Raw genomic sequence first — 48,372 nt, forward strand, 5'->3', positions numbered from 1 at the left:
GCCCCGGCCTCCACCACGACGGCTACTCCGCTACCGGCAGCCGTGCCCCGTCCCGCAGAAAGAGCGGGATGCGGTCCAGCGGGGCGTCGACCGTCACGGCCCGGCCGCCCTCGTACGTCTCACCCGTCCACGCGTCCGTCCAGACGGCCCCCGCCGGCAGATACGCGGTACGGGCGGTCGCTCCGGCGGTCAGCACCGGCGCGACCAGCAGGTCCGGGCCGAAGAGGTAGGAGTCGTCCACCGACCAGGTGGCCTGGTCGTCGGGGAACTCCAGGAACAGCGGCCGCATCACCGGCAGCCCCTCCTCGTGGGCCGCGCGCATCACGTCCAGCACATACGGCTTCAGGCGCTCACGCAGCCGCAGGTACTTCTCCAGGACGGCTCCGGCCTCCTCGCCGTACGACCACACCTCGTTCGGGCCGCCCGTCATCTCCGGGCCCAGCGGCATGCCCGGGTCGCGGAAGCCGTGCAGCCGCATCAGCGGGGACAGCGCGCCGAACTGGAACCAGCGCACCATCACCTCCCGGTACGCCGGGTCGTCCGGGTCGCCCCCGTGGAAGCCGCCGATGTCGGTGTTCCACCACGGGATGCCCGACAGGGCCGTGTTGAGGCCGGCCGCGATCTGGCGGCGCAGGGTCGGGAAGTCGGTGCCGATGTCACCCGACCACAGCGCGGCGCCGTAGCGCTGACTGCCCGCCCAGGCCGAGCGGTTGAGGGTGACGATCTCCTCCTCGCCGGTCGCGAGCAGGCCCTCGTAGAAGGTGCGGGCGTTCTCGGCCGGGTAGGCGTTGCCGACCTCCAGGCCGGGGCCCGCCCAGTAGCGCAGGTTCTCCTGGAAGCCCGGCTTCAGCTCCGGCTCGCAGGCGTCCAGCCAGAACGCCGTGATGCCGTACGTGTCGAGGTAGTTCTCCTTCACCTTCGACCACACGAACTCCCGGGCGTCCGGGTTGGTGGCGTCGTAGAAGGCCACCTGGACCGTGGACGCCACCTCCTTGTCGGGCCAGTCGGCGTGCGCCATCGGGCCGTACTGGGTGCCGATGAAGTAGCCGCGCTGCTCCATGACCGGGTGGTTCTCGCTCAGCGGCGACACCGAGGGCCAGACGCTCACCACGAGTTTGATGCCGAGCTCGTCCAGCTCGCGCACCATCGCCCCCGGGTCGGGCCACTCCTTCGGGTCGAACTTCCAGTCGCCGAGGTGCGTCCAGTGGAAGAAGTCGCAGACGATCGCGGAGAGGGGCAGACCGCGCCGCTTGTACTCCCTCGCCACCGCCATGAGTTCGTCCTGGGTGCGGTAGCGCAGCTTGCACTGCCAGAAGCCCGCCGCCCACTCCGGCAGCATCGGCGTCCGGCCGGTCACCGCGCTGTAGCGGCTCTGGGCGCCGGACGGGTCGCCCGCCGTGATCCAGTAGTCGATCTGCCGGGCCGAGTCGGCGACCCACCGGGTGCCGTTGTGCGCCAGCTCCACACGGCCGATCGCCGGGTTGTTCCACAGCAGCGTGTAGCCCCGGCTGGAGGTGAGCACCGGGATGCCGACCTCGGCGTTGCGCTGGACCAGGTCCAGCACCAGGCCCTTCTGGTCGAGCCGTCCGTGCTGGTGCTGGCCGAGGCCGAACAGCTTCTCGTCGTCGTAGGCGGCGAAGCGCTGCTCCAGACGGTGGTGGCCGTTGCCCACGGCCGTGTAGAGGCGGGAGCCGGGCCACCAGAAGTGGGCGCGGTCCTCGGCGAGCAGCTCGGCGGAGTCCTCCGTCCGCAGGAAGCGGACCAGGCCCTCGGCGTTCACCTCGACGGTGAGCGCGCCGACGGTCAGCTGTCCCCGGCCGTCCTCGATCTTCACCGTGGAGGGCGTCGCGGGGGCCTCGTCGAGCAGGGCGCCCGGGAGCCCCTCGAGGACCGGGCCGCCCAGCCGGGCACGCACCCGGACCGCGTCCGGACCCCACGGCTCGATCCGTACGGTCTCCTGGCGGCCGCTCCACTCCAGCGCGCCGTCCCGCTCGCGGAACGTGCCGACGGTGGGGGAGGACTGCGCCAGACTCACCTGGGGCTGGGTTTCAGCAGGCTGATTCACGTGGCGGGCTCCTGTGCGGAAGCAGACATGGGGGTGCCCTGGAAGGGGCGCTGTTCAATGGCGGGGAGTGACTACGGCCGGGCCGGCGCCGGCCCCGTGCTCGTCCGTACCGTCAGCTCGGGCGCGATCAGCACGACCTCGTCGCTGCCGTGTCCCTCGAGCTTGGCGACCAGGTGTTCCACAGCGTGCCGGCCCATCTCCTGGGCGGGGATGGCGACCGAGGTGAGCCGCACGGAGGCCTGTGTCGCGACCTGGTCGGGGCAGATCGCGACCACCGACACGTCCTCCGGCACGGCCCGGCCCTGCTGCCGCAGCAGGGCGAGCAGCGGCTCGACCGCCGACTCGTTCTGCACGATGATCCCGGAGGTGTCCGGGCGCTCGTCGAGGATCCGGGCGAGGGTCACGGCCATCGCGTCGTAGCCGCCCTCGCACGGCCGGTGCAGCAGCCGCACACCCAGCTCCCGGGAACGCGACCTGAGCCCGTCGAGGGTGCGTTCGGCGAAGCCCGTGTGCCGCTCGTAGACGGCCGGGGCCTCGCCGATGACGGCGATGTCATGGTGCCCCTGCTTCGCCAGGTGCTCCACACACAGCGCGCCCGTCGCCCTGAAGTCCAGATCGACGCAGGTCAGACCGGAGGTGTCGGCGGGCAGCCCGATGAGCACGGACGGCTGGTCGGTCGCGCGCAGCAACGGCAGCCGTTCGTCGTCGAGCTCGACGTCCATCAGGATCATTCCGTCGGCGAGCCCGCTCCCGGCGACGCGGCGCACCGCGTCGGGGCCCTCCTCACCGGTGAGCAGCAGCACGTCGTACCCGTGTGTGCGGGCCGAGGTCGCCACCGCGATGGCGATCTCCATCATCACGGGCACGTACATGTCCGTGCGCAGCGGGATCATCAGCGCGATGATGTTCGACTTGCTGCTGGCCAGGGCGCGGGCCCCGGCGTTCGGGTGGTACCCGAGCTCGCGGATGCTCCGCTCGACACGCTGCCGGGTGTTGACGGAGATGGACCGCTTGCCGCTGAGGACATAGCTCACCGTGCTCGCCGAGACTCCGGCGTGCTGGGCGACCTCGGCGAGGGTGACCATCCAGCTCTCCAAGCTCTTGTGAAGCGCTTCGACAATGCGCATTGCTGATATGGGTGGGTGAGGGTGGTTCGACAGTAGCTCCAGCAGGGAGTACGTGTCCATAGGTTGTCGAAGCGCTTCGATACCGATTTCCGGGGCGGGTGCGGAGAAGGGGGTCAGTCTCCCGGAAGGCGCTCCGGCGCACCACCGCCCTCAGGTGTGCGGCGGAGCCAGGCCTTCGGCTGAACGGACGCGCGAGGACTGGTGGGAGCGTCCGGTTTCGGGTACCAACGATCCAGTAGCACTGGTCGGTAACGTACAGTCCTCAATTACCCTAGTTGCGGCGAGGTGCCCCTCATGTCCGCTTCCACTCCCTCTTCCCGTCCCGCCGTCACCGAGCGGGAGGCCCGTGAGGTGGCGGAGGCCGCCCGGGAACAGCACTGGCGCAAGCCCAGCTTCGCCAAGGAGCTGTTCCTCGGCCGCTTCCGGCTCGACCTCATCCACCCCCACCCGCTCCCCGGCGACGAGGCGGCCCAGCGCGGCGAGGAGTTCCTCGCCAAGCTCCGCGACTTCGTCGAGACGAAGGTGGACCCGGCCGTCATCGAGCGCGACGCCAGGATCCCCGACGAGGTGATCGACGGCCTGAAGGAGCTCGGCGCCTTCGGCATGAAGATCGACACCAAGTACGGCGGGCTCGGCCTCACCCAGGTGTACTACAACAAGGCCCTCTCCCTGGCCGGCTCCGCCAGCCCCGCGATCGGCGTGCTGCTCTCCGCGCACCAGTCGATCGGCGTGCCGCAGCCCCTGAAGCTGTTCGGCACCCAGGAGCAGCGCGAGCGCTTCCTGCCGCGCTGCGCCCGCACCGACATCAGCGCCTTCCTGCTCACCGAACCCGACGTCGGCTCCGACCCTGCCCGCCTCGCCACCACGGCGATCCCGGACGGCGACGACTATGTCCTCGACGGCGTGAAGCTGTGGACCACCAACGGTGTCGTCGCCGACCTGCTGGTCGTCATGGCCCGGGTGCCGAGGAGCGAGGGCCACCGGGGCGGCATCACCGCCTTCGTCGTGGAGACGAACTCCCCGGGCGTCACCGTGGAGAACCGCAACGCCTTCATGGGCCTGCGCGGCATCGAGAACGGCGTCACCCGCTTCCACCAGGTCCGGGTCCCCGCCGCCAACCGCGTCGGCGAGGAGGGTCAGGGCCTGAAGATCGCCCTGACCACGCTCAACACCGGGCGGCTCTCCCTGCCTGCCTCCTGCGTCGCGGCCGGCAAGTGGTGCCTGAAGATCGCCCGGGAGTGGTCGGCGGTCCGCGAGCAGTGGGGCAAGCCCGTCGCGCACCACGAGGCGGTCGGCTCCAAGATCTCCTTCATCGCGGCCACCACGTTCGCCCTGGAGGCCGTGACGGACCTGGCCTCGCAGATGGCCGACGAGGACCGCAACGACATCCGCATCGAAGGCGCCCTCGCCAAGCTGTACGCCTCCGAGATGGCCTGGACGATGGCCGACGAACTCGTCCAGATCCGCGGCGGACGCGGCTTCGAGACGGCCGAGTCCCTCCGGGCCCGCGGCGAGCGCGGCGTCCCCGCCGAACAGCTCCTGCGCGACCTGCGCATCAACCGCATCTTCGAGGGCTCCACGGAGATCATGCACCTGCTGATCGCCCGCGAGGCCGTGGACGCCCACCTCTCGGTCGCCGGCGACCTCATCGACCCGGAGAAGTCCCTGGGCGACAAGGCGAAGGCGGGCGCGAACGCGGGCGCCTTCTACGCCAAGTGGCTCCCCAAGCTCGTCGCGGGCCCGGGCCAGCTCCCCATGTCCTACGGCGACTTCAAACACGGCGTGGACCTCTCCCAGCACCTGCGCTACGTCGAGCGCACCTCCCGCAAACTCGCCCGTTCCACCTTCTACGCCATGTCCCGCTGGCAGGGCCGGATGGAGTCCAAGCAGGGCTTCCTCGGCCGGATCGTCGACATCGGCGCCGAACTGTTCGCCATGAGCGCGGCCTGCGTACGCGCCGAACTCCTGCGCAGCCAGGGCGACCACGGCCGTGAGGCCTACCAGCTCGCCGACGTCTTCTGCCGCCAGGCCCGCATCCGGATCGAAGAGCTCTTCAACCGCCTGTGGACCAACACCGACGACCTCGACCGCAAGGTCGTCAAGGGCGTCCTCTCCGGCACCTACGAATGGCTGGAGCAGGGCATCGTCGACCCGTCGGGCGACGGCCCCTGGATCGCGGACGCGACCCCGGGAGCCTCCCAGCGGGAGAACCTCCACCGGCCGATCCGGTAAACCCGGCCCTCCCCGGGGGCGCGAGCTGTCGTGGCGCGCGCCCCTGGGAAGGGGATGCGCTGTCCTCACCCACCACCCTTACGGCAACAATGGAGGAATGAGCGACAGTCCAGCCCTCCTCGCCGACCCGCACCTCGTCTACGACCCTGTCGCGGGCGACGGCCCGAAGGACGTGGTGATCCTCGGCTCCACCGGGTCCATCGGCACCCAGGCCATCGACCTCGTGCTGCGCAACCCCGACCGCTTCCGGGTCACCGGCCTGTCCGCCAACGGCGGCCGCGTCGCCCTTCTGGCCGAGCAGGCGTACCGGCTGCGGGTGCCCACGGTCGCGGTCGCGCGCGAGGACGTCGTACCGGCCCTGCGCGAGGCGCTCTCCGCGCAGTACGGCACGGGCGAGCCGCTCCCCGAGATCCTCGCAGGCCCGGACGCGGCCACGCGCCTGGCGGCATCCGACTGCCACACCGTCCTGAACGGCATCACCGGCTCCATCGGCCTCGCCCCGACCCTGGCCGCCCTGGAGGCGGGCCGCACCCTCGCGCTCGCCAACAAGGAGTCGCTCATCGTGGGCGGCCCGCTGGTCAAGGCCCTCGCCAAGCCCGGCCAGATCATCCCGGTCGACTCCGAGCACGCGGCGCTCTTCCAGGCCCTGGCCGCCGGCACCCGCGCCGACGTCCGCAAGCTGGTGGTCACCGCCTCCGGCGGCCCCTTCCGAGGCCGTACGAAGCAGGAGCTGGCGAACGTCACCGTCGAGGACGCCCTCGCCCACCCCACCTGGGCGATGGGCCCGGTCATCACGATCAACTCCGCGACCCTCGTCAACAAGGGCCTGGAGGTCATCGAGGCACACCTCCTCTACGACATTCCCTTCGACCGCATTGAGGTCGTCGTGCATCCGCAGTCGTATGTCCACTCGATGGTTGAGTTCACGGATGGATCGACACTGGCCCAGGCGACCCCGCCCGACATGCGGGGGCCCATCGCCATCGGCATCGGCTGGCCCGAGCGCGTCCCCGACGCCGCCCCCACCTTCGACTGGAGCAAGGCCTCGACCTGGGAGTTCTTCCCGCTCGACAACGAGGCCTTCCCCTCGGTGAACCTCGCCCGGCACGTCGGCGAGCTCGCGGGCACCGCCCCCGCGGTGTTCAATGCGGCCAACGAGGAGTGCGTGGAGGCGTTCCGCCAGGGCGCGCTGCCCTTCAACGGCATCATGGAGACCGTCACCCGGGTCGTCGAGGAGCACGGCACCCCGCGTACGGGAACCTCACTCACCGTGTCGGACGTCCTCGAAGCGGAGACCTGGGCGCGGACCCGGGCCCGGGAACTGGCGGCACAGACGGCGGAGGCCCGTGCATGACGACCCTGATGTTCATCCTCGGCATAGTCCTGTTCGTGGTCGGCCTGCTGTTCTCGATCGCGTGGCACGAGCTGGGGCACCTGTCGACCGCCAAGCTGTTCGGCATCCGCGTGCCGCAGTACATGGTCGGCTTCGGCCCGACCATCTGGTCCCGCAAGAAGGGCGAGACCGAGTACGGGATCAAGGCCATCCCGTTCGGCGGCTACATCCGCATGATCGGCATGTTCCCGCCCGGCCCCGACGGCAGGCTGACGGCACGCTCCACCTCCCCCTGGCGCGGCATGATCGAGGACGCCCGCACCGCCGCCTACGAGGAGCTCGGGCCGGGCGACGAGAACCGCCTGTTCTACACGCGCAAGCCCTGGAAGCGCGTGATCGTGATGTTCGCGGGCCCCTTCATGAACCTGGTCCTCGCGGTGGCGCTGTTCCTCGCCATCCTGATGGGCTTCGGCATCACCCAGCAGACGAACACCGTCAGCTCCGTCTCCCAGTGCGTCATCGCCCAGAGCGAGAACCGCGACAAGTGCGAGAAGGGCGACCCGGCCAGCCCGGCCGCCGCCGCCGGCCTGAAGGCGGGCGACAAGATCGTCTCCTTCAACGGCGTGCGCACCGACGACTGGAACAAGCTCTCCGACCTCATCCGCGCCACCCCCGGCCAGGAAGTGCCGATCGTCGTCGACCGCAAGGGCCAGGACGTCACCCTCCAGGCGAAGATCGCCACCAACCAGGTCGCCAAGAAGGACTCGAGCGGGCAGATCGTCGAGGGCCAGTACGTCCAGGCCGGCTTCCTCGGCTTCAGCGCGGCCACCGGCGTGGTCAAGCAGGACTTCGGCGAGTCCGTGAGCTGGATGGGGGACCGGATCGGCGACGCCGTCGACTCCCTCGCCGCCCTCCCCGGCAAGATCCCGGCGCTGTGGAACGCGGCCTTCGACGGCGCGCCCCGTGAGGCCGACTCCCCGATGGGCGTGGTCGGCGCGGCCCGTGTCGGCGGCGAGATCTTCACGCTGGACATCCCGCCCACCCAGCAACTGGCCATGGCCCTCATGCTGGTCGCCGGCTTCAACCTCTCCCTGTTCCTGTTCAACATGCTCCCGCTGCTGCCGCTCGACGGCGGCCATGTCGCGGGCGCGCTGTGGGAGTCGCTGCGCCGCAACACCGCCAAGGTGCTGCGCCGGCCGGACCCGGGCCCCTTCGACGTGGCGAAGCTCATGCCGGTCGCCTACGTGGTCGCGGGGATCTTCATCTGCTTCACGATCCTCGTCCTGATCGCGGACGTCGTTAACCCGGTGAGAATCTCCTAGTCATACGCGGTTCGAGGCGGCCCGGCATGCTTTGTGCCGGGCCGCCTCCCATTGAGTGGCTGTGCGGGCGGGATGTGCCCGCGCCGAGGCATGTGCCGTAATCTCGAAGCTCGGAGCCCGCTGCTCACGGGACCGGACCTTGATCCACGACTTGGGGTTGCACAGCAGATGACTGCGATTTCTCTCGGCATGCCGTCCGTACCGACCAGGCTCGCCGAGCGCCGGAAGAGCCGCCAGATCCAGGTCGGCACCGTGGCGGTCGGCGGAGACGCCCCCGTCTCGGTGCAGTCGATGACCACGACGCGTACGTCCGACATCGGCTCCACCCTCCAGCAGATCGCCGAGCTGACCGCCTCCGGCTGTCAGATCGTCCGCGTCGCCTGCCCGACCCAGGACGACGCCGACGCCCTGGCGACCATCGCGCGCAAGTCGCAGATCCCGGTCATCGCCGACATCCACTTCCAGCCGAAGTACGTCTTCGCCGCGATCGAGGCCGGCTGCGCCGCCGTCCGCGTGAACCCGGGCAACATCAAGCAGTTCGACGACAAGGTCAAGGAGATCGCGCGGGCCGCCAAGGACCACGGCACCCCGATCCGGATCGGCGTCAACGCGGGCTCGCTGGACCGCCGTCTGCTGCAGAAGTACGGCAAGGCGACCCCCGAGGCGCTGGCCGAGTCCGCCCTGTGGGAGGCCTCCCTCTTCGAGGAGCACGACTTCCGCGACATCAAGATCTCGGTCAAGCACAACGATCCGGTCGTGATGGTCGAGGCGTACCGCCAGCTGGCGGCCCAGTGCGACTACCCGCTGCACCTCGGCGTGACGGAGGCCGGCCCGGCCTTCCAGGGCACGATCAAGTCGGCCGTCGCCTTCGGCGCGCTGCTCTCCCAGGGCATCGGCGACACGATCCGCGTCTCCCTGTCGGCCCCGCCGGTCGAGGAGGTCAAGGTCGGCAACCAGATCCTGGAGTCCCTGAACCTCAAGCAGCGCGGCCTGGAGATCGTCTCCTGCCCGTCCTGCGGCCGCGCCCAGGTCGACGTCTACAAGCTGGCCGAAGAGGTCACGGCAGGCCTGACCGGCATGGAGGTCCCCCTCCGCGTCGCCGTCATGGGCTGCGTCGTCAACGGCCCCGGCGAGGCCCGCGAGGCCGACCTCGGCGTCGCCTCCGGCAACGGCAAGGGCCAGATCTTCGTCAAGGGCGAGGTCATCAAGACCGTCCCCGAGTCCAAGATCGTCGAGACCCTCATCGAAGAGGCGATGAAGATCGCCGAGCAGATGGAGGCGGACGGCGTGACCTCGGGCGAACCGTCGGTGGCGGTAGCGGGCTAACTTTTGACGCCGGTTGGGCCCGCGCCCTGTCCGTTGGGGGCGCGGGGCTGTTGTCGATATGCGGCTCCGCCACGTGGGCGCGACCAGCCACAGACAACCCGCAGCCGCCTGCCGACGAGAAGCCCCGAGCTCCAAGGCGCCCCGCCCAAGCAGCGCAGCTATAGTGCGGAGACCAAACGACCCCAGTGTGTGAGGGCCCCGCACTTGTTGACGCAGACCACCTCACGGGTCCTCGAACCGAGCGACCTGGACGCCGCGCTCGCCGTGCTCGACCGCGAGCCCGTCGCGAACGCCTTCGTGACGTCCAGGGTGCGGATCGCCGGCCTCGACCCCTGGCGGCTCGGCGGCGAGATGTGGGGCTGGTACGAGGACGGCATGCTGACGTCCCTGTGCTACGCGGGCGCCAACCTCGTCCCGATCTGCGCCGGCCCCCGCGCCGTCCGCGCCTTCGCCGACCGCGCCCGCCGGGCCGGCCGCCGCTGCTCCTCCATCGTCGGCCCCGCCGGGTCCACCGCCGACCTGTGGCGGCTGCTGGAACCCCAGTGGGGCCCGGCCCGCGACGTCCGCCGCCGGCAGCCGCTCATGGTCACCGACAGCCTGCCCACCGGCATCGCCCCGGACCCCTACGTCCGCCGCGTCCGCAAGGACGAGATGGAAACGCTCATGCCGGCGTGTGTGGCGATGTTCACCGAGGAGGTCGGGATCTCCCCGCTCGCCGGCGACGGGGGCCTCCTCTACCAGGCGCGGGTCGCCGAACTCGTCGGCTCCGGCCGCGCGTTCGCCCGCTTCGACGCGGACGGCAAGGTCGTCTTCAAGGCGGAGATCGGCGCCGCGACGGACCGCGCCTGTCAGATCCAGGGCGTGTGGGTCGCCCCCGAGTACCGGGGCACGGGCCTGGCCGCCCCCGGCATGGCAGCCGTGCTGCGCTACGCCCTGGCCGACGTCGCCCCGGTGGTCAGCCTCTACGTGAACGACTTCAACACGGCGGCCAGAAGGACGTATCAGCGAGTGGGCTTCCAAGAAGTGGGAGCCTTCATGAGTGTGCTGTTCTGAAGCGCCCCAAAAGGGGCGCGGGGAACTGCGCGACCAGCCACATCCAAGCCGCCACCCGGCAATGAACGGGAACCCCCCTGTAGGCTCCCCGCCATGGACCTGGTGATCGGCCCACTCGACCTCTCCGCCCACGTAGACGAGGCTCTGGCCATCCAAGCCGTGGCCTTCGGCCTAGGCCCGGACGAGGTAGCCGTCCGCCGCCAGATCGTCCTCCGCCACATGACCTACCCGGGCGCCCGCGCCCTCGGCGCGAAAGCAGACGGCAACCTCGTCGGTTTCGTCTACGGCATGCCCAACGACCGCACCCACTGGTGGTCCACCGTCGTGGAGCCCTACCTCAGAGCCAACCACCACGACCACTGGCTCGACGACTCCTTCGTGATCACCGAACTGCACGTCCACCCCGCCCACCAGAGCCGCGGCATCGGACGCACCCTGATCACCACCATCACCGACGGCGCCGCCGAACCCCGCTCGATCCTCTCCGCGATCGACACCGAGAGCCCCGCCCGCGCCCTCTACCGCTCCCTCGGCTACCAGGACCTCGCCCGCCAGGTCCTCTTCCCCAGCGCCCCCAAGCCGTACGCCGTGATGGGCGCCCCGCTCCCGCTGCTGCGCCCCTAACCGATTTCCACCGCCCCGTACCCCCCGGATAACCTCCTGCCATCACCCACACGCAGCAGGAGCAGAGGAACCATGGCGAACGTACCGGTCCAGCGCATGTCCCAGTTGATGGCGAAGACGTTGCGCGACGACCCGGCGGACGCCGAGGTCCTCAGCCACAAGCTCCTCGTCCGCGCCGGGTACGTGCGCCGTACCGCCGCCGGCATCTGGAGCTGGCTGCCGCTCGGCAAGCGGGTCCTGTCCAACGTGGAGCGCATCGTCCGCGAGGAGATGGACGCGATCGGCGCCCAGGAGGTGCTGCTCCCCGCCATCCTGCCGCGTGAGCCGTACGACGCCACCGGCCGCTGGGACGAGTACGGCCCCGAGCTGTTCCGTCTCCAGGACCGCCGGGGCGGCGACTACCTCCTCGGCCCCACCCACGAGGAGATCTTCACCCTGCTGGTGAAGGACCAGGCGTCCTCCTACAAGGACCTGCCGGTGATCCTCTACCAGATCCAGAACAAGTACCGCGACGAGGCCCGCCCCCGCGCCGGCATCCTGCGCGGCCGCGAGTTCCTGATGAAGGACTCCTACTCCTTCGACACCGAGGACGAGGGCCTCGCCCGGTCCTACGCGCTGCACCGCGAGGCCTACCAGAAGATCTTCGCGCGCCTCGGCCTCGACTACCGCATCTGCGCCGCCACCGCCGGCGCCATGGGCGGCTCCAAGTCCGAGGAGTTCCTCGCCCCGGCCGAGGCCGGCGAGGACACCTTCGCCGACTGCCCGAACTGCGACTTCGCCGCCAACACCGAGGCGATCTCGTACGAGTTGAAGCCCGTCGACGCCTCGGACCTCCCGGCCGCCGAGGACATCCCGACCCCCGACACCCCCACCATCGAGACCCTCGCCGCCTCCCTCGGCGTCCCGGCCTCCGCCACGCTGAAGAACCTCCTGGTCAAGGTCGACGGCGAGATCGTCGCCGTCGGCGTCCCCGGAGACCGCGAGGTCGACATGGACAAGGTCGAGGCGCACTTCGCCCCGGCCGCCGTCGAGCTGGTCACCGAGACGGACTTCGCGACCCGCCCCGACCTGGTCCGCGGCTACGTCGGACCGCAGGGCCTGGAGAAGGTCACCTACATCGCCGACCCGCGCGTGGCACCCGGCACGGCCTGGATCACCGGCGCCAACAAGGCCGGCACGCACACGAAGAACGTCGTCGCGGGCCGCGACTTCGAGGTCGGCGAATACGTCGACGTCGTGGTCGTGCAGGAGGGCGACCCCTGCCCGAAGTGCGGCACCGGCCTCGTCCTCGACCGCGCCATCGAGATCGGCCACATCTTCCAGCTGGGCCGCAAGTACACCGACGCCCTCAAGCTCGACGTCCTCGGCCAGAACGGCAAGCCGGTCCGCGTCACCATGGGCTCCTACGGCGTCGGTGTCTCCCGCGCGGTGGCCGCCCTCGCCGAGCAGAGCGCCGACGACAAGGGCCTGTGCTGGCCCCAGGAGGTCGCCCCGGCCGACGTCCACGTGGTCGCCGCCGGCAAGGCACTCCAGACCGAACTGGCCCTCGACATCTCCGGGAAGCTGGCGAAGGCCGGTGTCCGCGTCCTGGTCGACGACCGCGCCGGCGTCTCCCCGGGCGTCAAGTTCACGGACTCCGAGCTGATCGGCGTACCGCAGATCCTGGTGGCCGGCCGGCGCGCGGCCGACGGCGTGGTGGAACTGAAGGACCGCCGCACCGGCGAGCGCGAGGAGCTGACGGTCGAGGAGGCCATCGCCCGGCTCACCGCCTGAGCGACGACCATGCCCTGTGAGCGCCCCGGTCCTTCCGGGCGCTCACAGCCTCCCGGGGCGCTCACAGCCAGCTCGCGAACTCCAGCAGCAGCTCCGCGTCCCGGGGCCGCCCGACCCGCCCCGCCCGTACACCGGACTCCACGGCCCGGAACAGCGTCCACCCGCGCAGCCGCTCCTGCTCCACGTCCAGGGACTCGGCCAGCCGCTTCACCCGGCGCCGGGTCGTGGCCGCCCCGGACGGCTGGGCGATCAGGTCCTCCACCCGGTCGCGCACCAGCCGGGCCAGATCGAAGGCGCACTCGCCGACCACCGGGTCGGGGCCCACGGCCAGCCACGGCATCCGCTCCCCGGCGAGCACCTTGCTCTGCCGGAACGTGCCGTGCAGCAGCCGGTGTTCGGGCGGCGCGGCCACCAGCTCCTGGCGCGCCGCGAGCGCCAGGTCGACGAGCGGGGCCACCTCGGGATCGGCCTGGGCCCGCGCCCGCATCGCCTCGGCCTGCCGCCCGGTCCGCTCCGCCACGGTCTCGAAGGGGAAATCGGCGGGCGGCTCCACCCACAGCCGCCGCAGCGTCCCCGCCGCCTCCAGCAGCGCCTTCGCCTCAGGCAGCGACCGCACTGACACATCGGGATGCAGCCGCTCCAGCAGCAGCGCCCCCTCAGCCGTGAAGGGTTCCACCAGCTGTACGGCACCCAGGCCGCCCCACTGCGCCAGCGCGGCCCGCTCCGCCTCCGGGCGGGCCCGGACCGGCGCCAGCTTGAGCACGGCGGGTGTCCCGTCGGCCGTCCGCACCAGCACGACCAGGCTGCTGCGCCCGCCGGGCACCTGCACTCGCTCCACGGTCAACTCGCGTAGAGCGACGGCACGCTGCGCCGCCTCGGGCAGCTTCTCCAGCCAGTCGTCACCGTCCGGTGCCGTCTCACCGAGCGCCCTGACCAGGCGCTTCGGCGGTTCGAAAACCATGCGCGAGTCGTTCCCTTCGTACTGTCCGCGGTGCGTGCCCTAAGGGGTCACGCCGTGGGCGCGGCCGCGGGCGGAGCCGTGTCCGCCCGCTCTGCGAGCCCAGGGAAGGCTACGCTCTCGCCGCGCCAGCGCACCGCCCGCACCGCGGCCTCCCGCAGCGCATCCGCGGCCAGCACCCGCCGCCCGCCGGCCGCCGCGCGCACCAGGTCGGAGTAGACCCCGGCCACCCGGTCCTCCAGCTCGGCGGCGAGCCGCACCGCGGCCGCGGCGTCCGGCACCGGGAACGGCAGCGCGTACCCGGCGGCCGCTGCCGCGGGCCTGCCGCCCAGGTCCTTCACCTCGCGCGCCAGCGCATCCCTGCGCGCCCGGTGCGCGTCGTACGCCGTCCGTGCCTCGATGCGCTGCCCGTCGCCGATCCGCCCGCCCACGACCCCGTAGCCGTACACCGCCGCGTGTTCGGCGGCCAGCGCCGCCTGGAGGGCCCGCAGCTCCTGGTCCTTCGCGTCGCTCACGCGTCACCCTCCGTCAGCAGATAGACGTGCGCCGCCCCGGCGGCCGCCACCGAGGCCAGCAGCCGCGCCAGCTCGCCCGGCGCACCGACCAGCGCCTTGGCCCGCCGGTCGGCGAGCTCCCGCTCCGCGGCGGCGAGCAGGGCCAGCGCGTCCCGGTCGTTCCCCGGCACAGGAGCGGCCGAAGGGGACGATGACGCGGAGGAGGCAGAAGGGGAGACAGAAGGGAAGGCAGACGCCTTCCGGCCGCCGCCGAACGCCCGCGTGTGCCGTACGACCTCCTCCCGCAGCGGCCGCAGCCACTCCGCGAGCCCCGGGCGGGCCGCGATCACGGCGTCGTACCGCTCGACCAGCTCCTCGCTGTCCCGAGCCGCACGCGCGCGTGCCCTGCGGTCGGCGGCCGACGGGCCGTCGCCCGGGTCACCGGAGTCCTCGTCGCCGGCGGTGCACCCGGCCAGGGCGAGGGCCGTCGGGCCGACGGCGAGCAGACTCCTCCTGCGCGGCCCCGAGCGGGCGCGCGGCGATGGGGAAAACGGCACTTCAGACGTCCTCGGGGGGCTCGTACGAGAAAGAAGCGACTGGCAGGGCTGCACGCCCGTGATCACGGTACCCGGGCCTTCGCCCGGGACCACTCAGCGGCACCGATCGTCACCGGGTGGACGGCAACACTCCCTGCGACCGGATACCCTTTGACCAGACACGCGCCCCATCCCACAACAGCACACGCGGCCGAGGAGTCACCCGGATGAGCACCACCCAGAGCGAGAGGCTGCGAGAACTACTGGAACCGCTCGTCAGCTCTCAGGGCCTGGACCTCGAAGAGATCGAAGTGGACTCCGTCGGGCGCAAGCGTGTGCTGCGCGTGGTCGTCGACTCGGACACGGGCGCCGACCTGGACCAGATCGCCGATGTGAGCCGCGCGCTCTCGGCGAAGCTCGACAAGTCGGACGCGATGGGCGAGGGGGAGTACACCCTCGAGGTCGGCACCCCGGGCGCGGAACGCCTCCTCACGGAACACCGGCACTACGTGCGCGCCACGGACCGCCTGGTGAAGTTCCAGCTGGCCGAGGACGGCGAGCTGGTCGCCCGGATCCTGAAGGTCGACGACGACGGTGTCGACACCGAGATCCCCGGAGTCAAGGGCCGCAAGCCCACCGCACGCAGACTCGCCTTCGAGGACATCGTCCGGGCGCGTGTCCAGGTCGAGTTCAGCCGCAAGGACAACAAGAAGGAAGAGGAGGCGTAGCCGTGGACATCGACATGAGCGCCCTGCGGGGCTTGGTTCGGGAGAAGGAGATCTCCTTCGACCTGCTGGTCGAGGCGATCGAGTCGGCCCTCCTCATCGCCTACCACCGCACCGAGGGAAGCCGCCGTCACGCGCGCGTGGAGCTCAACCGGCAGACCGGCCATGTGACAGTGTGGGCGAAGGAGGACCCCGACGACCTCGAGGAGGGCCAGGAGGCCCGCGAGTTCGACGACACCCCCACGGGCTTCGGCCGTATCGCCGCCACCACGGCCAAGCAGGTCATCCTGCAGCGCCTGCGCGACGCCGAGGACGACGCGACGCTCGGTGAGTACGCCGGCCGCGAGGGCGACATCGTCACCGGCGTCGTCCAGCAGGGCCGCGACCCGAAGAACGTGCTCGTCGACATCGGCAAGCTCGAAGCCATCCTGCCGGTGCAGGAGCAGGTGCCGGGGGAGTCCTACCAGCACGGCTTGCGCCTGCGGTCGTACGTCGTCCGGGTGGCCAAGGGTGTGCGCGGCCCGTCCGTGACGCTGTCCCGTACGCACCCCAATCTGGTGAAGAAGCTGTTCGCCCTGGAGGTGCCGGAGATCGCCGACGGGTCCGTGGAGATCTCCGCGATCGCCCGCGAGGCCGGTCACCGGACGAAGATCGCCGTCCGCTCCACCCGGTCCGGGCTGAACGCCAAGGGCGCCTGCATCGGCCCCATGGGCGGCCGTGTGCGCAATGTGATGGGCGAGCTGAACGGCGAGAAGATCGACATCGTCGACTGGTCGGAGGACCCGGCCGAGATGGTGGCGAACGCGCTGTCCCCGGCCCGGGTCTCCAAGGTGGAGATCGTGGACATGGCGACCCGGTCGGCCCGGGTGACCGTGCCCGACTACCAGCTCTCCCTGGCCATCGGCAAGGAAGGGCAGAACGCCCGGCTCGCCGCCCGGCTGACCGGCTGGCGGATCGACATCCGCCCGGACACGGAACCCGCGGCGAACGGCTCCGGAGAGTAGCTCCGGGGAATAGATCCAAGCCGCGGGTCGTTCAGATCACGACAGGTTCATGCGCGGCAACTGTTCGAATCCTGCCCCAAAGGGGTCAGGCGCGTACGGGGAGGTAGACTTAACAGTGTCTGGCCGGACGCGCGTCCGCGCATGCCCTGAACGCACTTGTGTGGGGTGTCGGGAGCGAGCGGCCAAGGCCGATCTGTTGCGGATCGTGTTGATCGAGGACGCATGCGCCCCTGATCCTCGCGGTACGCTGCCCGGCCGGGGTGCGTACGTACACCCCGCCCAGATCTGTCTCGACCAGGCGGTACGCCGACGGGCGTTCCCGAGGGCACTGCGCGCCCCGGGACCGCTCGACACAAAGGCGTTGCGCCGATACGTCGAGCAGACAACAGTTGCCGACCAGGCAACACGGTAAAGACGTGTCGCACGGAACACCGTGCGGCTTGGTACCTCGCGAGTCGAAAGCAGGTCGAGATTGCGATGAGCACTCGATGAGTACGCGATGAGTACGCCCATGAACTAGCGACGGTCCGGACGTAACCCGGACCTCAAAGGAGCGAAGTGGCTAAGGTCCGGGTCTACGAACTCGCCAAGGAGTTCGGTGTAGAGAGCAAGGTCGTCATGGCCAAGCTCCAGGAACTCGGTGAATTCGTCCGTTCGGCGTCTTCGACGATCGAAGCGCCCGTCGTACGCAAACTGACTGACGCCTTCCAGGGCGGTGGCAACGGCAAGTCCGCCGCGAAGCCCGCAGCCCCCAAGAAGGCGGCCCCCCGTCCCGCCGCGCCCTCTCCGGCGCAGGCGGCACGTCCGGCTGCCCCGAAGCCGCCGGCCGCACCCAAGCCCGCCGCGGCCCAGGAGCCGTCGGCCCCCTCGGCCCCCGCGCCGACCCCGGGTCCGCGCCCGACGCCGGGCCCCAAGCCCGCGCCGCGTCCGGCCCCGGCCGCGCCCGAGTTCACGGCGCCGCCCGCGGCGGCTCCGTCCCCGGCCGCGCCGAAGCCCGGCGGCGGTGGGCGCCCCGGCGCCCCCAAGCCCGGTGGTGGCCGCCCCTCCGGCGGTCCCGGCCAGGGCCAGGGCGGCCAGGGCCGTCCCGGTGGCGAGCGGGGCCCGCGTCCCGGTGCTCCGGCGCCGCGTCAGGGCGGATCCCGTCCGGCCGGTCCGCGTCCGGGCAACAACCCCTTCACGTCCGGTGGCTCCACCGGCATGGCGCGCCCGCAGGCGCCCCGTCCGCAGGGCGGCCGTCCCGGCCCCGGCGGCCCGGGTGGCGGTCCCCGTCCCCAGGCGCCCGGCGCCCAGGGTGGCGGCCCGCGTCCGCAGGCTCCGGGCGGTAACCGTCCGAGCCCCGGCTCGATGCCGCGTCCGCAGGGCGGCGGCCCGCGTCCCGGCGGCGGCTCCGCCGGTCCTCGTCCGAACCCCGGCATGATGCCGCAGCGTCCGGCTGCCGGCCCGCGTCCCGGTGGCGGTGGCCCCGGCGGCCGCGGTCCCGGTGGCGGCGGTCGTCCCGGTGGCGGCGGCGGTTTCGCCGGTCGTCCGGGTGGTCCCGGTGGCGGTGGCGGCGGTTTCGCCGGTCGCCCGGGTGGTCCCGGCGGCGGTGGCCGTCCCGGCTTCGGTGGTCGTCCCGGTGGTCCGGGCGGTCGTGGTGGCACGCAGGGCGCCTTCGGTCGTCCCGGCGGTCCCGCGCGCCGTGGCCGTAAGTCGAAGCGGCAGAGGCGCCAGGAGTACGAGGCCATGCAGGCCCCGTCGGTCGGCGGTGTGATGCTGCCTCGCGGCAACGGCGAGACCGTTCGCCTGTCGCGCGGTGCCTCCCTCACCGACTTCGCGGAGAAGATCAACGCCAACCCGGCGTCGCTCGTCGCGGTCATGATGAACCTCGGCGAGATGGTCACTGCCACGCAGTCCGTCTCCGACGAGACGCTCCAGCTCCTCGCAGGCGAGATGAACTACACGGTTCAGATCGTCAGCCCTGAGGAGGAGGACCGCGAGCTCCTCGAGTCCTTCGACATCGAGTTCGGCGAGGACGAGGGCGACGAGGAGGACCTGATGGTCCGCCCGCCCGTCGTCACCGTCATGGGTCACGTCGACCACGGTAAGACCCGGCTCCTCGACGCCATCCGCAAGACGAACGTCATCGCGGGCGAGGCCGGCGGCATCACCCAGCACATCGGTGCCTACCAGGTCGCGACCGAGGTCAACGAGGAAGAGCGCAAGATCACCTTCATCGACACCCCGGGTCACGAGGCGTTCACCGCCATGCGTGCCCGTGGTGCGAGGTCGACCGACATCGCGATCCTGGTCGTCGCGGCCAACGACGGCGTCATGCCGCAGACGGTCGAGGCGCTCAACCACGCCAAGGCGGCCGAGGTCCCGATCGTCGTCGCGGTCAACAAGATCGACGTCGAGGGTGCCGACCCGACCAAGGTGCGCGGTCAGCTGACCGAGTACGGCCTGGTGGCCGAGGAGTACGGCGGCGACACGATGTTCGTCGACATCTCCGCCAAGCAGGGTCTGCACATCGACTCCCTGCTGGAGGCCGTGGTCCTCACCGCGGACGCCTCGCTCGACCTGCGGGCCAACCCGAACCAGGACGCGCAGGGCATCTCGATCGAGTCCCGCCTCGACCGCGGCCGTGGTGCCGTGTCGACGGTCCTCGTCCAGCGCGGCACCCTGCGGGTCGGCGACACCATGGTGGTCGGCGACGCGTACGGCCGAGTCCGGGCGATGCACGACGACAACGGCAACAGCGTGGCCGAGGCCGGTCCGTCGACGCCGGTGCAGGTCCTGGGCCTCACCAACGTCCCGGGCGCGGGCGACAACTTCCTGGTGGTCGACGAGGACCGTACGGCCCGTCAGATCGCCGAGAAGCGCGCCGCCCGTGAGCGCAACGCCGCGTTCGCCAAGCGCACGCGCCGTGTCTCGCTCGAGGACCTGGACAAGGTGCTCAAGGCCGGCGAGGTCCAGCAGCTGAACCTGATCATCAAGGGTGACGCTTCTGGTTCGGTCGAGGCGCTCGAGTCCTCCCTGCTCCAGCTGGACGTCGGCGAAGAGGTCGACATCCGGGTCCTGCACCGCGGCGTCGGTGCGGTCACGGAGTCCGACATCGACCTGGCCATGGGCTCGGACGCGATCGTCATCGGCTTCAACGTCCGCGCTGCCGGACGTGCCCAGCAGATGGCGGAGCGCGAGGGCGTGGACGTCCGCTACTACTCGGTCATCTACCAGGCGATCGAGGAGATCGAAGCGGCCCTCAAGGGCATGCTCAAGCCGGAGTACGAAGAGGTCGAGCTCGGCACGGCGGAGATCCGCGAGGTCTTCAAGTCGTCCAAGCTGGGCAACATCGCGGGTGTTCTCATCCGCTCCGGCGAGGTCAAGCGGAACACCAAGGCCCGCCTGCTGCGCGATGGCAAGGTCATCGCGGAGAGCCTCAACATCGAGGGCCTGCGTCGCTTCAAGGACGACGTCACCGAGATCCGCGAAGGGTTCGAGGGCGGTATCAACCTCGGCAACTTCAACGACATCAAGGTCGACGACGTCATCGCGACGTACGAGATGCGCGAGAAGCCGCGGGTGTGACCCACGGTTCCCAGACCGGCCGGCGGGGCTTGCCCCGTCGGCCGGCTGGCCGTTGGCACGCTGACCGGGGCGCCGAGGCACGTCGGCCGGGGTGCGGGGCGGAGCCCCGGGGGCCGGGCCTCCTGGCCAACCGTGTCGGGCAGGCGGGTGGGCAAAACCCGATCGAGCCACCGGCAGGTTCGCGGTACCGTTCTTGATGTCCCTGCCACCCAAACCGCAGGGCCATCGATCCCGTACCGGCGGGTCATCCGGATAGACATGTACGTGGGGACTCTGTCCTTCGACCTGCTCCTCGGCGACGTCCGGTCGCTGAAGGAGAAGCGCTCCGTCGTCCGCCCCATCGTCGCCGAGCTCCAGCGCAAGTACGCGGTGAGCGCGGCCGAGGTGGACCACATGGACCTCCATCGCAGGGCCGTCGTCGGCCTCGCGTTGGTGTCCGGCGACGCGGGGCACCTGAGCGAGGTACTCGACCGGTGCGAACGGCTGGTCGCCGCCCGCCCCGAGGTGGAACTGCTGTCCGTCAGGCGGCGCTTCCACGGCGAAGACGACTGACGACCCAGAGAACGACCCAGACAGGAAAGAACGGGAGACGGACCAGTGGCCGACAACGCGCGGGCTAAAAGGCTGGCGGACCTCATCCGAGAGGTGGTGGCCCAGAAGCTGCAGCGCGGGATCAAGGACCCGCGGCTCGGCTCGCACGTCACCATCACGGACACCCGGGTCACGGGTGACCTGCGGGAGGCGACCGTCTTCTACACCGTGTACGGGGACGACGAGGAGCGCAACGAGGCCGCCGCCGGCCTGGAGAGCGCCAAGGGCATCCTGCGCTCCGAGGTGGGCCGGGCCGCCGGTGTGAAGTTCACGCCGACCCTGACCTTCGTCATGGACGCCCTCCCGGACACGGCCCGGAACATCGAGGACCTCCTCGACAAGGCGCGCCAGTCCGACGAGAAGGTGCGCGAGGCGTCCGCCGGCGCGAAGTACGCCGGTGAAGCCGACCCGTACCGCAAGCCGGGCGAGGACGACGAGACGGACGACACCGCCGAATGACCCAGAAGCACACCACGCCCGACGGCCTCGTCATCGTCGACAAGCCGTCGGGCTTCACTTCGCACGACGTCGTCGCCAAGATGCGCGGCATCGCCAGAACACGACGCGTCGGGCACGCCGGCACCCTCGACCCGATGGCGACGGGCGTCCTCGTCCTCGGCGTGGAGAAGGCGACCAAGCTCCTCGGCCACCTAGCGCTGACCGAGAAGGAGTACCTGGGCACCATCCGGCTCGGGCAGAACACCCTCACGGACGACGCCGAGGGGGAGCTCACCTCCTCCGCCGACGCCTCGGGGGTCACCCGCGACGCCATCGACGCGGGAGTCGCCAAGCTGACCGGCGACATCATGCAGGTGCCGTCCAAGGTCAGCGCCATCAAGATCAACGGGGTGCGGTCCTACAAGCGGGCCAGGGAGGGCGAGGAGTTCGACATCCCGGCCCGGCCCGTCACGGTCTCCTCCTTCGGCGTGTACGACGTCAGGGACGCCGTCGCCGAGGACGGCACGCCCGTACTCGACCTGGTCGTGTCGGTCGTCTGCTCCTCCGGTACCTACATCCGGGCCCTCGCCCGCGACCTGGGCGCCGACCTCGGCGTCGGCGGTCATCTCACCGCCCTGCGCCGTACCCGCGTCGGCCCCTACAAGCTGGACGCGGCCCGCACGCTCGACCAGCACCAGCAGGAGCTGACCGTGATGCCGATCGCCGAGGCCGCGACGGCCGCCTTCCCGCGCTGGGACGTCGACGCCCGGCGGGCCAAGCTGCTCACCAACGGCGTACGGCTGGAGATGCCCGAGGAGTACGCGGGCTCCGGCCCCGTCGCCGTCTTCGACCCGGAGGGCCGCTTCCTCGCCCTCGTCGAGGAGCAGAAGGGCAAGGCCAAGAGCCTGGCCGTCTTCGGCTGACGAACGGTCGGGGGACCGGTGTCCGCCCGTGGAGCGGCGGCCACGGGGTACCTCCACTTCCGCCGCTCCACGGTCCCCCCTCGGTTCCCCCACCCCTAGGGTGTATCCAGCCGTCCCCGTTGATTCACCCGTGCGTGCGGGCGCTCGGAGTGAACGGGGGGAGCGGAAGGGGGCGCTTTCGCCGAGCGGCCTGTCCGGCTGATCATCCCGCCCCTACCGTCGACCGCGAGGGCACAGGTGTACGGCGGGGAGGCTCGACGATGGCGTCGGATCAGGCAACGGCGGCAGCGGAGCAGGCAAGCCCGATCCGCGGCGAAGCCCTCGTCCGTATCCATGACCTCGCGGGCCGCCCCCGCGGCACCGGCTTCCTGGCCGACCACCGCGGCACGCTCGTCACCAGCCACGAGGCCGTCGACGGACTGCCCCGGCTCGTCCTGTGCGGCGCCGGGGACCGCCGCCGGGTCGTGACCGCCGACGCGGTGACCCCGCTGCCCGCCCTTGACCTGGCCCTCGTACGGACCGACGGCCTCGACGTGCCGCCGCTGCCGGTCACCGTGCGGGGCGGGACCCGGACGGGCACTTATGTGCGGATGGCCGCCGGCGGCTGGCGCGAGGCACGTGTCCTGGGCCCGGCCGCCGCGACGTACACGGCCAGGAACGGTGTCCACCGCCTCGACGCGCTGGAGCTGGCGGTCGGCACGGCGGGGCGGGACGCGCTGCGGCCGGCCGGCGGAGCGGCCGGCGGCCCCGTGCTCGACGCCGTGACCGGTGCCGTCGTAGGTGTGCTGGGTACGGCGCTCAGCTCCGACCACCGCGACGTCGGGTTCGCCGTGCCACTGCGTCCCCGGGTCTCAGGAGCGGTGGGCCCGCTCGCCGAACTGCTCGCCGAGAACGCGGCGACGGTCCCCGCGTACGGCGACGACCTCAACCTGGCCGGGGTACTGGAGCTGACCGGCGCATCGGTGCCACAGGACGGCCGCGCCCGCCTCCCGGAACCGGTCGAACGGGCGGCTGCCTCGGCCGAGTTCAGCGCCTTCACGGCGGGCCCGGCCGCCGTCCTCGGCCTCGTCGGGCCGCCCGGCAGCGGTCGTACGACGGAACTCGCGGCGCTCGCGGCCCGCCGGAGCCGCGGCGGGCTCCCCACGCTGTGGCTGCGCGGCTCCGAACTGCGGGACGACGACGACTCGGTGGCCGACGCGGTGGGCCGGGCACTGGCCCGGGCCGCCCTGGCCGTGGCAGCCGATCGCGCCTCCTTCCCGGCCGAGCTGGGCGACACCACGCCCGAGCGCCTCGCCGGCCTCGCCCGTGACCTCGGCCGCCCCCTGCTGCTCGCCCTCGACGGCCCCGAGGAGATGCCGCCGGCCCTGGCCGGCCGTCTGGCCTCGTGGATGGACGGGACGGTGCGGTGGCTGCGGGAGACGGGAGCGCGGCTGGTGGTGGCATGCCGGGCGGAGTACTGGGAGGGGCTGCCGTTTCCGGCCGAGGCACTGCACCGGCCGGGAGGCGCGGAGGAGCGGCCCGCGTGTGTACGCCTCGGCGATCTCACCGAGGACGAGGCCCGGGAGGCCCGCCTGCGGCACGGCATCCCGGAAGGCGCCCTCGCCGACGCGGACGCCAGGCATCCGCTGGCCCTCCGGCTGCTCGCCGAGATCCGGACCGCCCTGGACGCCGCCCCCGATGTGCCCGCCGCCGGCGTCGACCGGCACGACCTCCTCGCGGTCTACCTGGACCTGATGTCCCTGCGCATCGCCGCGCGCCTGGCCGCCGGGAACGGACTGCGCGGCACCGCCGTACGCCGGCTGGCCGCCAGGGTCTCGGGGCAGGTGCACCAGGCCGCCCGGCGCGGCCTCGGTCCCGGGACGGGGGATGTGGACGAGGAGGCGTTCGAGACGGTGTTCCCGTCGGGGCATGCTCCCGCGCGGCTCGGCGGCTGCACCGGCTGGGCGGAGGCCGTCCTCGCCGAGGGACTGCTCGTGCCCGCCGGGTCCGGCTACCGCTTCGCCCACGAGGAACTCGCCGACTGGCTCCAGGGCATGCACCTCGACCTGGACGAGGCGCTGCGGGCCCTCGTCCACCGCGGCCGGGAACCGCAGTCCGACCCCGTCCCGCACCATCGCATCGGACCCGTGGTCCAGGCCCTGCTGTTCCTCGCCCGCCAGCAGGGCACCGGCCGGCTGGCCTCCCGGCTGGCGGACCTGGTGCACGCACTGGACGCCGACCCCCGGTCCTGGTGGGCCGCCCGGCTGCTCGCCGGGACCCTGTCGGCCGTGCCCGACGCGACGCCGTACACCGAGGTGCTGCGGCTGCTCGCCGACCGGGTCGTGGCCTGGCGGCGGCAGCGGCGGCCCGTGCCGGAGGAGGTCGGGCCCGCCTTCTGGACCGGCGTACGGCTGCGACAGGACGTCCGCCTCGGCCTGCTGCGGCGGCTGGTCCACGCCGACGGCCCGCCGTGCGAGGCCGGTCCTCGCTTCCTGGACGCCGTGGCGCGGCTGCTCACCGCCGACCCCACGGGGGTGCAACCGCTGCTCGCCGACTGGTTCGACGACGAGCGGCCGCTGCCCGCCACCCCGCACGCGACGGTGGCCACGGCCGCGCAGGCGCTGCTGCACACCCATCGCCGGCGGGCTCTGGACGAGCTGACGGACGTGCTCGTCGACCGCGCTCACCGGCGCGCCGACGAACTGCTCGCCGTGCTGGCCGAGGAGGAACCGTCGGCGGTGTGCCGGGCCGTGGACCGGTGGGCGCTCGACGAGCGGCCCGCGCGCCGGGACGCCGCGGTGGCGCACGGACTGCGCGTCGCACCCCACGTGCGCACAGGAGACGACCGCGCCCTCCTGCGCTACGCCGCCCTCGCCCTGCTCGCCCGTCCCGCCGGCCAAGCCCTGCACGGCGGCGCACTCGCCCTCCTCGTCCAGGACCCGCACACCCAGGCCAAGTACCTCCCACGGGCACTGGAGCGCTTCGCGGCGGGCGACCCGCGCTTCCCTCAGGACGTACCGGCCCGCGCCCTCCTCGCCCACCCCGAGGCGGTCCTCGACGCCTTCGCGGAACGGCTGCGGCGGCCGGACGCGGAGGAGGCGCTGCGGGCGCTCGCCGACGCCACCCCGCCCGGCCTGGCCCGGCGGGTCGCCGCACTGGTCCGGGAGGCGGCGCAGCAGCGGCCGGAGCTCGCCGGGCAGGTGGCCGCGTACGTCGACCAGCGGCTCGACCGGGGCCCTGAAGCCCGGGCCGTGCTGCTGCCCCTGGTGACCGGACTGCTGGACGGCGGGGCGGTACGCCTGCGGTGTGCTCTCGCCGCCGTTCTCACCCCGCCCGGCATCCCCGCCTCCCGCCCGCTGCGCCGCGAACTGCGCGACGCGCTCCTGGCCCGCGAGCACGACACCGACGTGCTGGACGCGCTGCTTCAGGCCGCCGCCCGGAACAGCGGCGACGACCTGCGCGACATCGTCCACCGCGTCGGGCTGCTCCTCGTGCGCACCCCGGAGGGCGCCGGCCGCTTCGACCGCGCCGTGGTCGACCTGGGCCGGCACGTGCCCGGCTTCGCCGCCCGCGTGGCCGGCTGGCTGGCCGACGCGCCCGAGGAGTGGGCGGCGGTGGTCGGGCCGAGCTCCCGCCGGACGATCGAGAACCTGGCGGGCGTACGCGTCCCGGCCTGACCATGCCGATGCGGGCCCGAGGCATGGGGCATGGCACCCTTAGACCTGCGCACGAGGCAACCACGGACAACCACGGACACGGTTCGACGAGCTTTCGACAAGGAGCAGGCACAGTGCAGCGCTGGCGTGGCTTGGAGGACATCCCCCAGGACTGGGGGCGCAGCGTCGTCACCATCGGCTCCTACGACGGAGTCCACCGCGGACACCAGCTGATCATCCGGCATGCCGTGGACCGCGCCAGGGAGCTGGGGGTGCCCGCCGTCGTCGTCACCTTCGACCCGCACCCCAGCGAGGTCGTCCGGCCCGGCAGCCACCCGCCGCTGCTCGCCCCGCACCACCGCCGCGCCGAGCTCATGGCCGGCCTGGGCGTGGACGCGGTGCTCATCCTCCCCTTCACGACCGAGTTCTCGAAGCTCTCCCCGGCCGACTTCGTCGTCAAGGTGCTCGTCGACAAGCTGCACGCCAAGGCCGTCGTCGAGGGCCCCAACTTCCGCTTCGGGCACAAGGCCGCCGGCAACGTGGAGTTCCTGGCCACGCAGGGCAAGACCTACGACTTCGAGGTCGAGGTCGTCGACCTGTACGTGACGGGTGAGGCGGGCGGCGGGGAGCCGTTCTCCTCCACGCTGACGCGGCGGTTGGTCGCCGAGGGCGATGTCGAGGGCGCGGGGGAGATCCTGGGCCGTCCGCATCGGGTGGAGGGTGTCGTCGTCCGGGGCGCCCAGCGCGGGCGCGAGCTGGGCTTCCCCACGGCCAACGTCGAGACGCTGCCGCACACGGCCATCCCGGCCGACGGTGTGTATGCCGGCTGGCTGCACGCGCAGGGCGAAGTGATGCCGGCGGCGATCTCCGTCGGGACGAATCCACAGTTCGAGGGGACCGAGCGGACGGTGGAGGCGTATGCCATCGACCGGGTCGGGCTGGATCTGTACGGGTTGCATGTCGCGGTCGACTTCTTGGCGTTCGTGCGGGGGCAGGCCAAGTTCGAGACGTTGGATGCGCTGTTGGAGCAGATGGGGCAGGACGTCAAGAAGTGCCGGGAGTTGGTGGCGGCGGACGGGGCTGCCTGATCCGCTTGATTGCCGTCCACAGGTGAGTGGGGGCTGGTCGCGCAGTTCCCCGCGCCCCTTTCAGGGCGATGCCGCAATTGCCCAATGGCAGGCCACCTGCGATTCTCCGCTCCCGCTCAGCACCTCCAAGTCCTGGCCTCTGCAGGCGTCTGCCACGCCCGCACGTTCCGCCTCGCCGCTCGCCAGGATCTGGCAGCGGGCGTGGAAGCGGCAGCCGGGCGGGACGCGTGAGGGGTCCGGGGGCTCGCCCGTGAGGATCACCGGGGCGCCCGGGGCCTCCGGGAGCACGGACAGCAGGGCCTGGGTGTACGGATGCCGGGGTGCGGTCAGCACCTGTTCCACCGCGCCCGTCTCCACGATCCGGCCCAGATACATCACGGCGACCCGGTCGGCGATGTTCCACGCCAGGCCCAGATCGTGCGTGACGACCAGCGCGGACAGGCCGAGCTCGGTGCGCAGCCGCAGCAGCAGGGCGAGGATCTCACCGCGCACGGAGGCGTCCAGGGACGCCACCGGCTCGTCGGCGACGAGGAGTTCGGGTTCCAGGACGAGCGCGCCCGCGATGACGACCCGCTGGCGCTGCCCGCCGGACAGCTCGTGCGGATAGCGCAGGAAGAAACGCTCCGGCGGGCGGAGGCCGGCCCTGGACAGGGCCTCGGCGACCGCCGTGCGCTCATCGCCGGCGTAGCCGTGGATGCGCAGCCCCTCGGCGACCGCGTCGTACACCGTGTGCCGCGGGTTGAGCGAGCCGCTGGGGTCCTGAAGAACCAGCTGGACGCGCTTGCGGTACGCCTTCAGAGACCGGCCGGAGTACTCCAGCGGACGGCCGTCGAAGGTGACCTGGCCCGCGGTCGGCTCGACCAGCCCCAGCAGCGAGCGGGCCAGGGTCGTCTTGCCGCAGCCGGACTCGCCGACCAGCGCGACGATCTCGCCGGGCCGGATGTCGAGGTCCACCCCGTCCACGGCGCGGGCCCGGGGCCCGCCGTGCCGGCCGGGAAAGGTGACGTACAGGCCCTGGGCACTCAGCAGGGGTGCCGTGGTGACGTCGGATGCCGTGGGGGACATGGTCATGGCGTGCCGGGCCTCGCTTCCTCCAGGGCGTCGGGATTCTCGCGTGCTTCGTTCGCCGGATCGCCGACCAGGACGCATGCCGCCCGGCGTTCCGGCCCCGCCTCCCGCAGCACCGGGTCCTCCTCGGCGCAGGACTCCAGGGCCACCGGGCACCGGGGGTGGAACGTGCAGCCGGACGGCAGCGCGGCCGGGTCGGGCGGGTCGCCCGCCAGCCCCTGCGGCGCGAACCGGGACGCCGGGTCGCCGATGCGCGGGAACGCGGCCGACAGCGCCTTGGCATACGGATGCCGGGCGTCCTCGTACACTTCGGCCGCCGGGCCCTCCTCGACCACCCGACCCGCGTACATCACCGCCAGCCGGTCGCAGGTGTCGGCGAGGACCGCCAGATCGTGACTGATCATGATCAGACCGAGGTCCTGGTCCGCCACGAGCTGCTCGATGAGCCGCAGGATCTGCGCCTGGATCATCACGTCGAGCGCGGTGGTCGGCTCGTCGGCGATGATCAGCCGGGGGTCGCAGGCCAGTGCCATGGCGATCATGACGCGCTGGCGCTGGCCGCCGGACAGTTCGTGCGGATAGGCGTCCGCGCGGGCCGCCGGGAGACCGACGTGCTCCAGCAGCTCGCCGGTCTTCTTCTTCGCCCCGGCCGGTGTCGCCTTCTTGTGCAGCAGGATCGGCTCGGCGATCTGGTCGCCGATGCGGTGCACGGCGTTGAGGGAGTGCATCGCGCCCTGGAAGACGACGGAGGCCCCGGCCCAGCGGACCGCCCGTACCCGGCCCCACTTCATCGTCAGCACGTCCTCGCCGTCGAGGAGTACCTCGCCGGTGATGCGCGTGCCCGTCGGCAGCAGCCGCAGCAGGGCCAGCGCCAGGGTGGACTTGCCGCAGCCGGACTCGCCGGCCAGGCCGAGCTTCTGGCCCGCGTCCAGGCGCAGGTCGACGCCGCGCACGGCGGCCGCCCCGCCCGCGTACGTCACCGTCAGGTCCCTGACGTCGAGCAGACTCAACGCGACACCCCCAGCCTGGGGTTGAGGACGGACTCCACGGCTCGTCCGCACAGCGTGAACGCCAGCGCCACCACGGCGATGGCGATGCCCGGCGGCACCAGGTACCACCAGTCCCCGGCACTGACCGCGCCCGCCTCCCGCGCGTCCTGGAGCAGCCCGCCCCACGACACGACCGTCGGGTCGCCCAGGCCGAGGAAGGCGAGTGTCGCCTCGGCGAGGATGGCCGAGGAGATGATCAGGGTCGTCTGGGCCAGCACCAGCGGCATCACATTGGGCAGGACGTGCCGGGACATGATGTGCCAGTGCCCGCCGCCGAGCGCCTTGGCCCGCTCGATGTACGGCCGGGTCTCCACCGCCAGCGTCTGGGCGCGCACCAGCCGGGCCGTGGTCGGCCAGGTGGTGACGCCGATGGCGATGACGATCGTGGTCAGCGAGCGGGACATCACGGTCGCCAGGGCGATCGCCAGCACCAGCGTCGGCATGACCAGGAACCAGTCGGTGATCCGCATCATCACCGTCGCGTACCAGCCCTTGAAGTGCCCGGCCGTCACCCCGATCAGCGTGCCGATCGCCACCGACAGCACGGCGGCGAGCAGCCCGACCAGCAGCGACACCCGCGAGCCCCAGATCACCAGGCCCAGCAGGTCACGGCCGAACTGGTCGGTGCCGAGCGGGAACCCGGCGCTCGGGCTCTGCATCGGACGCCCCGGCGCGTCGGTCACACTGCTCACGTCCGAGCCGACGAACAGCGGCGCGAACAACGCCAGCAGCGCGCACAGCGTGAGCGCGGTCAGGCCGTAGAGCCCCGCCCGCTCCGCGCGGTACTGGCGCCAGAAGCGGGCGACGGAGGCCCGGCGGCGCTGCCGGGCGAGGGCGCGCGGACTCAGGGTCGTCCCGGTCGTCGTCGTCATCGGGCCACCCGGGGGTCCAGCAGCGGATAGACCAGGTCGGCGAGGGTGTTCATCACGATCACCGCGGCGGCGAACACGAAGAACAGGCCCTGCACCAGCGGCAGATCGGGCACGCTCAGTGCCTGGTAGAACAGCCCGCCGAGCCCGGGCCAGGAGAACACCGTCTCCACGAGGATCACGCCCGCCACCGTCCGGCCGAGGTTGATGAAGATCAGGGTCACGGTCGGCAGCAGCGCGTTCGGCACGGCGTGCCGGCGCCGCACGAGATCGTCGCGCAGCCCCTTGGCCCGTGCGGTCGTCAGATAGTCGCTGCCCATCTCGTCCAGCAGCGCCGACCGTGTGACCAGCAGCGTCTGCCCGTACTCCACCGCCACCAGCGTCACCACCGGCAGCACCAGATGGTGTGCCACGTCGAGGACGTACGCGAAGCCCTCCTTGCCGCCCGACTCCATGCCGCCGGTGGGGAACATCCCGGGGAGCGGGCCGATGCCCACCGACAGCACGATGATCAGCAGCAGGCCGAGCCAGAAGGACGGGATGGAGTACAGCGTCAGCGCGAGACCGGTGTTGACCCGGTCCCCGAGCGTGCCGCGCCGCCACGCCGAGCGCGTGCCGAGGAAGATGCCCAGCGCGGTGTACAGGACGAAGGCGGTCCCGGTGAGCAGCAGGGTGTTCGGCAGTGCCTCGGTGATCTTGTCGACGACGGGCGAGCGGAACTGGTACGACGTCCCGAAGTCGCCGGTGAGCGCCTTGCCGCAGTAGTCGGTGAACTGCCGCCAGAGCGGCAGGTCGAGCCCGAACTCCCGGCGATAGGCGGCCAGCTGCTCGGCCGACACCTGACGGCCGCCCGTCATGGTCTTCACCGGGTCGCCGGGGATCAGCCGGAAGAGGAAGAAGCTGGTGACGAGCACGGCCAGCAGCGATACGGCCGCCCCGGCCACCTTGCCCGCCAGGTACCGCGGGTACGCGGAGCCCTTGCGTACCCGGGCCCCTGTCGCCGGCTCCCTCTCCTCGACCAGCGCGGGTGTCGCGTCAGCGGTCATGAGTACCCGCTCGCCCGCGCTACTCGCGCTCCTCGGCGGTGGCCCGCCGCCGCATGGCAGCGAATCCGCCGAGCCCGGCGAGGACGACGACACCGGCGACGATCGCGACCACGACCCCTGTCGACAAGGCGTTGTCCGACGACCCGCCGGAGTCCGCCGGGACCGCCGACCACCAGCTCCAGTAGCCGTCCTGGCCGTAGATGTTCCCCGCCTTCGCCGGCATGGTGGTGATCGACTTGATCTGGTCCGTCCGGTAGGCCTCGACCGCGTTCGGATACGCCATGACGTTCATGTACCCGAGGTCGTACAGCCGCGACTCCATCTGCTGGACGATGTCCGCCCGTTTGGCGGGGTCGTACTCGGCGAGCTGCCGGGCGTAGAGCTCGTCGTACTTCTTGTCGCAGATGAAGTTGTCGGTGGCCCCCGTGTCCTCCGGGGTCGCCGGGAGGGCACCGCAGGTGTGGATGGACATCACGAAGTCCGGGTCGGGGTTGACCGACCAGCCGTCGAACGCCAGGTCGTACTTCCCGGCGAGCCAGGGGTCGGTCACGTTGTCCAGGCAGTTGAGCTGGACGCCGATGCCGAGCTTGCCCCACCACTCCTGGAGGTACTTGCCGACCGCCTTGTCGTTCGGGTCGGTGGCGTGGCACAGCACGCGGTAGCTGATGGGCTTGCCGTCCTTGCCGACGCGCTTGCCGTCGCCGTTCTTCTTGTAACCCGCCTGGTCGAGCAGCCGGGCCGCCTCGGCCGGGTCGTACGCCAGCTTCTGGTCCGCGGACGGCTTCCAGTGGTACTGCGAGAAGCGCGGCGGGATGTAGCCCTCGCCCTCGACCGCATGTCCCTGGAACACCTTTTCGATGATGGCCTCGCGGTCGACGGCCATGAACAGCGCGTTGCGCACCCGCTGGTCCAGCAGGGAGGGGTGGCCGTCGCCGAACTTCTTGCCGTTCTTGGCCTTCGCGCCCGGGTTGGTGGCGAGGGCGTAGAAGCGGCGGCCGGGCGCGTCGTTGACCTGGATGTTCTCAGCGCCCTCCAGCGACGCCGCCTGAGCCGGCGTCAGGGACGGCGACCCCGCGACGAAGGACACCTCGCCCTTGCGCAGCGCCGACACCGCCGCGTCCTGGTCCTTGTAGTAGCGGAAGACGACCTCGTCGAACTTCGGCGTCCCGCGCCAGAACCCCTTGTTCGCCTCGAGCCGTACGTAGCTGTCGGCCTTGTAGTCGGTCAGCGTGAACGGCCCGTTCCCGACGACGGGGAAGCTCTTGTCGTTGTTGAACTCGGAGAAGTCCGAGACCTTCTCCCACACGTGCTTCGGCACGATCGGCACATCGAGGGACGTCATCGTGGCCTGCGGCTTCTTCAGCTCGATGACCAGCTCGGTGGGGCTCGGGGCCGTCACCTTCTTGAAGTTGCCGACGTAGCTGCCGTTCGCCGTGGCCGCGCCGTCGTCGGTCATCATCTTGTTGAACGTCCACGCCGCGTCCTCGGCGGTGGCCTGCTTTCCGTCCGACCACTTGGAGTTCGAGCGGATCGTGTACGTCCAGGTCAGCTTGTCCGGCGACGACTCCCACTTGGTGGCCAGGCCCGGGATGGCGTGGTTGTCCTTGGGGTCGTAGTTGGTCAGGTACTCGTACATGAGCCGGTGAATGCTCGTACTGAGCAGCCGGACCGCCAGGAACGGGCTGAGCGAGTCCACGCTCTGCGCCACCGCGACGGTCAGCACCTTGCCGTCGTCGGCCGCCCGGGCCTGCCGGGGCGCCGGATCGAGCGGGGTCGCGAGCCCGGCGGTGAGGGTGAGCGCGGCCGCCCCGGCCGCGGCGACGAGCCGGAGGCCGCGCGGGAGGCTGCGTGTCTGATCGTTCGTGCCCATGGTCGGACCTCGCGTCATCGCTCGGACGGGAAGGACGGGTTGATCAGCTGTCAGACGTTTGATGAGTGTGTATCAGCGGCCGTCTCCACCCGTCAACGGCGCGTTCACCCCTTGTGGCCTGCGGAAATAACGAATTGGCGAGCTTTCCGCACCCATTGGTCGAGACCACTGACGCCCTCCTGGCCAGGGGCTGGCAACGGATTTCGCCCTGAACGCGCCGAAGCCCGCGCCGAGTGGGAACGGCGCGGGCCAGGAAGGCGATCGGCCCCTCGAAAGGGGCCGATCGGGTGAGGCGATTACTGCGTCGGAGGCGGAGGCGGCGGGGTCTGCCCGTCGGGCTGAGCCGGGTAACCGGGCTGACCGGGCTGGCCCTGCTGGGGGTAGCCGTAGCCCGGCTGCGGGGGCGCGGCCGGGGGCTGCCCGGGCTGCGCGTACGGCTGCCCGGGCTGCGGCTGCTGCGGGTACGGCTGCTGGCCCTGCTGTGGGTACGGCGGCTGCCCCGCGCCCTGCGGATACGGCTGACCCGGCTGGGCCGGGGGCTGGCCCGGCTGGGGGTACGGCTGTCCGGGCTGGGCGTACGACTGGCCGGGCTGCGGCTGCTGCGGGTACGGGCCGGGCTGGCCGGGCAGCGGCGGGGCGGCCACCGGCGGCGGGTTGCCGTCGGAGGTCCACAGGCCGTGCGCCTGCTGGTGGCGGGTGAAGTCCTCGGCGATCAACGCCGCGAGGTTGAAGTACGCCTCCCGCACCTTCGGCCGCATCATGTCGAGGTTGACCTCGGCACCGGCGGAGAGATGCTCGTCGAACGGCACGACGACGACACCGCGGCAGCGCGTCTCGAAGTGCGACACGATGTCCTCGACCTTGATCATCTTGCCGGTCTCGCGCACACCGGAGATGACGGTGAGGGACCGCGAGACGAGGTCGGAGTACCCGTGCGCGGACAGCCAGTCCAGCGTCGTGCTCGCGCTGCTCGCACCGTCCACGGACGGGGTCGAGATGATGATGAGCTGGTCGGCGAGGTCCAGCACACCGCGCATGGCGCTGTAGAGCAGACCGGTACCGGAGTCGGTGAGGATGATCGGGTACTGCTTGCCCAGCACGTCGATCGCGCGCCGGTAGTCCTCGTCGTTGAAGGTCGTGGACACGGCCGGGTCGACGTCGTTGGCGATGATCTCCAGCCCGGACGGAGCCTGGGACGTGAAGCGCCGGATGTCCATGTACGAGTTGAGGTGCGGGATCGCCTGGACCAGGTCACGGATGGTGGCCCCGGTCTCCCGCCGCACGCGGCGCCCGAGGGTGCCGGCATCCGGGTTGGCGTCGATCGCGAGGATCTTGTCCTGCCGCTCGGTGGCGAGCGTCGAGCCGAGCGCGGTGGTCGTGGTCGTCTTGCCCACGCCGCCCTTGAGGCTGATCACGGCGATCCGGTAGCAGGACAGCACGGGCGTGCGGATCAGCTCCAGCTTCCGCTGCCGCTCGGCCTCCTCCTTCTTGCCGCCGATCTTGAACCGGCCGCCACCGGCCGCCGGACGGCTGCTCTTCGCCTTCTGCTTCTTGCTGTTGAGCAGCCGGTCGGACGACAGCTCCACCGCGGCGGTGTAACCGAGCGGGGCGGCCCCGGGGTTGGTCGGCTGCCGCTGGTCGTGCTGCATGGGCTGCGGCCAGGCGGCCCCGGTCCGCGGATCTACGGGCTGCTGCCCCGGATGCATCGGCTGCTCAGCCTGACCGGGGTACGGCGGCTGCGCCTGCGGCGGCACACCGGGCTGCGGCTGCGGTTGGGCCGGGGGCTGCTGGGGGAACCCGTATCCACCCTGCGGGTCGGGCCCCGCAGGAGCCGGCCCGCCCTGCTGCGGGAAGCCATAACCACCCTGCGCGTGGGGCGCGGGCGCCGGCGGGGTGCCGGGCTGCTGGGCCGGTGGCTGCTGCGCTGCCGGGGCCGGGGAGCCGGGGTGGGGGAAGCCGTAGCTGCCCTGGGGGTTGGGCGCGCCCGGGTGCGGGAAGCCGTAGCCGCCTTGCGCGTTCGGTGCGGGGGCAGGCGGGACCTCGGGCTGCTGGGCCGGCGGCTGCTGAGCGGCCGGGGCCGGGGAGCCGGGGTGGGGGAAGCCGTAGCTGCCCTGGGGGTTGGGCGCGCCCGGGTGCGGGAAGCCGTAGCCGCCTTGCGCGTTCGGTGCGGGGGCAGGCGGGACCTCGGGCTGCTGGGCCGGCGGCTGCTGGGCTGCCGGGGCGGGTGCGCCCTGCTGCGGGAACCCGTACCCGCCCTGCGGGTTCGGCGCGGGGGCCGGCGGGACCTCGGGCTGCTGGGCCGGCGGCTGCTGGGCTGCCGGGGCGGGTGGGCCCTGCTGCGGGAATCCGTAGCCACCCTGCGGGTTCGGCGCGGCCGGGGCCGGATCGCTCTGCTGCGGGAAGCCGTACCCGCCGGGCTGCGGTGCCGGCTGGGCGGGCGGCTGGTGCGGTGGCGTCGGCGCGGCCGGCTGGTTCCAGGCGGCGGGCGCGGGCTGCGGCGCATGCGGCTGGAACGGCGGCTGCTGGGCCGGTACCGACGGCTGGGGCGGCACGGGCGGCTGCCCCTGCGCGGCCGTCGGCTGCGGCTGAGCCGGCGTGTACGGGTCCGTGGGCTGTGCCTGCGGCTGCGCGGGCCACTGGCTCGCGGGCGCCGGTGCGGCCGGCTGGTACGACGGCGGCAGCGGCGGCACGCCCTGCGGGGCCGGGGGAGTCCAGGCGGGCGGGGCGTCGGACGCATCGGGCCCGGCGGCGTCCTGCGGAACGCTGTCCTCGGGAGCGGCATCCGCGGGCACGGCGTCCTCGGGAACGGCGTCCGCAGGCACGGCGTCCGAGGGCTCCGCGTCGGCGGGCTCGGGAGCAGCGGAGTCCTCATCCACGGTCACGGAGTCGGCTTCGGGAGCCGGGGGCGCCGGAGGCGCGGGCACCCAGTCCTGAGGTTCGTCATCCTGCGACACGGCCTCGTCGGGCTCGGCCTCCGCCGTATCTCCCGAAGCCGAGTCCTCGTCGTCCTCGTCTTCGTCCTCAGCCGCGTCCACCGCGTCCGCAGGCTCGGAGGAGACACCCTCACCGGCCTCATCGGCGTCGGCGGAGGGCGCACCCTCGACGTCACCGCCCGAGTCCTGGTCCTCGTCCCCGTCCTTGTCCTGCTCCTCGTCCACCGGCTCAAGCCGAGTCTCAGCCTCCGCCTCGGCGGCACGCTCCGCGATCTCCCGCTTCAGGGCGACGGCGGAGAAGCGCATCGTGGCACCGCTCTCCAGATCACCGTTCCCCGACTCGGCTCCCTCGGCCTCCTCGACTTCCTCGGCTTCCTCGACCTCTTCGGCAACCGGAGCGGCCGGAGTCGCCGGAACCTCCGAAGCGGCCGGAGCCACCGGCGGCTGCTCCGGAGTGGCGGGCGCGGCCGGGGCCTCCGGCGGAGCCGGCGGCGTCCACTGCGCCTGGTACCCACCCACGGGGATGTTCGGCAACGCCGTAGGAGAGGCCGGATCCGCCGCGGGCGTCTCGGGCCGCGCCTGGGACTGCGAGACCTGCGGCTCGAAGCCGCCCTTCATCGGAAGCCTGGGAACGGCGGCAGGACCCTCGCCGGAGGGCGCGGGCGGCGTGAAGGGCGTACCCGGCGCGGGCGCGGGAGGCGTGAACGGAGCGCCCGGAGCGGGCGGCGGCGCGGGCGGAGTGAAAGGCGCCCCGGGTGCCGGCGCCGGTGCCGGAGACGAACCGGAGTTCTGACCCGGAAGCGACGAGGTCCCGCCGGAGGCATTCGCGTGCGGCGGCGGAGTGAGCCCCGGCAGCGGCGGCACCGGCCCCTTCGGCGCCCCGGAGCCCCCGGAGTTCGCGGGCGCCCCGGAAGCGCTGGAGTCCTCGGACGCACCCGCCCCCTGCCCCGAGCTCGAACTCGCCGAGGCGTTCTGCGTGTACCAGGCGGGCGGCGCGTAGTCGATGGTGAACTCGCCCGTCACCTCTGCTGCGGACTCCGCGTCGGGCTGGTCATCGCCGGGTGTCGCCCAGCCCCCGCGGATCCCGTCCCGATCGCTGCTCACAGTGTTCCTCCTGGTGTGGTCGAGCACCCTCATGCCGTGCTGGGGCGACCCTTGCTGTCGTCCGAGGTCGTCCGAATCCACAAACTCCCCCGTTTCCCCCTGGGACCCCGACGCCCACTCCACGGGTTCTGACGTCGTGCCCCGTCCCAGCCTAATCACCACAAGCCCCACCTCGGCAGGCCCGTCCACCCCCGAGCACCCGTCCGTCACGTCACAACCCGCCCGGAAGGTGCCCAGAACTGACATACGCAGCAGTCACTTTGGTGAACGAAAAGGGCGATACCTGTGAAGAATGTCGAACCACCTTGCCGCGCAGGCGGCTTGAGGGGCGCAGGCCTGGCCGCGGAAAGCGACGAGGGGTGAGCCAGCAGTCGCCCACCCCTCGTCAACCCGCCGGACCTACTGCCCGGCTTGCGGCCCTCCGTCGTGCGCCCCCGGTTCCAGATCGAACTCGCCGTCCCGCGCCCCCAGCACGAACGCCCGCCACTCCGCCTCCGTGTAGCGCAGCACCGTGTCCGGGTCGAGCGAGGACCGCATGGCAACGGCCCCCTCGGGCAGGTACGCGATCTCGACCCGCTCCTCGTGCTCCTCGGTGCCCGGGGCGCTGTGCCACTCGACCCCCGAGATGTCGAGGGCGTAGAGCTCGTCCCGCTCCCGCTCCTTGCGTGCCTTGATCTCCTCAGCCGTCTCCGCCATGCCGCAGCGACCCCTTCCCGACGTACCCGTTCCCGAAGTGCGGATCATCGGCATACGGACGATCCGAACCCGCTCACCCTAGTGGCCGCCAACGCCCAGGCCGGGAGGTTCGGAGACCAGGGCAAAGACGCCCCTGACCGCCTGGTACCCTGGTCGACGGCCGTTTGTGTACGCACCTCCGGAGCTCACCGCCCTGGAGGCCGCGCCCAGCGGATCCCCGCCTCCCGAGTAACGGAAGCTCCCCCGAGACACAGACCGGGGGCACTCGATGGCCATCACAGACTACGAGGAGTACGCGTGCCGCTCGACGCCGCTACGAAGAAGCAGATCATCACCGAGTTCGGCCAGAAGGAGGGCGACACCGGCTCCCCCGAGGTCCAGGTCGCCATGCTCTCGCGCCGCATCTCGGACCTGACCGAGCACCTCAAGACCCACAAGCACGACCACCACTCCCGCCGTGGCCTGCTGATTCTGGTGGGTCAGCGTCGCCGCCTTCTCCAGTACCTGGCGAAGAAGGACATCCAGCGCTTCCGTGCGCTGGTCGACCGCCTCGGCATCCGCCGTGGTGCGGCGGGCGCCAAGTAAGACGTCGTGAGGGGAGCGGTTCCCGGGGAAAGGGGACCGCTCCCTTTGCTGTACGTGCGGAGTGTCACCACCGCTTTGTAGTGTGGTAGCACAACGCATGTCGTACGACACAGGACGTACGACACAGAACGAGGAGAAGCGCACCTAGCCGCCGCCGGTCCTCGGTAGTGGCCCCCGGGGGAATGCGAGCCCCGGGTGCTTCGATCGAAGACCGGCCCGCACAGCACGGCGCGCTCTCCGCAACCGTCTCCCTGCCACACGGGCAGCAGGAGACGAAGACGAGGAGATAACGCTAGTGGAGAACGAGACCCACTACGCCGAGGCCGTCATCGACAACGGCGCCTTCGGCACCCGCACCATCCGCTTCGAGACGGGCCGCCTGGCCAAGCAGGCCGCCGGTTCCGCCGTGGCGTACCTGGACGACGACACCATGGTGCTGTCGGCCACCACCGCCTCCAAGAACCCCAAGGACCAGCTCGACTTCTTCCCGCTCACGGTGGACGTCGAGGAGCGGATGTACGCCGCCGGCAAGATCCCCGGCAGCTTCTTCCGCCGTGAGGGCCGTCCCTCCGAGGACGCGATCCTCACCTGCCGCCTGATCGACCGCCCGCTGCGCCCCTCCTTCAAGAAGGGCCTGCGCAACGAGATCCAGGTCGTCGCCACGATCATGGCGCTCAACCCCGACCACCTGTACGACGTCGTGGCGATCAACGCCGCCTCCGCGTCCACGCAGCTGGCCGGCCTGCCCTTCTCCGGCCCGATCGGCGGCGTCCGCGTCGCGCTGATCCGCGGCCAGTGGGTGGCCTTCCCGACGCACACCGAGCTCGAGGACGCCGCCTTCGACATGGTCGTCGCCGGCCGTGTCCTGGAGGACGGCGACGTCGCGATCATGATGGTCGAGGCCGAGGCCACCGACAAGACCATCAAGCTGGTCGAGGGCGGTGCCGAGGCGCCGACCGAGGAGGTCGTCGCCGCCGGTCTGGACGCCGCGAAGCCCTTCATCAAGGTCCTCTGCAAGGCCCAGTCGGACCTCGCCGCCAAGGCCGCCAAGCCGACCGGCGAGTTCCCGATCTTCCTGGACTACCAGGACGACGTTCTCGAGGCCCTCACCGCCGCCGTCAAGCCGGAGCTCGCCTCCGCGCTGACCATCGCCGGCAAGCAGGAGCGCGAGTCCGAGCTGGACCGCGTCAAGGCGCTCGCCGCCGAGAAGCTCCTGCCGGAGTTCGAGGGCCGCGAGAAGGAGATCTCCGCCGCGTACCGCTCGCTGACCAAGACCCTGGTCCGTGAGCGCGTCATCAAGGAGAAGAAGCGCATCGACGGCCGCGGTGTCACCGACATCCGCACCCTCGCCGCCGAGGTCGAGGCCATCCCGCGCGTCCACGGCTCCGCCGTGTTCGAGCGTGGTGAGACCCAGATCCTGGGCGTCACCACCCTGAACATGCTCCGCATGGAGCAGCAGCTGGACACCCTCTCCCCGGTGACCCGCAAGCGCTACATGCACAACTACAACTTCCCGCCGTACTCCACCGGCGAGACGGGCCGCGTCGGCTCCCCGAAGCGCCGCGAGATCGGCCACGGCGCCCTCGCCGAGCGCGCCCTGGTGCCGGTCCTGCCGACGCGCGAGGAGTTCCCCTACGCGATCCGCCAGGTCTCCGAGGCGCTGAGCTCGAACGGCTCGACGTCCATGGGCTCGGTCTGCGCCTCCACCATGTCGCTGCTGAACGCCGGTGTGCCCCTGAAGGCCCCCGTCGCCGGTATCGCCATGGGCCTGATCTCCCAGGAGATCGAGGGCGAGACGCACTACGTCACCCTCACCGACATCCTCGGTGCGGAGGACGCCTTCGGCGACATGGACTTCAAGGTCGCGGGCACGAAGGACTTCGTGACCGCCCTCCAGCTCGACACCAAGCTGGACGGCATCCCGGCCTCCGTCCTGGCCGCCGCCCTCAAGCAGGCTCGTGACGCCCGCCTCCACATCCTCGACGTGATGATGGAAGCGATCGACACGCCGGACGAGATGTCCCCGAACGCCCCGCGGATCATCACCGTCAAGATCCCCGTGGACAAGATCGGTGAGGTCATCGGCCCCAAGGGCAAGATGATCAACCAGATCCAGGAGGACACCGGCGCCGAGATCACCATCGAGGACGACGGCACCATCTACATCGGTGCCGCCGACGGCCCCTCCGCCGAGGCCGCTCGTACGACGATCAACGGCATCGCCAACCCGACCATGCCGGAGGTCGGCGAGCGCTACCTGGGTACGGTCGTGAAGACCACCACCTTCGGCGCGTTCGTGTCGCTGCTCCCGGGCAAGGACGGTCTGCTGCACATCTCGCAGATCCGCAAGCTCGCCGGCGGCAAGCGCGTGGAGAACGTCGAGGACGTCCTCGGTGTGGGCCACAAGGTCCAGGTCGAGATCGCCGAGATCGACTCCCGCGGCAAGCTCTCCCTCATCCCCGTGATCGAGGGCGAAGAAGACGCAGAGACGAAGGACGACACCGACAAGTGACGTCGAGCAGCTCGACGGCGACGGCCCGCATCTCCTCGGAGGCGCGGGCCGTCGCCCGTACCCAAACCTTGATCAAGGGCACCAACGGCATCGGCACGGTCCGCAAGACCACCCTGCCCGGCGGCCTGCGCATCGTCACCGAGACCCTGCCCTCGGTCCGCTCCGCGACCTTCGGCATCTGGGCACACGTCGGCTCCCGCGACGAGACGCCGGCTCTGAACGGCGCCACGCACTACCTGGAGCACCTGCTCTTCAAGGGCACCGACCGCAGGTCCGCCCTGGACATCTCCGCCGCGATCGACGCGGTCGGCGGCGAGATGAACGCCTTCACGGCGAAGGAGTACACGTGCTACTACGCGCGCGTGCTCGACACCGACCTGCCCCTCGCCATCGACGTCGTCTGCGACATGCTGACGGGCTCCCGCATCCTCGAGGAGGACGTCGACGTCGAGCGGGGCGCGATCCTCGAAGAGATCGCCATGACCGAGGACGACCCGGGCGACTGCGTGCACGACCTGTTCGCGCACACGATGTTCGGCGACAACCCCCTCGGCCGCCCGGTCCTCGGCACGGTCGACACGGTCAACGCCCTCACCGCCGACCGCATCCGCCGCTTCTACAAGAAGCACTACGACCCGACCCACCTCGTGGTCGCCTGCGCGGGCAACGTCGACCACGCCAAGGTCGTACGGCAGGTCCGCGCCGCCTTCGAGAAGGCCGGTGCCTTCAAGGAAGCGGGCGCCGAGCCCGTCGCCCCGCGCGGTGGCCGCCGCGCCCTGCGCACCGCGGGCCGTCTGGAGCTGATCGACCGCAAGACCGAGCAGGCGCACGTCGTGCTCGGCATGCCGGGCCTGTCCCGCACGGACGAGCGGCGCTGGGCCATGGGCGTGCTCAACACCGCGCTCGGCGGCGGCATGTCGTCCCGCCTCTTCCAGGAGGTGCGCGAGAAGCGCGGCCTGGCCTACAGCGTGTACTCGTACACCTCCGGCTTCGCCGACTGCGGCCTGTTCGGCGTGTACGCCGGATGCAGGCCCTCGCAGGTGCACGACGTGCTGAAGATCTGCCGCGACGAACTCGACCAGGTCGCTGAGCACGGCCTGTCCGACGACGAGATCGGGCGCGCCATCGGCCAGCTCCAGGGCTCCACGGTCCTCGGCCTCGAGGACACCGGCGCGCTGATGAACCGCATCGGCAAGAGCGAGCTGTGCTGGGGCGAGCAGATGTCCGTCGACGACATGCTGGCCCGGATAACGTCGGTCACCCCGGACGACGTCCGCTCGGTCGCCCGCGAGATCCTGGGACGGCGGCCTTCCCTGTCGGTCATCGGCCCGCTGAAGGACAAACAGGCGGCCCGCCTGCACGACGCTGTCGCCTGACGAACCCCCTGGTGAAGGAAGCACAAGAGATGAGCAAGCTGCGCGTGGCGGTCCTCGGTGCCAAGGGCCGGATCGGCTCGGAAGCCGTTCGAGCCGTCGAGGCCGCCGAGGACATGGAACTGGTCGCCGCCCTGGGCCGGGGCGACAAGCTGGAGACGCTGGCCGAGACCGGCGCCCAGGTCGTGGTCGAACTGACCACGCCCGACTCGGTCATGGCCAACCTCGACTACTGCGTACGCCACGGCATCCACGCGGTCGTCGGCACCACCGGCTGGACCGACGAGCGCCTCGCGCAGCTGAAGGGCTGGCTGGACCGGTCACCGCAGACGGGTGTGCTCATCGCGCCGAACTTCTCCATCGGGGCCGTCCTGACCATGAAGTTCGCGCAGCTCGCCGCCCCGTACTTCGAGTCCGTCGAGGTCGTCGAGCTGCACCACCCGAACAAGGTGGACGCCCCCTCCGGCACCGCCACGCGCACCGCCCAGCTCATCGCCGAGGCCCGCCGCGAAGCCGGCACCGCCCCGGCCCCCGACGCCACGACCACCGCCCTGGACGGCGCCCGCGGTGCCGACGTCGACGGCGTCCCGGTGCACGCCGTCCGGCTGCGCGGGCTGCTGGCCCACCAGGAGGTCCTGCTCGGCGCCGAGGGCGAGACCCTGACGGTCCGGCACGACTCGCTCCACCACAGCAGCTTCATGCCGGGCATCCTGCTCGGTGCCCGCCGTGTGGGGAGTGTTCCTGGCCTGACCTTCGGCCTGGAACACTTCCTGGACCTGAGCTGAGCCGCTGACCGTCATGCGCGCGAAGCTCACCTACGCCCTCACGGCCGCCGTCCTGGTCGTCTACTTCGTCCTGGTCGGCAGCCGCGGCCTGCTGCTCATCGAGACCGGCACGCCCCTCACCGTCACGTTCGGCGTCGCGGTGCTGATCCTGCCGGTCATCGGCCTGTGGTTCCTGTGGAAAAACACGCAGTTCGTCCGCAGGGCCAACCAGCTCGCCGCCGAACTCGACGCCGAGGGCGGTCTGCCGGTCGACGAACTGAAGCGCCTCCCCAGCGGGCGCATCGACCGGGACTCGGCCGACGAGGTCTTCGCCCGGCGCAAGGCCGAGACGGAGGCCGCACCGGGCGACTGGCGCACCTGGTTCCGCCTGGCCGTCGCCTACCACGACGCCCGTGACACCCCGCGCGCCCGCAAGGCGATGCAACGCGCGATCGCCCTGCACGACGGCAAGCAGCCCGAAGCCGCTTGAGCGGCACCCCCACATGCCGGCGGGGCCGGACCGCGCACGGTCCGGCCCCGCCGGCATGTCACCAGGACGTCAGCGCTGGACGTACTCGTCGGCCCATGCCTCCACCGCGTCGGCCGCCCGCTCGAAGGCCTCCGTCCGGCCCAGGAAGTCCGCGTTGTGCGTCGTCAGCAGCGGCGGCACACCGTCCGCGGCCTGTCCCCGCCGGACGAGCAGCAGCGCCTGACCCTGCAAGGTCCGGGGGAGCCCCAGCCAGCGCACCGGCTGCTGCACCGTACGCACCGAGACGACCTGCGCCCAGGGCGCCGTACGCGTCGCGAGGAAACCCACGTACCGCAGCCCGCGCGCGCTCACCCACACGCCCATGCGCAGCAGCCGCAGCGCCCCGGCGATGACGAGTAGCGCCAGAGCGAAGACCAGCCCGGCCGAGGCCGGTTCGGCCGTCGCCGCGATGATGACCGCGGCGAACAGCACGAACGAGGCGAGCAGCAGCGCCAGCGCCGCCGCCCCCACCCGCCAGGGCCCGGGGCGGTACGGCCGCCGCCAGGTGTCACGGTCTTCGTGCGGCAGCGGAACGTCGTCCGCCGTGTCGAAGACGCGGTCGGCCGTCAGGAAGGGCAGGGGCACGGCGGGTCCTCACTCGATCCATGCGTGGGCTGTGCCCGGTGAGGCTACCGATCTGTTCTGACGGCCACCACCGCCAGGGGGCCGGATGGAGTCAGCGCCGGCCCGCGGTGGCTCAGCGGTTCTGGGATGCCTGCGACTGCTGCGGATGCGAGTCCGGGCGATCGACCGTCAGCGCGGGTGTCCCGATGACCAGGGAACCCACGAGCCCCGCCACGATGGTCAGGCCCATCAGCCAGCGCCCGGCCTGCTGGCTGACCGAGAGCCGCTCACGCGGTGGGGGAGTGATATTGCTGCGGAACCTGTCGGCCTCGGCGACGAAGGCAAACGGTACGGGTTCACGCCGACCGAACATCAGGGGTGCTTCTCCTTCGGAGTGGAACGGATCACTTTCATCAGTAGAGACGAAAGAACTCCCTCAGAGGTGCCCCGTTTCACCGACTTCATTGCAGCGCGTCACTAAACGTAGAGTGGCGTCGCCAAGAGACGCGATGGGAAGGCCCTGCGAACCGTGACCCAGACCCCCGACGACGACTTCAAGATCGACTTGCGCGGTGATGTCACCGTTGAGCTGGTAAAACACAGCGCGGCCGACTCCGACGTGCTGTTCGCGGCACGGGTTTCCACGCTGGGGGAGCTGTCCCTTGAGGAGCTGCAGAAGGACCCTGAGCGCTCGAAGGGCCTGATCAACTTCCTCATGCGGGACCGGCACGGCAGCCCGTTCGAGCACAACTCCATGACCTTCTTCGTGAACGCGCCGATCTTCGTCTTCCGCGAGTTCATGCGGCACCGCGTCGGCTGGTCGTACAACGAGGAGAGTGGCCGCTACCGGGAGCTCCAGCCGGTCTTCTACGTTCCGGACGCCTCCCGGAAGCTGATCCAGCAGGGGAGGCCGGGCAAGTACGAGTTCGTCGAGGGCAGTCCCGAGCAACACCAGCTCGTCGGCGAGGCCATGGAGGATTCCTACCGCCAGGCCTACCGGAAGTACCGGCAGATGCTCGCCGCCGGCGTCGCCCGCGAGGTCGCCCGCGCGGTCCTCCCGGTCGGCCTGTACTCCTCGATGTACGCCACCTGCAACGCCCGCTCGCTGATGCACTTCCTCGGCCTGCGCACTCAGCACGAGCTGGCCAAGGTCCCGTCCTTCCCGCAGCGTGAGATCGAGATGGTGGGCGAGAAGATGGAGGCCGAGTGGGCCCGGCTCATGCCGCTCACCTACGCCGCCTTCAACGCGAACGGACGCGTGGCGCCGTAACGCGGCTCGTTTCCCCGACGAGGCACAGATGTACGGTTCAGCCGTGCGAAGTGTCCGTATTGCGGCATTTCGAGAAGTTCACTTAGCCTGATCGAACGGGTCCGGCACTGCTTGAACCCCCGAGCAGGCAGTGCCGGGCTCCACCTTTGTCACGACTTGTCGCCTGCCCCTAGGGCAGACCCGGTCCTGAGCAACGAGTAGCGTGTAACCCATGGCTCCGACCTCCACTCCGCAGACCCCCTTCGGGCGGGTCCTCACCGCCATGGTCACGCCCTTCACGGCGGACGGCGCACTCGACCTCGACGGCGCGCAGCGGCTCGCCACCCACCTGGTGGACGCAGGCAACGACGGCCTGATCATCAACGGGACCACCGGCGAGTCCCCGACCACCAGCGACGCGGAGAAAGCGGATCTCGTACGGGCGGTCCTGGAGGCCGTGGGCGACCGCGCCCACGTCGTGGCCGGCGTCGGCACGAACGACACCCACCACAGCATCCAACTCGCCCGCGCGGCGGAGCGCACCGGCGCACACGGCCTGCTCCTCGTGACGCCGTACTACAACAAGCCCCCGCAAGAGGGCCTCTACCGGCACTTCACGGCCATCGCCGACGCCGCCGGACTGCCGGTCATGCTCTACGACATCCCCGGCCGCAGCGGCGTCCCGATCAACACCGAGACGCTCGTCCGCCTCGCCGAGCACCCCCGCATCGTCGCCAACAAGGACGCCAAGGGCGACCTCGGCCGCGCGAGCTGGGCCATCGCCACCTCCGGCCTCGCCTGGTACTCCGGCGACGACATGCTGAATCTCCCCCTGCTCTCCGTCGGCGCGGTCGGTTTCGTCTCCGTCGTCGGGCATGTGGTCACTCCCGAGCTGCGCGCCCTGGTCGAGGCGTACACCTCGGGCGATGTCCAGAAGGCCACCGAGATCCACCAGAAGCTGCTCCCCGTCTACACGGGCATGTTCCGCACCCAGGGCGTGATGACGACCAAGGCGGCGCTCGCCCTCAAGGGCCTGCCCGCCGGGCCGCTGCGCGCCCCCATGGTCGAGTGCGCGCCCGAAGAGATCGAGCAACTCAAGATCGATCTTGCCGCCGGCGGGGTACAGCTCTGACACCAGACTTCGCGCGGAACCCCCGCGCGCGTGCTTCACAACTGAATAAGCGGGCCACCGGTGCCCGCGCACCCCACACAGACAACTGCTTCTGCACGAACGTCACGCGCGCCACGTGCCCTACCGGTACGTGGCGCGTGTGGTGAGGAGAGTCTTTTGAGTCATCCGCATCCCGAACTCGGCCCGCCCCCGCCGCTCCCCGAAGGCGGCCTGCGCGTCACCCCGCTCGGCGGTCTCGGTGAGATCGGCCGCAACATGACGGTCTTCGAGTACGGCGGCCGCCTGCTGATCGTCGACTGCGGAGTGCTCTTCCCCGAGGAGGAGCAGCCCGGAATCGACCTGATCCTGCCGGACTTCTCGTCCATCAGGGACCGCCTCGACGACATCGAGGGCATCGTCCTCACGCACGGCCACGAGGACCACATCGGCGGCGTCCCCTTCCTCCTGCGCGAGAAGCCGGACATCCCGCTGATCGGCTCCAAGCTGACCCTCGCCCTCATCGAGGCCAAGCTCCAGGAGCACCGCATCCGCCCGTACACCCTCGAGGTGGCGGAAGGACACCGCGAGCGCATCGGCCCCTTCGACTGCGAGTTCGTCGCGGTCAACCACTCCATCCCGGACGCGCTGGCCGTGGCCATCCGCACCCCCGCGGGCATGGCGGTCCACACCGGCGACTTCAAGATGGACCAGCTCCCGCTGGACAGCCGCCTCACCGACCTCCACGCGTTCGCACGTCTGAGCGAAGAGGGCATCGACCTCCTCCTCTCGGACTCGACGAACGCCGAGGTCCCGGGGTTCGTCCCGCCCGAGCGCGAGATCTCCAACGTTCTGCGCCAGGTCTTCGCCGGTGCCCGCAAGCGCATCATCGTCGCGAGCTTCGCCAGCCATGTGCACCGCATCCAGCAGATCCTGGACGCGGCGCACGAGTACGGCCGCCGGGTCGCCTTCGTCGGCCGCTCCATGGTCCGCAACATGGGCATCGCGCGCGACCTGGGCTATCTGAAGGTCCCCCCGGGCCTGGTCGTGGACGTCAAGACGCTCGACGACCTCCCGGACAGCGAGGTGGTCCTGGTCTGCACGGGCTCCCAGGGCGAGCCCATGGCGGCGCTCTCCAGGATGGCCAACAGAGACCACCAGATCCGCATCGTCCAGGGCGACACGGTGATCCTGGCCTCGTCCCTGATCCCCGGCAACGAGAACGCGGTCTACCGCGTGATCAACGGCCTCACCCGCTGGGGCGCCAACGTGGTCCACAAGGGCAATGCCAAGGTCCACGTCTCCGGCCACGCCTCCGCGGGCGAGCTGCTGTACTTCTACAACATCTGCCGACCGAAGAACCTCATGCCGGTGCACGGCGAATGGCGCCACCTGCGCGCCAACGCCGAGCTGGGCGCCCTGACCGGTGTCCCGCACGACCGCATCGTCATCGCCGAGGACGGAGTGGTCGTCGACCTCATCGAGGGCAAGGCGAAGATCTCCGGCAAGGTCCAGGCGGGCTATGTCTACGTCGACGGCCTCTCGGTCGGCGATGTGGGCGAGCCGGCCCTCAAGGACCGCAAGATCCTCGGCGACGAGGGCATCATCTCGGTCTTCGTGGTCATCGACTCGTCCACCGGAAAGATCACCGGCGGCCCGCACATCCAGGCCCGCGGTTCCGGCATCGAGGACTCCGCCTTCGGCGACGTGGCACCCCGGATCACGGAGGTGCTCGAACGATCCGCCCAGGACGGCGTGGTCGAACCCCACCAGCTCCAGCAGCTCGTTCGCCGCACGCTGGGCAAGTGGGTCTCGGACAACTACCGGCGCCGACCGATGATCCTGCCTGTGGTCGTGGAGGTCTGACGGGCCGTCGGGCCCGAACAGGCGCCAACTGGGAGCGGGCTCCTCGATTTGCATCGAGGAGCCCCGCTCCAGTAGGTTTACAACTCCTCCCGACGGGGCACCCGGCCAACTCAGCGCCGGGGATCATGCTCCGGCCGAGGGAGGGGAAATTCGACTCAGAAACTTCTGATAAAGTCGGAACCGCCGGAAAGGGAAACGCGGAAGCGGGAACCTGGAAAGCACCGAGGAAATCGGATCGGAAAGATCTGATAGAGTCGGAAACGCAAGACCGAAGGGAAGCGCCCGGAGGAAAGCCCGAGAGGGTGAGTACAAAGGAAGCGACCGTTCCTTGAGAACTCAACAGCGTGCCAAAAGTCAACGCCAGATATGTTGATAC

General features: G+C 71.2%; 39 protein-coding genes and 1 pseudogene. 25 read left to right on the plus strand and 15 right to left on the minus strand.

Features of this window, described 5'->3' with window-relative positions:
- Nucleotides 1–22: 22 nt before the first annotated feature.
- Both ACWIF2_RS22165 and ACWIF2_RS22170 read right to left on the minus strand, forming a co-directional pair.
- The gene (locus ACWIF2_RS22165; RefSeq protein WP_454362354.1) at nt 23–2,065 is read right to left on the minus strand and encodes a glycoside hydrolase family 31 protein; all 2,043 of its coding nucleotides are present in this window, start codon (nt 2,063–2,065) and stop codon (nt 23–25) included.
- A 71-nt stretch (nt 2,066–2,136) separates the two neighbouring features.
- Nucleotides 2,137–3,150 (minus strand): LacI family DNA-binding transcriptional regulator, encoded by a 1,014-nt coding sequence (locus tag ACWIF2_RS22170; protein ID WP_454362385.1) that lies wholly within the window; start codon nt 3,148–3,150, stop codon nt 2,137–2,139.
- 336 nt (nt 3,151–3,486) lie between these two features.
- Here ACWIF2_RS22170 and ACWIF2_RS22175 point away from each other — a divergent pair, with 336 nt between their 5' ends.
- From ACWIF2_RS22175 to ACWIF2_RS22205, 7 genes are all read left to right on the plus strand, one after another.
- Nucleotides 3,487–5,424 carry an acyl-CoA dehydrogenase family protein gene (locus ACWIF2_RS22175; RefSeq protein ID WP_454362355.1) on the plus strand — a complete coding sequence of 646 codons (1,938 nt, stop codon included), beginning with the start codon at nt 3,487–3,489 and terminating at the stop codon, nt 5,422–5,424.
- A gap of 97 nt (nt 5,425–5,521) precedes the next feature.
- Nucleotides 5,522–6,778, plus strand: coding sequence for a 1-deoxy-D-xylulose-5-phosphate reductoisomerase (gene dxr, locus ACWIF2_RS22180; protein WP_454362356.1), 1,257 nt, complete (start codon nt 5,522–5,524; stop codon nt 6,776–6,778).
- Nucleotides 6,779–6,786: 8 nt separating this feature from the next.
- Entirely contained in the window at nt 6,787–8,079 is a 1,293-nt protein-coding gene (locus ACWIF2_RS22185; protein ID WP_454362386.1) for a M50 family metallopeptidase, read from the plus strand.
- Between the two features lie 168 nt (nt 8,080–8,247).
- Nucleotides 8,248–9,405 carry a flavodoxin-dependent (E)-4-hydroxy-3-methylbut-2-enyl-diphosphate synthase gene (gene ispG / locus ACWIF2_RS22190; RefSeq protein ID WP_454362357.1) on the plus strand — a complete coding sequence of 386 codons (1,158 nt, stop codon included), beginning with the start codon at nt 8,248–8,250 and terminating at the stop codon, nt 9,403–9,405.
- A gap of 204 nt (nt 9,406–9,609) precedes the next feature.
- Nucleotides 9,610–10,458: a GNAT family N-acetyltransferase gene (locus ACWIF2_RS22195; RefSeq protein ID WP_454362358.1), complete on the plus strand. Its 849-nt coding sequence runs from the start codon at nt 9,610–9,612 to the stop codon at nt 10,456–10,458.
- Between the two features lie 93 nt (nt 10,459–10,551).
- Nucleotides 10,552–11,082 (plus strand): GNAT family N-acetyltransferase, encoded by a 531-nt coding sequence (locus tag ACWIF2_RS22200; protein ID WP_454362359.1) that lies wholly within the window; start codon nt 10,552–10,554, stop codon nt 11,080–11,082.
- 72 nt (nt 11,083–11,154) lie between these two features.
- Nucleotides 11,155–12,855, plus strand: a complete 1,701-nt coding sequence (locus ACWIF2_RS22205; protein WP_454362360.1) for a proline--tRNA ligase — start codon at nt 11,155–11,157, stop codon at nt 12,853–12,855.
- Nucleotides 12,856–12,916: 61 nt separating this feature from the next.
- Here ACWIF2_RS22205 and ACWIF2_RS22210 read toward each other — a convergent pair whose 3' ends face one another.
- The 3 genes from ACWIF2_RS22210 to ACWIF2_RS22220 are packed head-to-tail and all read right to left on the minus strand — an operon-like array spanning nt 12,917 to nt 14,864.
- Nucleotides 12,917–13,816 (minus strand): aminoglycoside phosphotransferase family protein, encoded by a 900-nt coding sequence (locus ACWIF2_RS22210; protein WP_454362361.1) that lies wholly within the window; start codon nt 13,814–13,816, stop codon nt 12,917–12,919.
- A 47-nt stretch (nt 13,817–13,863) separates the two neighbouring features.
- Nucleotides 13,864–14,328 (minus strand): ferritin-like domain-containing protein, encoded by a 465-nt coding sequence (locus ACWIF2_RS22215; protein ID WP_382496751.1) that lies wholly within the window; start codon nt 14,326–14,328, stop codon nt 13,864–13,866.
- Nucleotides 14,325–14,864, minus strand: coding sequence for a hypothetical protein (locus ACWIF2_RS22220; protein WP_454362362.1), 540 nt, complete (start codon nt 14,862–14,864; stop codon nt 14,325–14,327). The genes ACWIF2_RS22215 and ACWIF2_RS22220 overlap by 4 nt, the downstream gene beginning before the upstream one ends.
- Nucleotides 14,865–15,070: 206 nt before the next feature.
- Between ACWIF2_RS22220 and rimP the strand changes: the two genes are divergently transcribed.
- The 9 genes from rimP to ACWIF2_RS22265 all read left to right on the plus strand — a co-directional run bounded on the left by rimP (nt 15,071) and on the right by ACWIF2_RS22265 (nt 26,811).
- Nucleotides 15,071–15,571 (plus strand): ribosome maturation factor RimP, encoded by a 501-nt coding sequence (gene rimP / locus ACWIF2_RS22225; protein ID WP_454362363.1) that lies wholly within the window; start codon nt 15,071–15,073, stop codon nt 15,569–15,571.
- Nucleotides 15,572–15,573: 2 nt separating this feature from the next.
- Nucleotides 15,574–16,572 carry a transcription termination factor NusA gene (nusA, locus tag ACWIF2_RS22230; protein ID WP_454362364.1) on the plus strand — a complete coding sequence of 333 codons (999 nt, stop codon included), beginning with the start codon at nt 15,574–15,576 and terminating at the stop codon, nt 16,570–16,572.
- 115 nt (nt 16,573–16,687) lie between these two features.
- Nucleotides 16,688–16,984, plus strand: coding sequence for a YlxR family protein (locus tag ACWIF2_RS22235; RefSeq protein ID WP_454362365.1), 297 nt, complete (start codon nt 16,688–16,690; stop codon nt 16,982–16,984).
- Nucleotides 16,985–17,130: 146 nt separating this feature from the next.
- The gene (gene infB, locus ACWIF2_RS22240) at nt 17,131–20,136 is read left to right on the plus strand and encodes a translation initiation factor IF-2 (RefSeq protein ID WP_454362366.1); all 3,006 of its coding nucleotides are present in this window, start codon (nt 17,131–17,133) and stop codon (nt 20,134–20,136) included.
- 258 nt (nt 20,137–20,394) lie between these two features.
- The gene (locus ACWIF2_RS22245; protein ID WP_184598380.1) at nt 20,395–20,688 is read left to right on the plus strand and encodes a DUF503 domain-containing protein; all 294 of its coding nucleotides are present in this window, start codon (nt 20,395–20,397) and stop codon (nt 20,686–20,688) included.
- 45 nt (nt 20,689–20,733) lie between these two features.
- Nucleotides 20,734–21,186, plus strand: coding sequence for a 30S ribosome-binding factor RbfA (gene rbfA / locus ACWIF2_RS22250; protein ID WP_454362367.1), 453 nt, complete (start codon nt 20,734–20,736; stop codon nt 21,184–21,186).
- Complete coding sequence (truB, locus tag ACWIF2_RS22255) at nt 21,183–22,088, plus strand: tRNA pseudouridine(55) synthase TruB (protein WP_454362368.1); 906 nt, start codon at nt 21,183–21,185, stop codon at nt 22,086–22,088. The genes rbfA and truB overlap by 4 nt, the downstream gene beginning before the upstream one ends.
- A gap of 260 nt (nt 22,089–22,348) precedes the next feature.
- Nucleotides 22,349–25,744 (plus strand): trypsin-like peptidase domain-containing protein, encoded by a 3,396-nt coding sequence (locus ACWIF2_RS22260; protein WP_454362369.1) that lies wholly within the window; start codon nt 22,349–22,351, stop codon nt 25,742–25,744.
- Between the two features lie 113 nt (nt 25,745–25,857).
- Nucleotides 25,858–26,811, plus strand: a complete 954-nt coding sequence (locus tag ACWIF2_RS22265; RefSeq protein ID WP_454362370.1) for a bifunctional riboflavin kinase/FAD synthetase — start codon at nt 25,858–25,860, stop codon at nt 26,809–26,811.
- 60 nt (nt 26,812–26,871) lie between these two features.
- On the opposite strand, the gene ACWIF2_RS22270 is transcribed toward ACWIF2_RS22265, so the two are convergent.
- The 6 genes from ACWIF2_RS22270 to ACWIF2_RS22295 form a co-directional block, all read right to left on the minus strand.
- On the minus strand, nt 26,872–27,876 hold the full coding sequence (locus ACWIF2_RS22270; protein WP_454362371.1) for an oligopeptide/dipeptide ABC transporter ATP-binding protein: 1,005 nt from the start codon (nt 27,874–27,876) through the stop codon (nt 26,872–26,874).
- Nucleotides 27,877–27,878: 2 nt separating this feature from the next.
- Nucleotides 27,879–28,889 (minus strand): ABC transporter ATP-binding protein, encoded by a 1,011-nt coding sequence (locus tag ACWIF2_RS22275; protein WP_454362372.1) that lies wholly within the window; start codon nt 28,887–28,889, stop codon nt 27,879–27,881.
- A complete protein-coding gene (locus ACWIF2_RS22280; protein ID WP_454362373.1) occupies nt 28,886–29,800 on the minus strand; it encodes an ABC transporter permease in 915 nt (304 codons plus the stop codon). Before ACWIF2_RS22280 ends, ACWIF2_RS22275 begins: the two co-directional genes overlap by 4 nt.
- Nucleotides 29,797–30,843: an ABC transporter permease gene (locus ACWIF2_RS22285; RefSeq protein WP_454362374.1), complete on the minus strand. Its 1,047-nt coding sequence runs from the start codon at nt 30,841–30,843 to the stop codon at nt 29,797–29,799. Before ACWIF2_RS22285 ends, ACWIF2_RS22280 begins: the two co-directional genes overlap by 4 nt.
- A 19-nt stretch (nt 30,844–30,862) precedes the next feature.
- Nucleotides 30,863–32,713, minus strand: a complete 1,851-nt coding sequence (locus ACWIF2_RS22290; RefSeq protein ID WP_454362375.1) for an ABC transporter substrate-binding protein — start codon at nt 32,711–32,713, stop codon at nt 30,863–30,865.
- A 296-nt stretch (nt 32,714–33,009) separates the two neighbouring features.
- Complete coding sequence (locus ACWIF2_RS22295) at nt 33,010–36,264, minus strand: AAA family ATPase (RefSeq protein WP_454362387.1); 3,255 nt, start codon at nt 36,262–36,264, stop codon at nt 33,010–33,012.
- A gap of 223 nt (nt 36,265–36,487) precedes the next feature.
- Between ACWIF2_RS22295 and ACWIF2_RS22300 the strand changes: the two genes are divergently transcribed.
- Nucleotides 36,488–36,646: a hypothetical protein gene (locus ACWIF2_RS22300; RefSeq protein ID WP_385867191.1), complete on the plus strand. Its 159-nt coding sequence runs from the start codon at nt 36,488–36,490 to the stop codon at nt 36,644–36,646.
- Between the two features lie 23 nt (nt 36,647–36,669).
- Here ACWIF2_RS22300 and ACWIF2_RS22305 read toward each other — a convergent pair.
- Nucleotides 36,670–36,996, minus strand: a pseudogene (locus ACWIF2_RS22305) (hypothetical protein); the annotation flags it as partial.
- A gap of 153 nt (nt 36,997–37,149) precedes the next feature.
- Complete coding sequence (locus ACWIF2_RS22310; RefSeq protein ID WP_399023094.1) at nt 37,150–37,446, minus strand: DUF397 domain-containing protein; 297 nt, start codon at nt 37,444–37,446, stop codon at nt 37,150–37,152.
- A 297-nt stretch (nt 37,447–37,743) separates the two neighbouring features.
- Here ACWIF2_RS22310 and rpsO point away from each other — a divergent pair, with 297 nt between their 5' ends.
- From rpsO to ACWIF2_RS22335, 5 genes are all read left to right on the plus strand, one after another.
- Nucleotides 37,744–38,031 carry a 30S ribosomal protein S15 gene (gene rpsO, locus ACWIF2_RS22315; RefSeq protein ID WP_003993372.1) on the plus strand — a complete coding sequence of 96 codons (288 nt, stop codon included), beginning with the start codon at nt 37,744–37,746 and terminating at the stop codon, nt 38,029–38,031.
- Between the two features lie 295 nt (nt 38,032–38,326).
- Complete coding sequence (locus ACWIF2_RS22320; RefSeq protein WP_454362376.1) at nt 38,327–40,543, plus strand: polyribonucleotide nucleotidyltransferase; 2,217 nt, start codon at nt 38,327–38,329, stop codon at nt 40,541–40,543.
- Nucleotides 40,540–41,919, plus strand: a complete 1,380-nt coding sequence (locus ACWIF2_RS22325) for a M16 family metallopeptidase (protein WP_454362377.1) — start codon at nt 40,540–40,542, stop codon at nt 41,917–41,919. The genes ACWIF2_RS22320 and ACWIF2_RS22325 overlap by 4 nt, the downstream gene beginning before the upstream one ends.
- A gap of 29 nt (nt 41,920–41,948) precedes the next feature.
- Entirely contained in the window at nt 41,949–42,701 is a 753-nt protein-coding gene (gene dapB, locus ACWIF2_RS22330; protein ID WP_454362378.1) for a 4-hydroxy-tetrahydrodipicolinate reductase, read from the plus strand.
- Between the two features lie 13 nt (nt 42,702–42,714).
- The gene (locus tag ACWIF2_RS22335; RefSeq protein WP_454362379.1) at nt 42,715–43,170 is read left to right on the plus strand and encodes a hypothetical protein; all 456 of its coding nucleotides are present in this window, start codon (nt 42,715–42,717) and stop codon (nt 43,168–43,170) included.
- Between the two features lie 69 nt (nt 43,171–43,239).
- On the opposite strand, the gene ACWIF2_RS22340 is transcribed toward ACWIF2_RS22335, so the two are convergent.
- Both ACWIF2_RS22340 and ACWIF2_RS22345 read right to left on the minus strand, forming a co-directional pair.
- Nucleotides 43,240–43,794 carry a PH domain-containing protein gene (locus tag ACWIF2_RS22340; RefSeq protein ID WP_454362380.1) on the minus strand — a complete coding sequence of 185 codons (555 nt, stop codon included), beginning with the start codon at nt 43,792–43,794 and terminating at the stop codon, nt 43,240–43,242.
- A 112-nt stretch (nt 43,795–43,906) separates the two neighbouring features.
- A complete protein-coding gene (locus ACWIF2_RS22345; RefSeq protein ID WP_454362381.1) occupies nt 43,907–44,146 on the minus strand; it encodes a hypothetical protein in 240 nt (79 codons plus the stop codon).
- A 156-nt stretch (nt 44,147–44,302) separates the two neighbouring features.
- On the opposite strand from ACWIF2_RS22345, the gene thyX reads away from it, so the two are divergent.
- The 3 genes from thyX to ACWIF2_RS22360 all read left to right on the plus strand — a co-directional run bounded on the left by thyX (nt 44,303) and on the right by ACWIF2_RS22360 (nt 47,996).
- Nucleotides 44,303–45,043, plus strand: a complete 741-nt coding sequence (gene thyX / locus ACWIF2_RS22350; protein ID WP_454362382.1) for an FAD-dependent thymidylate synthase — start codon at nt 44,303–44,305, stop codon at nt 45,041–45,043.
- Nucleotides 45,044–45,254: 211 nt separating this feature from the next.
- Entirely contained in the window at nt 45,255–46,154 is a 900-nt protein-coding gene (gene dapA, locus ACWIF2_RS22355) for a 4-hydroxy-tetrahydrodipicolinate synthase (protein ID WP_454362383.1), read from the plus strand.
- 156 nt (nt 46,155–46,310) lie between these two features.
- Nucleotides 46,311–47,996, plus strand: coding sequence for a ribonuclease J (locus ACWIF2_RS22360; RefSeq protein ID WP_454362384.1), 1,686 nt, complete (start codon nt 46,311–46,313; stop codon nt 47,994–47,996).
- The last annotated feature ends 376 nt before the right edge of the window (nt 47,997–48,372 follow it).

The organism is Streptomyces sp. NPDC055506 (assembly GCF_053643595.1).

Coding starts and splice junctions, on each gene's coding strand:
- ACWIF2_RS22205 (WP_454362360.1), top strand. CDS start 11,155: ATGGCGAACGTACCGGTCCAGCGCATGTCCCAGTTGATGGCGAAGACG.
- ACWIF2_RS22245 (WP_184598380.1), top strand. CDS start 20,395: ATGTACGTGGGGACTCTGTCCTTCGACCTGCTCCTCGGCGACGTCCGG.
- ACWIF2_RS22200 (WP_454362359.1), top strand. CDS start 10,552: ATGGACCTGGTGATCGGCCCACTCGACCTCTCCGCCCACGTAGACGAG.
- ACWIF2_RS22295 (WP_454362387.1), bottom strand. CDS start 36,264: ATGAAGGGCGGCTTCGAGCCGCAGGTCTCGCAGTCCCAGGCGCGGCCC.
- dapB (WP_454362378.1), top strand. CDS start 41,949: ATGAGCAAGCTGCGCGTGGCGGTCCTCGGTGCCAAGGGCCGGATCGGC.
- ACWIF2_RS22335 (WP_454362379.1), top strand. CDS start 42,715: ATGCGCGCGAAGCTCACCTACGCCCTCACGGCCGCCGTCCTGGTCGTC.
- ACWIF2_RS22210 (WP_454362361.1), bottom strand. CDS start 13,816: ATGGTTTTCGAACCGCCGAAGCGCCTGGTCAGGGCGCTCGGTGAGACG.
- ACWIF2_RS22170 (WP_454362385.1), bottom strand. CDS start 3,150: ATGGTCACCCTCGCCGAGGTCGCCCAGCACGCCGGAGTCTCGGCGAGC.
- ACWIF2_RS22185 (WP_454362386.1), top strand. CDS start 6,787: ATGTTCATCCTCGGCATAGTCCTGTTCGTGGTCGGCCTGCTGTTCTCG.
- rimP (WP_454362363.1), top strand. CDS start 15,071: ATGAGCACCACCCAGAGCGAGAGGCTGCGAGAACTACTGGAACCGCTC.
- ACWIF2_RS22285 (WP_454362374.1), bottom strand. CDS start 30,843: ATGACCGCTGACGCGACACCCGCGCTGGTCGAGGAGAGGGAGCCGGCG.
- ACWIF2_RS22290 (WP_454362375.1), bottom strand. CDS start 32,713: ATGGGCACGAACGATCAGACACGCAGCCTCCCGCGCGGCCTCCGGCTC.
- truB (WP_454362368.1), top strand. CDS start 21,183: ATGACCCAGAAGCACACCACGCCCGACGGCCTCGTCATCGTCGACAAG.
- ACWIF2_RS22345 (WP_454362381.1), bottom strand. CDS start 44,146: ATGTTCGGTCGGCGTGAACCCGTACCGTTTGCCTTCGTCGCCGAGGCC.
- ACWIF2_RS22280 (WP_454362373.1), bottom strand. CDS start 29,800: ATGACGACGACGACCGGGACGACCCTGAGTCCGCGCGCCCTCGCCCGG.
- ispG (WP_454362357.1), top strand. CDS start 8,248: ATGACTGCGATTTCTCTCGGCATGCCGTCCGTACCGACCAGGCTCGCC.
- ACWIF2_RS22310 (WP_399023094.1), bottom strand. CDS start 37,446: ATGGCGGAGACGGCTGAGGAGATCAAGGCACGCAAGGAGCGGGAGCGG.
- dxr (WP_454362356.1), top strand. CDS start 5,522: ATGAGCGACAGTCCAGCCCTCCTCGCCGACCCGCACCTCGTCTACGAC.
- dapA (WP_454362383.1), top strand. CDS start 45,255: ATGGCTCCGACCTCCACTCCGCAGACCCCCTTCGGGCGGGTCCTCACC.
- ACWIF2_RS22175 (WP_454362355.1), top strand. CDS start 3,487: ATGTCCGCTTCCACTCCCTCTTCCCGTCCCGCCGTCACCGAGCGGGAG.
- ACWIF2_RS22260 (WP_454362369.1), top strand. CDS start 22,349: ATGGCGTCGGATCAGGCAACGGCGGCAGCGGAGCAGGCAAGCCCGATC.
- ACWIF2_RS22270 (WP_454362371.1), bottom strand. CDS start 27,876: ATGTCCCCCACGGCATCCGACGTCACCACGGCACCCCTGCTGAGTGCC.